Genomic DNA, 48,989 nt, shown 5'->3' with positions numbered 1-48,989 from the left:
GTTTGATCTAAGTGGTAAGAGTTTGTAGAATTAGAAAAAAATCAATATTTATAGTATTAAAGTAACTTAGAGAGTTGATTATTCAACTCTCTTTTTGTTTGTTTAAAACAAGTAGGAAAGGAGAAGTGTTGATGAAATATAAAAATCCCTTATTACTAGTTTTAAGAAATTAAGTCACCTTATTTCAGTATTGACTATCCAAATATTTATTAAAGTATGAATGAAGAGTGATAGCTATGGAAAAAAATATTTTTTATGAACAGTTGATAAAGAGTGAACCATTAGGCTTCATTGACCCGTTCGCTGATTTAGGAGAATTTGATCGATTTCAGCTAAAGTTCAAAAGTCCAGTAAGAGAATTAGTAAATAAGTATTCAGGTGAACGCTATAGCTCACAATGGCAAAAGAAAATAGAAGAGATGAGAAGCCTCTACATTCAATATCAGATAAGTATTAGAGCAGATGATACAGAAAATACTTTTGAAACAAAAGTTAGAAAGCAATCTGATAAAGAGAGTTTTGAAGAAGATGTTATAACATACCTTAAATTGGGCTTTCGTTTTGCAGAAATCGAAAAAAAGATGAATCGTTCAAATAAGCGATTGCGTAATCAATGGAAACGTAGTCAATATGTAGAGACTCATCCTGCAGTAATCTATAATAAGCAAGATTTACAAGCTGGTTATGCAAAGTCAAAAAATTATTTATCAGGAAGTATAAAACTGAAAGGATAATTATGCAACTAGAGACAATTTATCATCTCATCTTAAAAAATGGGATTAGAAATTATAAGTTTAAGAACAGTCAATTAAGACCTAAAACTTCTCCTGAAGAAGAGAATAAAGGTTCTATTTTTGGCTATCGTTCTAAAGATGATATGGTTCATGCTACTGGAGTCGTTTTAACCTCGTTAGAAGCGATTCTAGAGAATCGAGATAGATTTACTCATTGGACACCAAATGTTTATCGATATGGAGCTTATAGTGACAAAAAACGACGAATTACACGAGGACACAATGAAGAGAATCTTAGACAAATTAACACCTTTTACATTGACTTTGATATTACTTCATCAGCTGAAGAAATGTCCTCTGGAGACATCCTGAATGCGGCAATGGATTTAGGATTTATGCCAACGCTCATTTTAAAATCAGACAAAGGTTATCAAGCTTACTTTGCATTGAAAGAGCCAGCTTATGTGACAGCTCATTCAAATTTCAAAGTCATCAAAGTTGCGAAAGAGATCTCTCAAAACTTGAGAAATCATTTTAGAAAAACCCTTCCAGTTGACTTAACCTGCAATCACTTTGGAATTGCTAGAATCCCTCGCACAGACAACGTAGAATTCTTTTTTGAAGACTATACCTATTCGTTTGAAGAATGGCTTCAATGGTCTATGAAACAGTCAGAATTTAGCTTCTCAAAACGGAAAGCAAATCTAACTGTTATCACAGGAACGGAAGGCAAAAAACAAATTGATGAGCCTTGGTATAGAATGCTGATGAATGAATCAAATATCAAGGGAGCTAAAGCCCTGATGGGAAGAAACAATGTCTTATTCACTTTAGCGCTTGCGAACTATTCATCAGGTGTCTCTCAGGGCGATTGTGAGACAGTTTTGGGACAATTCAATTCAGGATTGGACGAACCACTCTCTCAGGACGAATGTCTGAAGGTTGTCAAAAGTGCTTATTCTGGAAAATACGAAGCTGCTAGTAGAGATTTTGTTCTCTTGCTTTGTAAAGCTTGGGTGGATAAGAAACTAACAATTAGTGATCTTTTTATTCGACAAGGTTGGAAGAAGTTTAAGAAACCTCGACAAGCAAGAAAAAATAGTCATCTGCATGAATGGAAAAGTGATGTCATGAACTATTTAGAAAGTCTGTCACAAGAAGATACTGATCCATTTCTTCAGACGACAAAGAAAGCGATACGAGAGGAACTATCAATTCCAGAAAGAAGTTTAGATAAAGTATTGAAAGTTTTGAAGAAAGAACAAAAAATCTTTTTGAAAGTAAAATCTGGTCGAGGTGGAGGTATTCGAATTGCTTCTATCAAATCTGTTCTTTTATCTGTTATTCAGATTAAAAGAGAGCGTCAGGAAGCTTATTTTGCCAATATAGCCACTTTCTTTGAAGAAAGATTAGGATTTATCCAACAGGTACTTCAAAGAGCAGAGATGGCTTTTAAACAGGTTCAAGAAGTCTCTTTGTTTGAGGTTGACGTAGGCTAGATCGAAAACCCGCAAACTCCCATTACATTATATCTAGGATACCGTGAGGGATTTGTGAGCAGAAAAATAGATGTAAAAAAATAATAATCTATTAGTAGGAAAATATTTCTATGCTAGAAAAACTAAGAAAGAAGATAGAACAAAATCTTTATCAGCTTATAAACATAAATAAGAGCTTAGGAGAACTTTGTAAAAGTCAATATGAATTATTGCTACATACTAGTTCTACTGAAGAGGATTTTGTAGCTTTAAATAATGATATAAGATTCATTATTGAATTATATGAAAAGGAAGGTTGAGAGTGATTATGAAATCAATTCTAAGGTATCCAGGAAGTAAATGGAAAGATTATTGACTTGTTTCCAGCTCATAAGAGCTACCTAGAACCATTCTTTGGAAGTGTAGCAGTTTTATTTAATAAACCTTCAAGTTCAATTGAAACGGTCAATGATTTGAATGATGATGTTGTCAATCTTTTTCAGGTAATTCAAGCAACTCCTAAAGAGCTAAGCGAAAAACTCTTTCTGACACCTTATAGTCGGACTGTTTATAACAGGGCTTGGGGACTAAGCCTCACAACGAAGTTGACAAAGCAGCTAATTTTATTATTCGTTCTTTGATGTCTCATGGCTTCCGCAATTTTGAAAAGTCTGGTTGGAAGCGTGATGTGAACGGTCGAGAAAGAGCTTATGCGGTGAATCATTGGAATGAACTTCCTGAAATTATCCAAGAAGCAGCTATCCGCTTAAAACAAGTACAGATTGAGAACCGGCCGGCTTTGGATTTAATTTCAGAATATAATCGTGAGAATGTCTGTATGTATCTTGATCCACCTTATGTTTTGAGTACGAGGACAAGAAAACAATATACAGTAGAGATGGAAGATCAGGATCATCAAGAGTTATTAGAAATATTGAATCAATCGAAAGCTAAAATATTACTTAGTGGTTATGACAGTGATTTATACAATAAGCAGCTGAAAAACTGGGAAAGAGTAGAGTTTCTGGCAACTGCAGAACATGGCTTGTCACGTACAGAAGTTCTTTGGATGAATTTTCAACCGAAAAAGCAGTTGGAGTTATTTTAGGAGGATAAATGAAATTTTTAGATTTATTTGCGGGTATCGGCGGGTTCCGCCTTGGGATGGAATCAGCCGGGCATGAATGCGTAGGGTTCTGCGAAATAGACAAGTTCGCCAGAAAATCCTATAAAGCTATACACAATATGGAAGGAGAAATAGAACTACATGACATCACAAGAGTATCAAATGAGTCTGTTCGAAGAATCGGAAGTGTGGATGTTATCTGTGGAGGATTTCCGTGCCAGGCTTTCAGCATTGCAGGAAACAGGCGAGGTTTTGAGGATACACGAGGAACTTTGTTCTTTGAAATTGCAAGGTTCGCATCTATTCTCAGACCTAAATATTTATTCCTTGAAAACGTCAAAGGACTGCTCAACCACGACGGAGGAGCTACATTCGAGACCATTCTCGGAGCCTTGGATGAACTGGGGTACAACGTGGAATGGCAAGTGCTTAACAGCAAAGATTTTGGAGTCCCCCAAAATCGGGAACGTGTGTTTATTATCGGACATCTTAGAGGAAGAAGTATCAGAGCAATATTTCCTCTCGGCGGAAATGACAAAACGACTGATTGCAAACAACAAAAAATCAAAAAAGTAGGAAATATTCGCAAAAAAGGCAAATCGCAAAGCGGCGATGTTGTCTCAATAGATTCACTTGCCCCAACGCTATGTAGCACCACTACTCAAAAAGACCCTTTGAAAGTGGCGATACCAGGAGGTCTCGCGCCAACTCTTTCAACCATGCAAGGAAGAGGGCAAGAGCCAAAGATTATTCAAAAGGCAAGGGGATTTAATAAAGGTGCTCAGCACAGCATAGCACCTACTTTATCCAGCAATAGCTGGCAAGAGAATAACTTGGTCAAAGTTGTAGACTTTTACAACAAAATCACAAAAGATGAGGTTGGAACATTAACATCAAGTGGGGGAGGTAGCACTGTTCGAGCTGGAAGTTTTGGAATAACCGATGGCTATCGTATTCGCAAGCTAACACCTCGTGAGTGCTGGAGGTTACAAGGATTCCCTGATTGGGCTTTTGATAAGGCGCAAGAGGTCAATTCAAACAGTCAACTATACAAACAAGCAGGAAACAGCGTGACGGTAAATGTGATTGAAGCAATTTCAAAAAAATTTGAATGATAAGGAGAAATAAAAATGAAATTAAAAATAAATAGAAATCTATTGGTGTCCGCTTTTGTGAGAAGCACAATTCTATTCATTGTGCTTGGTATCATTAGTTATTATCTAATAGATATTTTTGCTGCTAATAAAATTCAAAATAATAATACTTATCGAATTGTCCAACTGAAAAGCAAAACTCAACATATTGAAACCAAAAATGAAAAAACAGTTTATACAATTACTCTGAGTCAGTATGATAAAAACAAAGATGTATTTTCCATTCCTATCAATTTGGAAACCTATACCAAACTTAGTTGGTATTCTTCTCCTTTAAAAGGCAATTTCTTGTCAAGCACTTATGTTACTTATACATCTAAAGGTGGTTTCGGTACAGTAGATGATAAAATTCATTTTATTTCTACAGCTCCAGAATTGAGAGAAAAATACGCACATTCCTACTGTTTTCTAATTATGATAAGCTATTTCCTTACTATCACTTGGATCTATATTGTAGAGAGTATTGATAAGGCTAGATTGGCTGAAGACAGTGAATTGGTAAAAATATACAAGGAGGAAAACAAATGAAATATATCATCTTTAGCTTTTTATTAGGGGACTATGTTCGTGATAGTGAAGAGAAGATTTTGGTTTTTGAAAGTCAAGGATTGGCTTGTCAGTATATTCAGAAGCACTACCACAAAGAAGAGCCTATTTCGACAACTAAGAAGTTTACTTGTTTGCCAAACTATTATGATGCACCGTTTCGGTTTCATAAAGTCAGCTAGAAAGAAGGAGTAGAAATGACTGAAAAGAAATATAAAATTCTTCGTGGCTATTATTTAACAGGCGTAGGTCAAGAAGAAGATGCTAATTATTTTAAAATGGATGACCAACATTCTGATTATGAATTTATTGCTGAAGGAGATATTTGTTTGACCTTCTATCAAAACCAAGACGTCATTACAAGTATTCCTGCTTTAATTCGAGTAGATCATATTATTAAATCAGACAATGTTGTATCTAGTCTGTTGAAAGCTGAAAAGAATGACCATCTTCCAATGCTTCCAATTGTTCAGATTTTTGATTCCTTTGATCCAAAGCTCCAAAAGAAAATGCAAAATACTTTTCAAGTATTAAACAGCCAAATAAAAGAATTGTCTCAATTTAAAATGATTCAAGGCAATTTATTTGATTTTCTTGAAGAAGAAGGAGGGGATTATGGTGAAAGATAAACTAATGTTTATGATCGGAATATTTGGATTGGTTTTATTGTTTGGTATGGCTATTTATAGCAGTTTCCAGTTTGATGCCCCTTATGACAGTCATTTAACTCAAAAGCAATACAACGATGTAGTACTTGAGCAAAATGTTCAGCTTGTCTTTTATAAAAAGACTTGTCCTTATTGTCGAGCTGCTAAAAATGCAGTGATTAAAGCTGCTAGTAAGAGTGATTATCCAACGTTTTATATCAATATTCAAACAAAAGAGGGACAAAAATTAGTGCATCAATATGACGTAAATAAAGCAGCTACCGTAGTCTCTATTCGTAAAGGAGTTATCAAGTCTTACTTGTATGCTAAAAAGAACAATAAGGGAGATTTCACAGCTAATAAACAGGCAATAAAGGAGGCATTCCGTGAGTAATTTATTTAATTTTATCGGGCATATTATCACAATGTCTGCTCTGCTGACAGCTTGGTTTTTTCCACTTTTTTATGTGACAATTGTTCGGAACTTTGAACAAGAAAAACGAATCTACAGAGCTTCTTTAGTGTTGATGATGCTTTTAAAAATCATTTATCCAGATAGTAAAATTCATCTTCGTCAGTGGAGGCAAGAAAAATGACAGATACAATAAAACAATTGATAAAACAACTTCAAGAAAGTGCAGTTATTCAGTTCTTTTACAGGATAAGAGAATGGTGTCAAGAAAATGTTGTGAAGCGAAAATTGATTACTTTTTCATTTCTGTTAGCTGCCTGGATTAGTCTGTTATTAGGCGCTATTTTTTCCCCGCAGCGTCAAACCGTTACAACAGACCAACTTGCGACTAAGCGAGTATTTGAAAACGGAACAGGAGAAATTAGTTTAGTTAAACAAATCTATTCTCCAAAAACAGGAGTGATTGTTCTTCAGTTTGAAACAACGGATTCTACTTCATCTATTGCACGTGGAATAGATAGTAAAAGGTTAAATTGGAAACTATATGCACAACATAAGTCTTCTGATACAAGTATGGAAGTAATTCCAATTACTGATAAAAAAATATCCGTCATTATCAAAAATGTTCCGAAAGGTTTTGGAGCTTTTGCGATTGATATTAAAAATAATAGAGTGACTACAAATCAAATTGATGTAGATATTTCTACGCCATCTAGTTCATCAGATGATGATTTTAAAGGCTTCAAACAAGAAGATAAATCTTCAGAAAATGTGGTTCAATTTTTTGTCACTCCACAAAACAAAAAAATGGAAATAGCAACTGTTAAAAATATTTCTCGTGAAGAATTTGCTCTTCAAGAAATTGAAGAAGAAATTGGTTTTCAAAAAGAGCAGATGAAGAAATTGACTCAATCGATAAAAAAACTAAAAGAACTCATCAAAGATAATGAGTCTTCTAAAGAAAGCTTGCTAACAGAAGCAAAATATTTATCAGGTGATGACTTAACCAAGAATCAAAAAGACATTGAACAGATTGATTCTGATACAGAAACGAAGAATCGTTCTATTGAAACAGCTAACCAAAATATAGATATTTTAAAAGAAAAAACAACTTCGCTAGAAAAGAAAAAGGCGGCTATCAAAGATGGTACATTTGAATTTTCAAGCCCGATAGAGACTGTAGAGATGAAATAACAAAATGTCGTAGAATTGAGTTTTTTAAATAGAAAAGTGACAACAGCTATTAGCTATAAAGCAGTCCAATTCGAGAAAGAAAATGAACGGTCTTTTATCGATTCGGATACAATTTATTATCCTATTTTTAGAGTTTTTTCTTTTGGAATAAAAGAAGATTTTGGTCATAAATTGATTAAATTCAAACTCAGTCGAAGAACTGCTTTTTCTACAATAGGAACAAAATAAAATGAAGGTGTTCTCCCTAATAATTTCATTTGGGAGCGTCTTTTTTTCTTAAAATAATTTTTATTTTTGTCAGGTAAAAGAATTTAATAAATTAGTTTTTTCTGATTTGTCCCATTAAAAACTAAAAAAAGAATATCTCTTATACTAAGTAAAATAGAATATAAAGGAGTGCTGAAATGGCAAAAAAGAACATCAATAAAATTAAATCAGAGCTTGAAGAAGCAAAGGCAAAAGTTATCGCTTTGGAAGCAGAACAGAAACTTGCGGAAGAAACTCTTCAAAAAGAAATTGGAAAAATTTATACGCAAATTCAATTCAAAAAAGATAAAAATTTGTCGTATGAAGAAGTTTTATCTAAGTTAAAATCTGAATTAACACTTGTAAAAGAAGAGGAAAAAGAACAACGTTTAGCAGCTAAAAAAGCTCGTGAAGAAGCAAAACAAAATGAAGCAAATACGCAAGACTTTTCAGTTGAAAATCATCAGAATTAACTCTTGAATAAATGATATGATGATTTATTTTTCAGGAATAGAAAGGTATGTAAATGTATGTATTCAACGTGTGACATTAACACACAGTGTAAGTAAATGTATTTATTGGTGTGTGTAAAAGTAGGTGAAACCGAGAAAATTACCGGTACCGGAAACGTTGATACTATCAACTCCACACAGAATGTGGGGACAGTTTCCCTTATGCTCTTTTTCCAAGCCTGAAACACCAAGAGGGCATTAGCTCTGCTGGAATGTTTGGGTGACGGAAAACCGCAAAAATAGAAAACTTGTTTTCGTGATGTTGCGAGTTTGAGGTTTTCTTTTTTGCTTCTTTTGGCTTTTGCCTCGTCAAAAGAAAAAAGAAGGACACTTTACTTTTTGAGAAAGGACGATTTAGTAATGGCAAATACCAAGCAAAATAGAATTGAAATTCGTGGATTATCGATTCATGAAATAAATTATCTTAAAGCTCTCTCTAAAAAAAATAAAGAAAAATCTTTTAATGAATTTTTACTTTCTATGTGTCGTGAAAAAATTGCGAAAGGACAATTTAATCATTCAGAAAGTTTATATTTAAGTCATTTAGAAAACATGAAATTGACTAATGATTTTATTTTAGCGCAGGTTCAAAAACAAGAAGAGCAGCTAAAAACATTTGAAGATAAAATGGAACAATATGCCAATCATATTTCTCGTTGGTTAGAATATGAAGGAGAGGTAGAAAGTGATGACTAGAGAAATCAAAATTCGGACTGTACCTAATTTAACATTTTCTCAACTTAAATTGATTTGCGAAAAATATGAGTTTCCTAGCTTTAATCAATTCATGCTTGACCAACTTCAAAACATCGTAAATAATGATGGATTGAATTTGTATCAGAATCAATTTGCGAAAACTTTATCAGAAATTAAATTTCAACAAAAAGAAATCTTAGATCAATTATTGAAAAATGAAATTCGTCAAATTAGTTTGGATGCGAAACAAGAAGTTGTCGAAAAATTGACGACAGATTGGCTACGATTTATAGATGATTTAGATGCTCTTGAAACAGAAAAATAATCGAAAGGAGTATAGATGAAGAAAAATAAATTTGCAGTAATTGCTCTCATTTTTATTGTAATTTTTTTAATTCAGCCCCAAAATCGTGAGCAATTAACTACCGTTTTTACCAAACATGATATTAAAGAGCAACTGGCTTTTACTGATTCACCTGAAGAAAAAAATTTTGCCATCAAAGACCAGTATCAAAAACAAAATACTGCCTTGAAGAAAAAAGTTTTTGACGGACAACAAGTGATATCTGTTAATAAAAAAGCTCAATTTACTTCTCAGGAATTGAGTTTAGAAAAAGGTGCTTGGGAACATTATTCAGATTTAGATTTTTTAGGACGAGTTGGTGAAGCGAATGCTATGTTAGGAAGAGAACTTATGCCGCAAGGAAAAAGAGAAGACATTTCTTTTGTTTATCCTTCTGGTTGGAAAAATAAAAAAATTATTTTTAACGGAAAAAAGGATTATTTATATAATCGATCACACCTAATTGCTTTTGAATTGAGTGGCGAAAATGCGAATGTTAAAAATTTATTTACTGGAACAAGAGCATTGAATGCTAACTTTTCGGCTGAAAAAAATTCGATGGTTTATTATGAAAATATCATTGCTCAGTATATTAAGACAACAGGTCATCATGTACGTTATCGAGTGACCCCGCTTTTTAAAAATGTTGAATTAGTCTGTCGAGGAGTTCGGATAGAAGCGCAAAGTATTGAAGACCAAACTATCTCATTTGATATTTATATCTTCAATGTTCAACCAAATTATGAAATAAATTATTTAACAGGAACATCACAAATAAAATAAAAAAGGAGTACGATAAAACAAATGAAATCGAGATTATCTATTTATTGTAATGAAGAAAAATTGCAGAAGTTTGAAGAGGTTGTTACTTATTTGGGAAGAGAAGAAAATAAATTTCTTTCTCACAAACAGACAGTTTCCTCAACGTTTACAATTCTACTGGAAACTTTTTATCAATTATTCATTGAAACAGGAAACGAAATGAGTTACTTTGAACGAATGGCTCGATTGAAACAGGACGTTGAAACTTCTCCAGATGAAAGTCAAAGAGCAATTAAACAGTTGAAGAAGCAGATGGATCAATTACTTTATCTTGAATTAACTAATTTCCATTCAATCACAAAGGGTGAGGAATGGGATGTGCAGGATTTAGAATCAGTTTATTCAAAATTAGATCCTAAACAACACGAATTATTGGCTCGAATTCAGGATGTGATTCAGGAAGACATTGCACGAGGTCAAACTGTCAAACATTCTCATTAAGGAGGTTTTAAGTGAGTGAAATAACGAGTCCAAAGATCACTTTTATGCTGCAATATACGGAAGCAAATGCTCAGTATGTTGACTATACAAATCGAGATGAAGCTGTTGAATTAGAGAATGAGTTATCTTTAGAAAATCACAAGCAAGTGATTGAAGATTTGACAGAAGAACAAATTAAAGAAATCAAAAAAGCTGTTCCTGAACAAAATTTAAATTTTAAAGAATACATTGATTATATGAATCGTTCTTATGCGACTGAACAACAAAATCAGGAATGGACTGCTGTCTTTAATCAAGATGCTAATTATCTTCAAACAAAACGTGTGGATCAATTAAAAAGAAATTTAGAAGAAGCTTATCAAAATGGGTCATTGCTTTGGCAAGGAGTCATCTCGTTTGATAATGAATTTTTGGCTCAAGAAGGGTTGTATGATAAAGCAACTGGTCATGTTGATCAACAAGCAATTAAAAATGTTATCCGTGAAGCTATGCCAAAAGTCATTCAAAAAGAAGGACTTTCAGATTCAGCTTTTTGGTGGGGAAATATTCACCTCAATACAGATAATATTCATGTTCATATTGGACTTTCTGAAATCAATTCAAATCGGGAAAAGATTTTTTATCGTCCACGTGGTCGAATGGAATATCGAGGTAACTTTTCTCAAAAAACTATTAAGCAGCTAAAAAGTGATGTATTTCATGGACTAATCAATGAACAGACTCGTAATATGATTGTCAGAAAAGAACAAGTTTTGGCTAATCTCAAATCTGATCTTTTAACAAATGTTTTTAAAAATAATCAAGTGACGCTTTCAGCTGAAAAAAATTTTTTGGAGCAGGCTTATAATCATTTGCCTTTTGAAAAACAATGGCGGTATGCTTCTAATGCGAAAGATTTTGCAGTCAGTAAATTCTTTATAAACAAATATCTTGACTCCTACTTTGAAAACGAAGGGAAAGAAGATTATCAGAAATTTCTTACGGAAACAAGAGAATTTTTAGAAATGTACGAAGGAGTTTATTCAGCTGAAAAAAATCAAACTTACGAAAAGCTGCGATACGTGAACGGAAAAGCTGTTCGCATCCAAGGACAGTCTAAAGGGTATGAGATTGAAAAATTGATTCATCGAAGAGAACATGAATTGAGAGAGCGTTTAGGAAATCAGATTCTACAAAAATTTAAGCAAGAGGTGCCTAGAATTGCCAATGTCGAACCTAAAAATAATATAGAAGACTTTTCTAAAGGAAATCAAGAAAGGATTCGACAACAGTGTCCAGATGCTACGTTTGTACACTTAGCTGATGTTTGGGAGAAAATGGGCTATCTTGTCCCTGAAGAAGCTATACCTATTATAATTTTAAAACCTGAAGTTAATGGAAACAAAGCTGAGAAGCCAACTTTTGTTCCAACTAAAGCTTACGACATTAGTCAAGTACAAGAAGATGTTCTGAATAAAAGAATGAATTTGAAACAGTTATCTTTGTTATCTTCAGATGAATTAAAAGAGCTAGTGGATGCTGCTAAAAATAAAGCAAATCGAACAGAGAAAGAGCGTCAGGAATTAGGAACTTTCCGCTATGCTTTAAAATTAAGTTTGTTAAAAGAGCAGCAGGCAACTTTGTTAATTCAAAAACGTTTATTAGAGCAGATGAACCCTTTAAAAAATGACCAAACTTTTGTTACTTTTAAAAAAATAGAGATAGAAGAGCGACTAAAACATATCGAATTTCAACTGACTCCGAATTTTAAACTAAAAAAGGGGGAGCTTGCAGAAAAAGAAAAACTATCTCAAAAATTTGAAGATAGTGTCCAATTTTCAATTTCAAAAGCTTCGGCTGAAAAAATCCAAGTCCCTATAAACCGTTTAAATGCTGAAATAAGAGCTGTTTCGTCTCTTGAAGATAAAAGTATCCTTTCCCTATTAAAAGGGCAGGAGATGACAAAAGAGGGCTATATAGATGAACTAAAGACGCATGTGACTATTTTTCAGGTGAAACATCGTATTTACAACAATAACCAGATTATTGCTGAGACTAAAGATGATAGTCAAATAAAAAACTTAAAAAAAGAAAACGTCATTCATTTTTCTGAATTAAAAAAATTATATCGGAAATTATTACCTGAATCTGAAAGTGAGAAACAAAGTAAAATCGCTCAAGCTGTTTCTAAAAGTATGCAAGAAAAGCAGCAGATAAGACAATTGAGTTTGCAACAAAGTCAAGCACCTTTAAAAATATCAAAAGATTTTATGCGTGGTTTGACTCTTGCTTTAAAAAATGCGGAAAAAGGAAATATGCGAGCCTTTATGGAAAAAGTAAGAGCCGATGAACGTGCTGAAAGAGAAGAGCAAGCGCAACAAATATAAAGTCCAAAAATAAAAAACGCACTAACAAAAATATATTAGTACGTCATGTTGTTAGAGAGCAACTCCCAAACTTTATTATACCATACGATTGGCAAACTGGAGAACCTATTAACGTCACTTGTTAATTGAATCAATAAAAAAGGGCTTTCAAGTTTATATTGAAGGCTTTTTTTGTGGCGATTTTTAACTCTGAAATGTCCCATTAAAACAAGAATTTTAATTATCTCTTACACTAAAAGTAAAATTGAAAGGAGTTTTCATTATGAAACTATATTTTCCAGATGTTCAAATTGAAAAATTTGATTTTGATGAAGATTGGTTGATTCGTTCTATTAATCCATCAACTTATCAAGTCCTCTATGAAGGCTTGGGTAAAAATAAGGATTTAGAGATGGTTATTAGTTATCAAGATAATCCTGAGCTGTTTCAATCTCTTGGTAAAGGTGAGTTAGTTCAATTACCAAAAGAACTATTTCTTCAGCCAGAAGAAGCAGAACCTTGCTTAGAATATGAATGCTTTTAAAAAGAGAAAGGAGTTTAAATATGGTAAACGAAACAACCTCGAAATCGGCAAATTATGGTAGTAAAAGTCGAAAAGAAAGGGTAGATTTAGCTCGTTCACGTGATATTTTGGATGTTGCGGAACAATTAGGAATGGAATTAGAAAGAGCTGGTCGTGATTATCGTTGGAAAGAACATGATAGCTTAGTCATTACTCCAAACAAAAATGTTTGGAAATGGTTTTCTAGAGATCAGGGCGGTGATGTGATTGCTTTGGTTGAAACAATAAAAGAAATCAATTTTAATCAAGCAATTGATTATTTAAATGATGGTGTCTTTAAAACATTTGATTATAGTGGAAAGCAAGAGAAACAAGAACCGTTCCGTTATCTTATGGAAAAATATGAGCATCCTGACTTTGAAATTGCTAGAAACTATTTAAAAAATGAAAGAGGTCTTTCTGATGAAACAATCAATTTCTTTTTAACTTCTGGAAAAATGGCAGAAGCTACTAGAAAAAAGGGAGATTATTTTGAACCTGTCATTGTCTTTAAGTATAAAGATTTAGACGGGAAGCTAGTTGGTGCTAGTTTGCAAGGGATTGTAGAAAATCGAGTTCAACATCCTGAACGTGGTCGTTTGAAGCAAATTATTCAAAATTCAGATAGCATGCAAGGATTTAGTGTTGATGTAGGAAATCCTAAACGCCTTGTTTTTGCAGAAAGTTCAATTGATTTAATGAGCTACTATCAAGCAAATAAAGATCATTTGAATGATGTACGCTTAGTGGCTATGGATGGTTTAAAAGAATCAACAGTAGGCTTTCATTTGGGTCAATTACAATCAGAGTTATCAGGACGACCGCTTAATTGGTCACGTGAACAATTGGCAGATGGTGTCAATATTGCAGCTCAGAACGGATTCTTCAAAGATGGAAAACGTTCTGATATGATTACTTTAGCAGTGGATAATGATACTGCAGGTCACAATTTTATTACGAATTTTCTAAAGAAAGAAATTCCTATTCAAATTGATATTCCGCCAATCTTATATCGAAATCGGGACAAAGCGGATTGGAATGATTATCTCACCCGACCAACCACTTCTGGAACAGCAATCTATCATGTTTATAGTTTTGATAGAGAGAATGAAGATTATCATTATCATGGCTATTATCCTGAAGAACTAGCCGTTTTTAAACAAAAAGAATTGACTTCTGATAAAGTAAAAGTAGTGACTTCTAAAGGAATTTTAATGAAAGAGGAAATAGAACCTTTGATAGCTTTTACTGAAGGGTTACTACAAGATCGTGCAAGCCAAAAAGAAATAGAAAAATTAACACCTCCTCATCTTCAAGTAGAATTTAACTTTTCTGAAAATCGTAAGATTTCGGAGACATTTTCTTCAGGAGAAAGGATCTCCTACAAAGATTTTGTAAATGTACTTTACGAAGAAAATGACTGGACTATAATATCTTCATTAAAGAAAGGGTATGATAAAACCTACTTTGCTTTACTAGATGAAAAAGGGAATCGTTTAACAGACAATCTTCGTTTTGATATTGGTAATGAAAGGAACACAATAGCCGAGGATTTGAAAGACTACAATCTACCAGCTGCCTATCTTGAATTAGCTCAAGAAGCAGATCGTAGTTACGCTAATCAAATTAGTTATGGTAGTTTGACTGGCAATATTAAAACATTAACAGAGAGTGTTCAAAATAAGATTCAGAGAGGACAATTAAGTATTCATTTATCTGACGAGGTTTACTTCTATACTTTAGTCAACTATACAGGTTGGAGCTACCCAATGCAGCAACTGAGACCGGAAGCGTTAGATGCACTAAAAGAGCATCGTTCTTTCTTTGAAAGTATTAACGAAACGAATATTGAGCGTTTCAAAGAAAAAGGCACACCCGAACAAAATCAAATGTACCAGTTATTAAAAGGGATTCAAAAAGAACTAGGACGTTCTGACACCTCTACTATTTTCTCAGAAGAGGTCGCAATCAGTGCTTACAATCTTAACAAACGGATAGATAGTCTAACAGCAGAGAATTGGGGTAAGTCTATTAGTGAGCCACTAAACAGCTTAGGGCGAGATACATGGAATATTCTTAGCTATCCTGCAAATCAGATAGATACACCAAATAATAACTATTTTTATCAGCTAGTTCCTTATCACTTGTTAGAATATCTTGAACATTCTACTGGACAAACTGAAATTTCAGTAGATGTATATGAACAAATTCTAGATAAATTAAAAGATAGATCTGTAGAAGTGATTTCCCCAGAAAAGGACATTGCTCAAGAGGAGGGGCTGCTAAATGAAGACTCATTGAAAAATATTACACAAGAAAAGGATCAGAAAGACAATAGCCGTTTGGCTCAAGCTCAACGAAAATTAAATCGTTTAAAAGGAGAATTGGATAACTCAATTCAAGCGGCTCAAGAACATCAAAACTTAACAAACGGTCAGCCAATGAATGATAAGCGAAATGGAGCTGCATTCTTTAAAAAACAAGAGCAATTGGAAAATAAGGTCTTTTCTACAATGGATGAAATTAAAAAGCAAGAAGAGAGAGTAGAAAAGTTGCAATACCAAAAAGAACTCAAAGAAAAAGGACTTAACCGTCAGGGAAATGGTCTTGAAATGAGTGTACAAAATATTCCTAAAATTAGAGAAGAAATCGAAAAAGCTGATCGTGGAGAATCAATGTTTACTAAAGAGACCATTAAACGTTATCGTCAGGAACTGGAACGATTAGAAGCTGCTCAAAATAAAGCAGAAGGTGTGACTATTCAGTCTGCAGCTCAATCTCTAATTGATGAAGGACTTGTCAATCAATGGCAAAAACGACCGGATACTTATTTTGTGAAAGGTCTGAGAAGAGTTGCATTAGAGATGACTGAGGAAGGAAACTTCCAAATCTCTTCTAATTGGAAGTATCAGCCAAAAACAGAAGATGAGAAGAATAAAGTAGAGGACTTGCTGAATCGTCAGTCTCTTCAGCGGGAACATATTATTAAAGAACATGTTGAGGTGAAACCGCAATTACAAGTTGCTTTTGCTTTCTCGGAAAATCAGGTTCTATCGAATAAGTATCATGAAGGTGATATTGTCCTTTATCAGGAGTTTGTAAAAGATTTCTATCCTGAAATGATTCGTCGCCGTACAGAATCAGTCGCCTTGCAAAATGGCTATGATAAAACTTACTTTGCTTTATTAGATGAGAATAACAACGAACTTGTAAAAGATATTCGATTTGATTTAGGGGATCCGACCACTAGATTATCAGAGGAATGTGAAAATTATTTACCTCCTAAATACCTAACCATTGCAAAAGAGATTGATCAAAATTATTTTGGCGATCAATCATCTATCCAAGTAACTGAAAGCATCAAAAAAGCTCCTGAGCAAGCTCAAGAGCAAATGGTTGATAGGACCAATGGTGGCACGGGTTCTTTACAGCCCGAAGCTGAAGGTAGCACCTCACCCGTACTTGAAACAAGTACCTTTGAACGGTCTGTTACCAGCCGCCCTACATCATCCTATCCTTACTTACATTTTACCACAAATTATGTGGAAGTGCAAAAAAGAATAGGAAACTATCATCCAATAACACCAGTAGATTTGAAGCGGTTAAATCAATATGCACCATCTATTCAATCTACAGCACGCTGGTATTTAGATGAACTTGCAGATAGTAAGATTATTTTTATCTATGCAGATAGAGGAATTGAAAATATCTTAGAAGTTACTTTCCAAAAAGAAAACTTTATTCATCTTTCAGGAATTAGACCTTTTGAAGAAGGAAAAGGAGCTGCAGACTTTTTGGAAGATTTTGCGTCTGGTTATGGTTCTTATGATGGAGTGTTAATCAGTAATGCAATTAAAGATAAATTGCAGGTTCTTCCCATGCTGCAGGATATTTTAGAACCACAATCATTTGTTTTAGATGATTTAACTAGTGTTGAAAAACTGCATAATCTGAACATGAGCGAAGCCATTAAATCAAAGGATGAAGATTTTCTTCTGTTGTTCAAAGATACAGGAAACGAGAAGATACCAGCTTCTTTGATGAAATTAAAAGGAGAATTGGCAACCAATGTACAAGAGTTGACTGAAAAGACAATTCTTGGTATTTACCGTGAACGTAATGGTCAAATAGAGCAACTGGCTATCAATGACGATTATGTTAAGGATGATGGCAAGGAAATGTTGTCAGTCTTAAAAAATAGACAATACGAAGAAATTCTTGAGAGAATCGAGCTACAAAATGAACAACTTTTTCAGCTGGAAAATCAAAGTCTTAATCAGGAATTAGGGAAAGACTTAGACAGATCTTTGAATGTTATTGAATCGGTATCAGAAGACGCTGAAATGGGTCAAGAAGTCTCCGCAATCTCTCCCAAGCAAGAATTAAAAGATGGCTTGGCAAGACGTGTTGAAGAGATTACAAAACAAACCCAAAAAGAGGCTTTATTAGCTTCAATTCCTGAACTTCAGGAGAAATTATCAAGAGAAGGTGATTTGATTGGCTCATCTCTGACAAATGGGGGCGTGCTCTATACTCATCAGGAAGCATTTGGAGATGACTATCAATTAGAATTAGCTGTTCATAGTTCAACTGCTGTTGAATCTTTAACAGAACAGCCAGCTCCTTGGAGTTTAGCTGTTTTAAAAGATAATCAAATACTTGGCTATCTAGCTTATGGTAGTGACTGGGGAAATGACTTCCAAATTGAGGATAATTTAGAAGGCTTAGTTGAACAGATTCTTTCAGAAGAAGTTTCTAAAGGTCTCTATTCACAAGAAGAAGTAGATGCTTTCTTGAAAGAAAACCAGTTTGGTGAGAATCAACAAAAGAGTCAAGTTGAAGAATTTTCTTCAGATGTTCCATTTGATTATGCGAAGGCTTCTGCTTATGAACTAAGTGAAATAGCTTTTCAAAAGATTCGTGAGTTTACTCAATCACCAGAAGAGTTAGCTCATTATATGGATTTTATGAGTAAATTTCCAACTCTATCTCCTAGAAATGCTGCCTTAGTTCAAGCACAATGGCCGGGAGCAAATGCTGTAGCAACCTTTAATCAATGGAAAGCGTTAGGAGAAACATTAGGAATCAGTTCTGATGATGTTGTTCAAACAACTAATACTTTTACTAATAAGAGGACAGGTAACAGTCAAGAGGTAACTAAACAAACCTTGTCTGTCAAAGCTGGAGAACATGCACAAATCACTCTTTTTCGTCCAGTAATGGAAGAGATGATTCCGGTTTTCGATGAGAATGGAAAACAGGTAATCAATGGTAAAGGGCATCCAAAATTTAAGAAGAAAAAAGAAGCCTCTTTAGAAGAAAAACAATTGATTGCTGAAGGAAAACTGAAGGTTGTTCGATTTCAGGTACGAGATTTGTTGAAGGGGCAAGGGAAATTCACCTTATATAAAGTATTTGAACTAAGCCAAACGAATCTAAAACCAGAAGCTTATCCTAAAGCGATGCCGAATCGTCATTACAACTTTGAAACAGACAAAGTTAAAACAAAAGAGGTTCTACTAGGACTTCAAGACTATGCTCAAAAGCTTGGAGTTGCTATTTCAACAGATGAGCATCATGTTTTAGGAAATGCTAAAGGTGCTTTTTATCCAAATGACCAGAAAATCTTATTAAATCCTGATAATTCAATCGGAGAGAAAATTGGTACAACGATTCATGAGTTAGCTCATGCTACGCTACATAATTTTCATGAAGGAAAAAATGAACTCCATCTTTCAACTGGAAGAAAAGAGTTGGAAGCAGAAATGACCAGTTACTTGGTTTCTAAGCATTTTGGACTAGATACCAGTGAGGAAGCCATTCAGTATATGTCGCATTGGACAAATCAATTGAAGGAGTTGAATGATAAAGAGTTAAATCAATCCATGACTCGTATTCACAAGACTGTTTCATGCGTTATAAAAAGTGTTGAGAAACACACAAAACCTTATCAGTTGAATAGAAATAGAGGACAGAATTTTGGCTCTCGATTTCCAAACAAAAGCTTAAAAATGTAAAAAATAGGTACTCCTTTTTTGGAGTATCTTTTTTATTTTCTGATTTGTCCCATTAAAAACCAAAAAATCATTATCCTTTAAACTAATGTTAAAAAATGAAAGGAGCCAAAATGGATATAGAGGATAAACTTCAAAGAAAAAATATTAAGCTAGCTAAAGAAGAGGAAGATAAGAAAGAGGAAGAATCGGCTAAATTCATGAAGTATTTTGACCTATTTTATTTTCTATGCTGTCTTCTCCTTCCTATTATTGCGGCGCTGTAGCAGTGGGTTACGAGTTTGAGGTGAACTAGACCATGAGCGCTACTACTATAATGATGGAATATTCACTTAATATGGCTGTAAATTTAGCCTTTCATTCAATCCAAAGGAGAAACAATGATTACCGTTTTATTAGCAGAAAAAGATGATCAGGCGGCAACCTATGCAGCTGCATTAGGAGAAGGTCGCAAAAAAGGAATGACATGGATTGTTCAACAGAGTCCTTACCTTGAAGGAGAAATTCATATCGTTGCAGCAGAAGGACACTTATTTGAATATGAACCTCCAAATAACAACTGGGATTTAGAAAAACTCCCTTTACTAGATGTATCTTTTAAACAGCACTTAAAAGACGACAAGAAAAGCAAGAATCGTTTTAATGTTATCTATCAAGAAGTTAAAAAATCAGATCGTGTTCTTATTGGAACAGATTCTGATCGTGAAGGAGAGCGGATTGCTTATTCTATTCTGTCTCATATTCCAGGAGGAAAAGAAAAAATTTGGAAACGATTGTGGGTTCACTCTATGACCACAAAAGGTTTACAACGCTCTTTTCAAAATTTAAGAGATCCAACAGAGACTTATAACTATTATTTAGAAGCAGAAGCCCGTGCGCAAAGTGATTGGTTAGTAGGGATGAACTTATCCCCTTTTGTAACCTTGTCCCTTCAACATTCAGGAAAAGTCTTACGAAAGAAAGAAAATCTTTTTTCAGTTGGTCGTGTTCAAACACCTACAGTTCGGATTTTATGTGAAAACGATATTAGCATAAGAAATTTCGTTCCACAGACTTATTGGAAATTACAGCTAGAAGATAAGCAAACGGGTATCGTCTTTTCAAACTCTGAACCTTACTATGATAGCGAAGAAGTATTTAAAATAGCTAGAAACTTGTCAGAGATTTCTACAGTTTCTTCAATTGAATCAGAAGAACATGTAAAGGCAGCCCCTCCTCTATTTTGCTTGTCTGACTTGCAGGGGTATGCTGCTAAGCGTTGGAAGTTTGATGCTTCTATGACAGAGCAGTTAGTAGAGAGGCTTTATCTTAAAAAATATTTGTCTTATCCTCGAACGGATAGTCGCTATATCACTCAAGAAGAATTTGATTATCTATCAAGTAATATAACTGCTTATCAACACGTATTGCAATGCCCTTTTGAGGTGGCACACCCTGAAGCAAGAAAAAACTATGTAAATCCTGAAAAAATTGGGGAAAACAGTCACTATGCGCTGATTCCAACTGAAAAAATTCCTGATCTACTTTCTTTAACAGCTCAAGAACGATTGATTTATGAGGCAGTCACAAGAAGAACTATTCTAATGTTTGCGGAAGATTGTCGTTATGAAACAACAACTGTTCAATTGAAAAATCAAGGTTTAGAATTTGTGACACGTGGAAGAAGGATGGTTCGTTTAGGTTGGGGAGAGTGGGCGAATCAAACTATTCGAAAAGATGTCTTCTTGCCTCATTATCAAGTGGATCAAAAAGTTCCTAGTATCATTTCCGTTTGTGAAGAAGTGACAAAACCACCTAAACGCATTACAGAAAGTCAGTTGATTGGTTCTATTTTTTCAAAATATGGTCTTGGAACTCCAGCTACAAAGGCAGCTATTATTCAGACGATTCAAGATAGGGGGTATGTCACAAAAGATAAGAAAACAGGTCAATTTACACCAACGAATAAAGCTTATCTCCTAATTAACTTTTTATATGATAATGAATTTTCTAATCCAGAAACAACAGGGGGATGGGAAAATTTCTTATCTCAAATTGGTGAAGGAAAAATTAACCCACGAGAATTTGTGGATGCGATTAAAGAAAAATTGAAGAAGCAGATTGTAGCTACTGAGGAAAGAGGTGAGAGCAGTTGAATCAGGCATCAAAGACTCCTTTTTTAGACCAATTTACAGAGAATTTATCTCAAAAAATTAGTCAAAAGCCAAAGGATTATCAAGTGTACGGAAGAGAAGAAGAAATTCAAGCTGTTATTATCTCTCTTTGCAGACGAACGAAGAATAATCCTATTTTGATTGGTGAACCTGGAGTTGGGAAAACAGCAATTTTAGAAGGATTAGCTTTGGAAATCTTACAAAATCGTGTTCCCGAAACATTAAAAGGCTTAACTGTCCGTTCCCTTGAATTGTCTAGTTTAATGAATGAGAGCGAAGGAAGTTTTATCACAAAACTGAAAAACATCATTGATGAATTAAAGAAAACTCCTGGTCAAAATCTACTCTTTATTGATGAATTTCATACAGTGGTCGGTGCTGGGAGTCAGAATGGAGAATCACTAGATGCAGGAAATGTTTTGAAACCTTCTTTGTCTCGTGGAGAGATTCAGTTGATTGGTGCTACTACATTAGATGAATTTCATGAGTATATTGAACAAGATCGTGCTTTGGAACGCAGAACCCAACCAATTCTCATTAAAGAGCCAACAATTGCACAAGCGATTGAAATTGTGGGGCAAGCAAAAGAAATTTATGAAGACTATCATAATGTTTCAATCAGTCATGAAGCTGTTTGTCAAGCCGTGAAACTATCTACCCGTTATATTCCCGATCGCTTTCTTCCTGATAAAGCTTTTGATTTGATTGATGAGGCTGCTACTATAGTTTCTTCAAAGGGACAAGAATTTGTTACAGAACAGGAAATAGCAGAAGTGCTGAAGAAGCAAACTGGTATTCCAGTAACTACTGTTTTAAAGGGAAACAAAGAACGCTTAGATTCTTTAGAAGAAAAGCTTCATCAGCGAGTAAAAGGACAAGATGAAGCTATCAAAACTGTTGTAGAAGTGATTAAAATTAGTCAAGCTGGAATGCAAGACGAAAACAAGCCAATTGGATCTCTTCTTTTCTTAGGAACAACTGGAGTTGGGAAAACAGAATTGTCAAAAGCTCTGGCTGAAGGATTATTTGATGATGAAGAAGCGTTGATTCGATTTGATATGTCAGAATACTCTCAAAAAGGTGATGTCACTAAATTGATTGGAGATAGAAATCGTAGGAGTAAGGGACTTTTAACAGAAGGAGTCAAAAGAAAACCTTATTCCGTCATTTTGCTTGATGAAATTGAAAAAGCTCATCCAGACATCTATGATCTTCTTCTTCAGGTGATTGATGATGGTCGATTAACGGATGCGACCGGAAGATTAGTCAGTTTCAAAAATACTATTGTGATTATGACAACGAATATTGGTCAAGAAAAGCTTTTGACAAAAGCTGCTATGAAAGGCAGTCTTCGTCATTTAACAGAACGGGAACAAATTCAATTTGAAGCTAGTATGGAAATTGAACTCAAAACAGAATTTCGCCCTGAATTTTTAAATCGGATTGAATACAAAGTGATTTTCAATTTACTCGAAAGAGAAGATTTAGAAGAAATCGTGGAGAAAAATATGAAAGAAATCGAGGAGCGAACGAATAAAAAGGGATTGTTCTTATCTTATGACCCAGCTGTTCTGGATTATTTAGTAGATATCGGAACAGATTCTAAAAATGGTGCTCGTCCACTTGAACGATTATTGAAAAGAAAAATTCAAGCTCCTATTTCAGATATTATTTTAAAACTTCCGAATATAAAAGCCCATCAGTACGTTGTTCATATTCAAGTAGAAGGAGAAAAAGAAGAAAGTAATCCCCGAAAAGACCCACGTCAATTGCAATTTAATGTTTTAAATCAGTCAAACTATTTATTCAACTGAAAAAATTTTTCTGATTTGTCCCATTAAAAACAAAAAAATTATTATCCCTTAAAATAAGGAAGTCAAATGAGAATAAAGGAGGAAAATCATGAAATCATATTTGACAACACAACTAACTAAGGTGAGAAATAAAAGTAAAATCTATTTCTCCTCCCTTGCTCTTTTCTTAACAAGTGTATCTGCTCATATTGTGTATGCAGCAGATCCGTTTGAAAAAAGTAAAAACCTTGCACAACAAGGAATCACTAAAATACAAGGTATTAGCATTTTTCTATTTGGACTGGGACTTGTTTTTACTGGTCTTGTCTATAGCTTAGGAGGACGAGAAATAAAAGCAGCTATTAAAAAGCACTGGTTAGCCATTGCTATAGGTATCATCGTTGTATCTACTGGTCCAAGTATTGTAGAGTGGTTTTATAACTTTGTTAAAAGTTAGAAAGTAGGTAGTTATGGCATTTAAACTTCTAAATAAAGCAAGGAAATGTCCCATAAAAGATGAATTATTTGTGCAAGTTACCTGGACTCCTAACAACTCTCCAGCAGAAGATGAAAAGCTAAATTCTTTAATAGAGGAGCTAGATGAGAATATTCTAGCTGAAGGTCAATTTCATTTTGATGAAACCCTTCCTTACCTCACCTTTTTACAAGCAGAAGTTCTTTTTCAAGAAATGAAGCGAGAATATGAATCATTTCTGATTGAAAAAGTTTCTGTTTGTCGAAGAGAAGGTGGAGGAATTACAACGAAAGGAGAAGTATTTGTCCAACCTCTTTTGATAGATGCCAGTTATCAAAATTTGTTGCAACCTTTAATGGAATCTATTTTGACAACACCTGACTTCTCTACATATAGCTATGATGAAAAAAGAGATTATTTTATCAATCAAGTTTTTCCTAGCTATCGAGCTAGTTTAGATGTTAGCGAGACTTCTCTTCCACTGTTTCCAAGTAAAGAAGAAGTCCATAGTAAAGGAAGCATTCGTAGCCCTGAGGTTTCTATTCAAAGAGATGAGTTTCAGCAACAAAAGCAATCCTCTCATCCTATGAAAAAAATTTATCTTACTTTGGGAATAACTAGCCTATTACTTTGTTTATCTTTAGGGATTAACATTTGGATATTAACTAATCAAAGTCAAATGACTCGACAAGTTCAGTTTTTGCATCAAGAGTTAGAAAAAACGACTCAATTACAAAAACAAGAACATCGGTTGGATGTTTTTAGTCGTTACTTTATACCAAGTTACTATTCTAATAACAAACAGTTATTAACTGATTTTTTGGATAAAGGAAATGCAAAATATACAGTTCCAAAAGAAGGAACCTTGCAATCTGTTATTCTGGAAAAAATCAGCTATGAAGCTGGTGAATATACGGCAACCTATGTTCTTGCCTTAAAGCAAAATAATGGAATCAAAAGCGTTCGATTAACACTCGTTGCCAAAGAAAAGAAATCCAGCCCCTATGGCTTTGTCATCACTAAAGAGCCAATAGAAACAACTTATATAAAATAAAAGAAAAGGAAAATCTAAATGAAGAAAAATAAACTATTAACAATGCTAAGTATTTCAACGATTGTACTAGCCAATGCCGGAATGGTCTTGGCGGATGCACCAGTCGTTCCAGTAGATCCAAGTGCTTCTACTGAGGTGACTCCAAAGCCTGAAACACCAGCAGAGCCAAGTCTTCCAGTTCCAGAAACTCCAAGTGAACCTTCAACAGAACCAGAAAAGCCAGCTGAACCGACTCCGGAAAATCCTGGTACAAAACCAAGTGATCCGGTTGTTCCTTCAAATCCGACAAATCCTTCTACGGAACCTTCAACAGAACCAGAAAAGCCTGTTGAACCAGCTCCGAACCCAAGCACACCTTCTTCAGAAGATAAGAAGGATGAAGAAAAACCAAAACCAGAAGAAAAACCCAAAACAACGGATGAAGCAAATCAAGCTGGTAAAAGCCAAATTGGAACAACCTCAACTGCTACAGGTCAAGTGGTGCAAGATGTAGCACCAAACAAACCAGTCACGACAAATTCAGGAGTTACAATTGTCGGAGTCCAAAATAGTAATCCGATTATTGCAAATGCAGACGGTACAACTTCTATTGTTTCAGCTGCTTCCATTGGAGCAACAGTTAATCCGGATCAAACGGTTTCCGTAACAACCGCTTCAGGTGAATTAAAGACATTACCTAAAACAGGTGAGAAAGCATTCATTAGTTCTCTGCTATCATTGATTGGTCTATCTTTGCTTGCAGTAGGAACAAAATTAAAAAAAATTATTTTAATAAAATTTAAGGAGAAACCAAAAAATGAAATCAAATGAATCAAAAACGTATGGCTCTATTCGCAAAATCAAGGCTTATGGTACTTGCGGAGTTATTTTAGGACTTGCTGCTTTGGCTGTTGCGACAACTAATGGTGTACAAGCAGATGAAGTCGCTAAAGAGCCGACAACGGTTGCACCCGCAAATACAGCTACTAATTTGCCAGATAGCCAACCAGCTAAAACAGCTGAACAACAAAATCAGTTGAATCAAGCTGGTCGAGCACAAGGAAATGTAACTGTACAGGTTGACAATAGTCAAGTGAATCAGGCAGCTCAAGCAGCTAAAAAAGAAGGTGTGGAAGTGGTGCAAGACGCTCCCGTTGATAAAGGGACTACAAACAGCTTAACTGAAACACAAAAAGCTCAGGCTGAAATTGTAGCGGATCAAGCAAAACAAAAAGCAGCTGTTGAAAAAACAACAGAAGATTATGTAAAAGCAAAAGATAATCATGCAAAAGCAGTAGAAGAAACTAAACAAGCAAATGCTAAAATTAAAGCTGATAATGCCGCTTTAAAAGAAGCACATGACAAAGCTGAGAAAGCAGGTCAAGATGTCAATCAAGCTGTTTCAACGGCAAAAGATAAAGTAAAGGCAGAATTTAAGGATGTGAAAGTATCTGAAAGTACAAAAGCAATCAAAGTGGAAGCGACCAAAGATTCTTATGACGCTTATACTAAAGAAGTTGAAAAAGTAAAAGCGGATAATCAGAAGTCAACTGACACTTATATTGCGGAAAAACGTCAGGAAGACAAGGATATTGCGGATACGAAAGCTTATAATGAAGCTGTTCGGAAGCGTAACACAGAAGGCAAAGCAAAAGTAGAAGCAGAAAATGCAGAAATTGCTAAACGGAATCAAGCTCAATTAGATCATAAGAAATCAGTTGAAGCTGAAAATGCTGCCATCACAAAACGCAATGTTGAAGGTCAAGCAAAAGTAGATGCAGAAAATGCTGCTATTGATGATTTCAATAAGAAGGTTGCTGAGCACAATAAAGCAGAAGATGCTCGTGTTGCAAAAGAAAAAGCAGAAGCTGAGAAAAACAGAGTAAAAGATGGGTATTTGAGTGAAGTTGTTTCCCAAGGTCTTGTTTTTAAGAATGAAGCTGACGCTCATATTGATGTAAAAGGTGCTGATAGTTACATTAGTGCTAAAGGTTTGCATGAAGCATTTAAAGATATTACGAAATCTATGGGTCTAGGAGAAGATCAATTACAACAATATGTAACATACTTCTCTTTACCAAGTGCACAAGATTTAAAAATTAGTAAAGATCCAAGTCGTTTAACTTCAAATTTTGAATTGTATAAAGCTAAGGCAGGTTTTGTCTTTGGGGGAGAAGGTAATCAGTTTGGTGCGGTCAACTCTAAAGTTGGTAAAACAGTTACAGTTACTTATACGAATCTAAAAAACTCGTCGTATAAAGGTAGAGCTATCTCTAAGATGGAGCTAGATGTTACCGTTAAGCCTACCTCTGAAAATATCCAAGATGATGTGGTCTTTGGTTTTTCTAAAAATCCAGCCAAGGGTATTGAAGTAGCAGCTCGTTATAAAGATACTAATAAAGATTATAAGTTAGATCTTAGTTTAAGAACTCGATTCTATGATGCAGATGGAAATCTTATTAATTTTGAAGATAATAAAGATAATCCTAATGAATCAAAAGGTCTTTTGTCCCTATCAAGTTTGAATGCTTATAAGAATCACGTAGAGACAGCTCGTCCATCAGACACAGCTCGTTTCATCCAGATTTCAGGTTCTTCAATTGTTAAGCACGATAACGGGTTGGTTTATTCAAATGAGAAAGATAATTCAAATGGTAATCATTTCGGATTAAATCAGCATAATATTATTGATAGCACTACCAGCCCTTATTATTGGTATCTTGCGGGTGCTTTATCCTTGAAGGGTACTAACCCAGAATATGGCATTACAGTTACATCTTGGGATAAATTAGGTGATCGTAAAGGTGAAGGTCGCTTTACACCATCTATTTGGTTCACAGTTACAAGTGAGCTTGCGGCGACTGGTGTTCCAACACCTCCACGTTATCGAAAGACAAAAGAACCTAAGAACTTCATACCAGAAAAATTGAAAGAAGTTCCAACTCCTAAATTGGAAACTCCAAAGAACTTTACTCCAGAAAAGGAAAAAACAGTTCCAACTCCAAAAGCTAAATTAAGTTTGGTTACAGTTAATGGCGTACCAACACCAACATATAAACCAACTGAAAAATTACCAATACCGCCTGTTGTTCCAACAGTGCATGTGCATGATTATAAATTATCTACTCGTCCGCAAGTACAAAAAGCAGTTGAAAATGCGGATAAGGTAAACATCAATGGTCAGTATGTGGCTAAGAATTCACTAAATCGGTTTGTTTTGCAGACAGAAACGTTACCTGCAGGTCGCAAGCCAATCAATCAATTAGTTTTTAATGACCACTTACCACAAGGATTTAAAGTGGATTTGGAAAAGACAAAAGAAGCGAATAAAGGTTATGAGGTCGCTTATAGCGAGAAGGAAAACTTGTTGACATTTAAGGCAACCACAGCTACTCTTACCTCGGTTAATAAAGATTTAGCTAAAGAGTACAAATTAGCTGATTTATCTGTTTGGGGTCGTCCTCAAAATGATGCTGCAGATTATGAAAACGTCTTTGAAATGGTCGTGAACGGTGGTGGTTCAAATGGTTATGTGCGCAAGTCAAATAAAGTCCTGATTCATACACCAGGAAAACCAGATCCAAATAAACCAAACGATCCAAAAAATCCAAATCGTGATCCACTAAAACCAGAAAAGCACAATTACAATGCTGCTGGAACATTGGTAGATGGCAAAGAAATGCTTCCTGAAGGAATCAACTACTACATTTCTAAGTGGGCGAATCGTCCAAATAAGGGTGATAAATCTGGTAAAGAAGCGATTGCGAAAGGCTTTGCATACATTGAGGACTACCAAGATGATGCAGTAACACCGCTCGAAAGTCGATTCCAAGTGAAAGATGCTGAAGGTAAAGCTGTGAATGGATTGAAGATGTATCATGTTTTAGATTGTAAGACACTCTCTAAAGCTTTAAATGATATGATTGATCGTTCAGGTATTTCTCCAAAAGGAGCATTTTACATGTGGGTTGCGGAAAAACCAGAAGAGTTTTACAAAGCCTACGTTCAAACAGGTATGGACTTATTCTTCCATACTCCAATGCAAAACAAAAAAGGCTTTACAGGTAAATACACGAATCAAACCTTCCAAGTGCAATTTGGTAACGGCTACTATTCAAATGTAGTAGTCAATCATGTACCAGAGCTGAAAGTCCAAAAACGAGTTTACAATAAATTAGGTAATGGTCAAAATCTGGATGGTAAATTGATTAAGCTGGGTGATAAATTCTATTACTATTTAGATGGAGCTAAGTTGCCTGCTAATCGTGGTGAAGCACTCAAAGAATATCGATTCTTTGATGATTTTGACCAAAAAGGTGATGAATTTACTGGCGAATATAAAGCTCTTGCAGGGGTTGACATCAAATTGAAAGATGGTTCAGTGATTAAGGCAGGTACAGACTTGTCACAATATGCAGAATTGAAGTATGACAAAGCCAAAGGAATTGTCGAGATTTCTATGAAGCAAGACTTCTTAGATAAAGTAGATAATGCGTCTGAATTTGATGTAGATGCTGCGATTCAAATGAAGCGGATTGCTTCAGGTACATTTGAAAACACCTACAAAAATGTGGTAAATGGTCATGAAATTGTTTCTAATACGGTTAAAACAACTACACCTGAACCAGAAAAACCACAACCTAAGAAACCAACCCCTGCACCAAAGACACCAGCCCCAGCTTTACCACAAACAGGAGAACGTAGTTCAATAGGTTTAGTAGCACTTGGTTTGAGTATGCTTGCAGGATTTGGATTGTTCGGACTGAAAAAACATAAAGAAAATTAAAAAGAAAATCTGATAAACTCTTAGCTTTGATCAGACAGGTGGAGCAAGCTAGGCGTTTTGCCTAGCTTTTCTTTTTGGTATCGGTTGAATTCATTATTTTTGTATCGTATAATAAAGTTATCCATCACAATAGGAGTCATTTTATAAGCATGAAAAAAGAAATTGAAGAATTATTAAAAAGTGGGCGTACTGCCTATAGTATTGCAAAAGAATCTGGTATTGATGTGACTGCGATTCAAAAATTTATGAATGGTCAGCGAAAAATCGGGAATATGACTTTAGATACAGCAGAAAAGTTGATAAAAGTCATCAAAAATTCTGAGCAAGACACTTGACATTATAAGACGTATGTCTTATAATGTAATTATAAATCATTTAAAAGGAGTCATAAGATATTATGAATAAAGTTAGTAAAACGTTGATGACAACAGTTGCGACTGTTGCCGTGGTAGGTGCTGGTCAAGTAGTACAAGCAGAAGATGTGCAACCAAAAGAGGTTAAAGGTACGGAAGCTGCTCAAACGAAACCAGTTGTAACAAAAGAAGAAGTAACTCAATCTCAAGCAACTGTAGATATCGCAACTGCGGCAGTCGAAGCACAATCAAAATCAACTAATCAAGCACAAAAAGATGTGAGGACTGCTGAAAATACGGTCAAAACAGAAACAACGAATGTCGCTCAAGCTGAGAAAGTCGCTCAAGAAGCGACTCCAGAAAATGTGGCTAAAGCAGAAACTTCTGTTAAGGAAACGACTAATCAGGTAAGTCAAGCTGAAAATGCTGTATCTGCTAGTCAAACAGCCCAACAAACAGCTCAAAGTGAAGTGACTGAACAAACAGAAACGGTCGCTAAAGCACAAGAGACAGTTACTCAAAAACAAGCAGCTTTAGCACAAGCAGAAAAGAAAGTAGCCGAAAAACAAGCTATTTTAGATGGCACGGGTACTAAAGAAATTCTTGCTAAAGCTGAACAAACGCAAGCAAAAGTAAACGCTGATAAAGAAGTAGTTGCTAAGGCTCAGACAGATTTGGCTAAAGCAAAACAAGATGACCAGAAACGTACTTCCGATTTAGCTGAAGCAGAAAAAGTAGTAACTCAATCTCAAAAGGCGGTAACTACTTCCAAAGCTGATGTAGATCAAAAGGTTGCTATGGCAAACAAAACGGCAGAAGCTTTAGAAAAAGCAACAGCCGATTTGACAAAAGCTAATCAAGATGTTGAAGCTATCAACCAAATCAAATTGACTCAAGAATATATTGCCGCTTTAAGAGACTATGCTCAAAAAATTGCCACAGTTTCTCCAGCTGAAGAGAAAGCTATGACGGATAAATTAGTAGCTCTTGGAAAAGTATTAGCGAAACAAAATCGCTTTAAAGCGAATAAAAATGACAGTAAAGAGAAATTAGATTTGAACAATCTTTCAGAAGCAACGAGAGAAGAATTGTCCCTCTTTGCAGCAGACTTATTAAATCAAATTCATGCAGCTTTTGGTACATCAAAGGTTGAAGTGACAAAAGATGTAACTAAAATTATTAACGACCATGTTTCAACTTCTAAAACAAATGGCGTGAAAGGTCATGACACTGAACATCTTAATAAACTTCTAGCACAATACAATATTACTTCTTCAGAAACAGATGAAAATATTGGCTTAATGGGCGGTAGTGGTATTTATAGTGCGAAACAGTTTGTAACAAAAGCAGAATTAAAGCGTTTGGTGTATAACACTATTTTGAATTTGATGTTTAATGCTTTTGATGATGTCGAAGATAATGTGAATAATGAATTCCTACATGCCTCAAGTATGGCAGGGTTGTTTGCCCCAGAAGCTAAAACTTCTTATCTTGGGGTAGGAACTTCTTACAAAGATGATTTTTGGCAGGTTGTTAATTTCTTGTTTGTACATGATAAAGCACTAACAAACAGTACCTTTAATCGTACAGTATTAGCTAATCCATTTGATAGCCAAGAATTATTGAATACTCAAAAAGAAGCTCAAAGTACTTATGATGTTGTAAAACAAGATGATGATCGTGCCCAAGCAGATAAGTCGAAAGCTGAAGCTGATTATAGTAAAGCTACTGCTCATTTAACAGAAGCAACGGCACAATGTGACGCTATTAAAGCTATAGGACTGAAAACTCCTGCAGCTCAAACTCAATTGGATCAAGCACAAGCGACTTTAAAAGCGGATGAAGCTGAAAATAAAGTAGCCCAAGAAGCCGTTGCTCAATTGAATGCGGACGTGAAAGCTAAACAAGCAGCTTTAGCACAAGCAAAAGCTGAATTGACTCAACAACAGACAGAGCTCGACGAACTTAAAGGTAGTCTTTCTACTGAACAAAACAAATTAGCTACTAAGAAAGCTGATTTGGCTAAAGCACAGGCATTGGTTAGCCAACGTGAGAATGAGTTGGTTCAAGCTAAAGCACGTTTGATAGTGGCTCAAGAAAAAGTGCGTCAATTGAAAGATGCACCTGCACGTTTAGCACAAGCAAAACAAAACTTATTGACAGCTAAACAAACTTTAGCAGAAAAGAAAGGTTTGCTTGAGAAAGAAGAAGCAAAATTGCAAGTGTTAAAAGCAACTCAAACAGAAGTAGTTGCTCAACACGCTAAGCTTGTAAAAACATATCAGGCTCAATTGGAAGCAGAACGCTTGGCAAAATTAGCAGCACAAAAAGCAGCGATTGAACAAGCAGGCGGACAAGCAATTCCGGTTGTGGACGAAACAGGTAAAATTACAAGTTATGTGGACGGAAAGAAACAAGCTGTTACACCAACACTCACTCCAACCAAAACCAATCATAAACGAGTAACGGTCAACTATAATACTGTTTCTGCTAAACAGTTGCCTTCTACAGGGGAAGTTACCTCTTGGTTAGGAATTATCGGAGGAGCTGTTCTCTCAGTTCTTAGTTTTGCAGGTCATAAAAGAAAAGAGGTAGAATAATATGCAAGAGTTTATTGCTTATGGGCGAGTATCAAGCATTCCAAATGGTGCTTATGGTAAAACAGCTAAAGGTACTTCATTTTTTAAATTTGATTTTGTCTGTCATTCTAGTCAATTGGATAAAGATGGTAAACCGATTCCAAGTTTCTTTCATGTTCAAGTTTATGGGAAACAGGCTGATGTAATGTATGATAGTCTTTCAGTAGGTTCTCCAATTTTACTGAAAGGAGAAATTGTTCAAAATACTTACAAAAACGATCAAGGACAAAATCGAACTTACCAATACATTGCTCCATCGCTTCAAAATGGAATTACCTTCTTGGAAAGTAAAGAAGCAGCTATGCAACGTAAACAGGTTCAAGCTGGCAAAGCTTCTCATATTCCAGATGATCCAATTCCAATGGACGTAGATAGCCCATTCTAATCATTTCCAAACTAAAAAAGTTTTTAACACACAGGAATAAATTCTTGTGTGTTATTTTTGTATAAATGAGGTGCTGAGATAGGCATTCTAAGGCTTTGTTTATAATTTTTATGAAGAATGATTCACGAAAAATGCTTAAAATGGAATGTCAAATTACATATAAAGCTATTTAGTATTATATGTAATTTTTGATTTGTCCCATTAACACAAAAAAATTTTTTATTTTTTAAAATAGAAAGAAAATAGTAGAAAGGAAACGGAATGATGATGAAAGCTGAAGTCAATTCTGATGAATTACTAGCCGATTCTATTCAAATAGATAATTATTTGAAACAGAAGAAGAAATATTGTAGTGCCATTTTTCTTCAGGATATGAAGAAAGAATTTTCTAGCTACTTACGGCGATATAATCAAGCATCTCCTAGTTTACAATTTAGAATTTTTCTCTTTACAGCCGTTTATGGTCAAAAAATTAAGAGAGCATTAGATGAAAGTGAGGAGGTAAGTTATGTTGAGTGTGCTTGAAATGATAGTCTATACTCTCATTCAACTGGCAAAAGTGAATCTAGTGAATTTTCTTTTGTTCATAAGTGTAGGAATCTATGTTTTTTATAAAGGTTTTCGCTTAGTTATCCCTTTTTGGGGTCGAGGGCTTCAAAGAATAAAGAATGTATTTGAACATCGAGAGGAGATAAAAAATCGCTTCAAAAAATGGAAAAAAGAACAGGAGAAGATTTGGAAAGGTCAGAAGAAAATCTCCTGGAAGCAAGTTCAGAATGCTTTAAAAAAGAATTTATGGGGGACTATCAAGCAGAGTGTTTTATATTTGTTGTCATTTATTTTTCTAGTTGCTGGTAATCTGATTTTCCGTTTGTTTTATCATTTACCTTTTGTAAAGCAAGAACGGAAACGATTTAACAAAGAAATGAAACCCATTCTGTATTTCAAGAATTATCGTAGCATGATTCTCATGGGATTGGGTTTTAGCTTGATTGCCCTTGTCTTGACAAATTACTTTGTGACGGTTATTCGAGCGGGACTACACTATTTATATTTACTCATTTCAAGCAGAAGTTTGGAAGCGAGCTTTGATATGAATAGTTTGTTAGTGAGAAATCTGTTCAATATTCGGGTTTATACGCTTGCTCCTATCTTAGCAATTCCTTTATTTCTGATTGGCGAATTACTTGCTTGGAAGTCTGCCTGGATCAACTTTGAGCAATATCGGGATTATAATGGGAATGAAAAAGGGGATGATCGCTTTGCGACTGAAAAAGAAGTTTATAAACAGTATAAGAAGATCCCGAATAAACAAAAGACATATCCAGGAAACGGTGGTTTTCCAGTTTTACATGAAACAAGAAATAATCTGGCCGGGTGGACATTGCGAACACAAATGATATACCAAAATAGACGGTTTAGTCGTTATCTGACGAATGCGGAAAAGATTTTAGGACTGCTTTCCATTCCTTCAGGCGACTATTATATTGAAGATGATACCATTAGTACTCTAGGTATTGGGATGACTCGTTCCGGTAAAGGGGAGGGAGTGATTGCACCAACCATTGACATCAATAGTCGAGCGGAAATCCAGCCTTCAATGATTATTGGGGATCCTAAAGGGGAACACTATCAGTCTTCTTATAAAACGATGCGTAAACGAGGCTATGCGGTTGAAGTTTTAAATTATCAAGAAATGGACTTTTCCATGAGCTTTAATCCTCTAGCATTAGCTGTAGAAGCCGCTAAAAAAGGCTATTATGAAATGGCTCAAACTCGTGTGAATGCGACCGCTCAAATGATTTATCCTAAAACAAAGGGTGGAGAGCAAGGCAATGCAGAATATTTCCGAAAATCCTCTGTGTCGCTCTTCAACGCTTTGACAATGGCGTTAATGGATCGGGCTCATGAAACAGCTCAAAATGGAGAAGCAGATGCCTGGGACACAATCACTATTCCAAATGTCGCAAAATTCCTGAATGAATTAGGTTCTGAAGAAGTTTTTGTCAATTCTCAAAATGAAATTGTAGAAAATCCAGAACAAGGGGATTTAGTTACCAAAAAGTCTAAGATTACAGTTTATTTTGATAATCTGAGAATGGTTAATCGAAAACAATTCTCTAAATTCAGAGCAATGGCAGACAATGAATTTCGAGCCTCTGCTTTTGGTGGAGATGAAACAAGAGGAAATATTTACTCTAGCATGATTACGGGATTGAATCTCTTCTTGCAAGATAATGTGGCAAAGATGACTTCCAAAAATTCCATTGATATGGCTTCAGTTGGTTTTCCACGTCGTTTATCCATCAAATTCCGTTCTAGTACAAGTGAGAGCTTAGAAAATACATTTGCCTATCAAACTGCTAAAGTGACGATTCTAAGTATCAAAAAATGGGGATTGAAGACGCAAGAAATTGTTCATGTCAAAGAACAAACAGCTTTAGTAGATGGTCACGGCTATTTGAATTTTGTGATTGAGCCAAAATTACCAGATGAATTTCAAATCATTATTGACTTTGATTATGAAAACAATACGAATGTTTGGGTTAGAAACCAACGCTTCACTCTTGCAGCTGAAAAAGTATACCAAAAACGTGGCAAAATCATTCAACTGGATCGCTATAGCAAGAAGAAAGTTTTAGATCATGTAGCAATTGTCTCCATTGATAAGCCAGATGGCACTTTGTTAGAAAAAGAAGATATTGAACTTATTTATTCGGATCAGCCAAAGGTGATTTATCTCGTCACCCCTCCTCATCGATCAGAATACAATGCACTGGTTTCTATGTTTTTGGGTCAACTATTCAATGTCAATTATGAGCTGGCTCTTTCAAATGGCGGAAAATGTGTCAACCGGATTTTGCATGTCCTAGACGAGTTTACTAACCTTCCAGCCATTCCTGCAATGGCAACTAAAATCTCCATTGGTTTGGGTCAAAATATTTTGTATTATATGTGGATTCAAAACTTAGAACAGTTAGTTGATGTTTACGGAAAAGAAGTGGCAGAAACGATTAAGAATAACTGTGCTATTCACATGTATATTAAAACGAGCTCTAGTGATACCAATAAAGCCTTTAGCCAAGATTTGGGAACACGAACGATTACGATTCGCAGTAAGTCTGCCAATATCATTGATGAGGCAAATCCAAATGTTTCCTATCGAACTGAGAACCAACCTCTTCTTACACCTACGCAACTGGCTAAGTTGCAAGAAGGAGAAGTTGTTATTTTCCGGTATATCAAAAATCGGGATAAGACTGGTTATAAAACAACTGCAGATCCTATTTTTGCACATGATAAAACTGCTTTTCCTTATCGTTATATGTTCCTTCAGGAAGAATTTGACCGTAGCTTGAAACTAGCTGATATTCCAGTTGATTGTCCTCATCGAGGGTTAGATCTGCAAGAAATTGCCGTAGATGCTTCAACAGCTTTAAATAATCTAATTGATTGGCGAGAACGCTTGAACAGTCGAATTGGTGCTGGTGAAGTCAATCCAAAACTAGCTACTCGCTATAGAAAGAAACCGACTATCACTCAAAAAGTCTATTCAACTGAAGAAGAACTCTATCATGCTTTAGCTCAAGAAACGATTTTTGGAGATGAAGACTACAACAATGATTATTCAGATTTATTTGTGGATGATGTTTCTTAGCCTTGTCTATCTTATATAGTAAATTGTGTAAATAATTATATAATATAATACATAAAAAGATATTTAACTATTGAAATAACTCAATCATTCTGTTATAATGAACATGTATAGGAATTATAGAGGGAGAAAAACACATGAAGAAGAAATCGTTGTTTAGCCTGCTTACTTTAATCGTCATGTTAGTGGTATTAGCTGCTTGTGGGTCTAAAGTAAATAAAAATGGTGTACCAAATATTCTGAAGGATAAATATACTGGGTATTCTAAATTATCAGGATATGAATATCCTTTTATAGCTGGTGGGGATCAGTTAATTTTTGATAAGAAAGAAAATAGTATTACTAACAGCAAAGGTGATAAAACTTATTTTTCTGTAATTCCTGAAAAAGATCTTCCGCCAGCAACTAAAGGCGTGGTTACTAGCTTAAAATCTGAATTAAAAGATACTGAAAATTTCACAATTATTATTAGCAGAGAAAAACATCCTACTAAGAAACAGGCAGAAGCAACCTATCAAATTGCTTTATCAGCTGGGGGTAAGAAAATTCGTGTAATTGAATTGCGAAGAGATTATGCAGCTGAAGGTGGTTATTATGATTTTAGTGGTGAATCTGAATAGAGTAAAAAGTCTCAATTGAGACTTTTTCTTTTGCTCTTTTTCTGAAATGTCCCATTAACACAAAGAAAACTATTATCCTTTAAAGTAAAGATACTTTTAAAGAAAGAAGGTATCTTTATTGAATTATCAAACATATTCAGATTTAGTAAAAGATCTAAGTAAAGATTTTTTTGATATGAATGGACCCACAAATGGAAATATTACTGGAGATAATGCTACTAAATTTGCTCAATTCTATAATTACTGGGGAAATTATCTAGATCCGACTCCAGCTTTCCTGACTTATTTTATGGCTATTCCAGGAGGAATTGGAAAAGCCTTATACCAAATAACCGCTAGCTTAGAACATGTTTTTAACAATATGTTTAAGCTCTTTGGTCTCTTTGGCTATTTAGGTGATCAGAAAACCATTATCGGACAATTCTTTTATTGGTTTCAAATTGTAGGAGTCACGATTTTCACATTGCTTTTAGTGGCAAGTGCTATCACAGGTGTCTTCACAAAGCCGACAAAGTACAAGAATGTGATTGTTAATTTTCTGTTGGTTACTTTTGTTACCTCGGTTATGCCTCTATCTCTTACAACGATTGCGACTGCTCTAGCACAAGATGCTCAAACGATTCAAACGATTTCGGGAGATAAGGGGACAGAATATTCCTCTCTTGCTATTCAACCTATGAAAAATAATGTGGTAGATTTAAAAGTTTTAGTTGATCATGATTTTAATACAGAATTATTCCCAATGGATGATTATGGTTATATTAAACCCGTCAAAGCAGGATCTACAGCACTAAATAAGATTACAGATAGTAAGGACAAGCGAGATACACCAGATTTTGCGACTAAAATTGATTTTGCTGCAAAATACGGAGCATCTAATGAGGAACAACTTAAATATTGGGAAAAGAAAAAAGCAGGAATTAAAGGTCTCTTTTTACATAAGTTAAATTCTAATCATGATGGTGTGGAAACTATCACGACACATAGAATTGTTGATGGATTAAATGCTTTTGAAGCAGTATATCTTCGCTATAAAGTCAACTGGATTGGCATGTTTATGCAGTATATTATTTTGATTGTTTTGCTGATGAGTATGTCTATCAAGTTTGTCAAATCGGTCTTTGATATTATCATGGAAGCTGTTATTTCCCCAATTCAAGGCTATACTTCCCTTTCTTCTAGCAAGAAGTACAAGGAACTCCTACGAACGATAGGAGGGGCATTTGCTGGTATTATATTTGAAGTGGTTATTATGCGAATGACCTTAGAAATTTGTCGAGATTTACCAACTTTATCCGTGACCGCTATCACAAAACTTTCCGGTGGATTCTACGATGGATTGAACATGTGGGAACAATGTCTGGCTGCAAGCATTGTTTATATTGGTGTCTTCTTGGCAGCTATGCAGGGAGTGACCATGATTGAACGTTGGCTAGGTGTCTCAACAGGACATAGCGAGACAGCTCAACAACTGCTCGGTGCAATGATGATGGGGAATGCCTTTGCGACAGGTGCTGGTGCGATTGGTAAAGGTGGTTTCGCATTGGCACAAGGCGCTGGAAATATGGCAATGAAAACACCTGGAGCAGTTAAGAACGCAAGTAAACATGTTGGAAATAGCCTTGCTACAACAGGTGGAGGTATTCAAGGTATTTTTAATGCAGTCAAAGACCAAGGAATAGGAAATACCGTAAAAGGTGGGATCAGTAATGCGGTTGATTTAGCGGAAGTGATGGGGCAAAAAGCAGCGGATTATGCTGGAGGTGTCATGGATAACCTGGATGATAAAGCCCAAACAGGATTATATTCAACTTACAATGCTTTGAAGAATGATGATATTCCGGATCAAGCTCGTTTTAGATCTGGTGATAATAACGAACCTGAATATACCTTGAATCCTTCAGGCATGTATGGCGGAGAACCACTTTTTGAGGATCCTTCCATGGCAGACGGTGGAGTTAGTGATCCAACTAATCCAGTTGCTTCCCAAGCTCCAAAAACACCATCTTCTAAACAAAATTCACCTTCTTCAGCTAGAAATAATTTGAATCAATCCCTTTATCAAATGAATCGAATGCAACAACAAGCTCAACAAGCCGGTCAATATATGCAAGGACAGAGTCATATAAAGGGAGCTGAAATAGAAGATGAGGAAGATAGGTGATAACATGAAGCTTTCTGATAAAAAGATTGTGATTACAGGGAGTTTAAGACCGATGACAAGAGAAGAAGTTATTCTTTTCTTAAAGGAGCAGGGAGCTACGGTACAAGGGTTTATATCAGATCAAACCGATATTCTCATCGTTGGTCATAAGCAGTTGGATCTCTTTCAAATAGATAAGCGTTCCAAAAAGCATGAGGCTGCTCTTTCTCGAATTGCAGAAGGACAAACTATTACGCTTTTATCTGAAGAAGAATTCTTTCAGATCGTTAAGAAGTCTCAATTATGAGGCTTCTTTTTTCGCTGAAATGTTTAATAAATTAAATAACTAATTATCTAATTTATTAAGTGATAGGATAAACTGATTCTGAAATGTCCCATTAAAAACAAAAAAATCATTATCCTTTATACTGCTCTTATCATGATGGAATAGTTAGAAAGGAAAAAGAACTATGAATGAAAAATATGGTGTCCCCAGAGACATTAAAGCTCGAATGAAAATGATTGGTTTGTTTATGGCAGACATTAGTTTTGTTGGCTTATCAGGAATCATTGCTTTACGATATGCGACCAAAATTTTTCCTACTGAACAATGGTTTCAAATGATTCTATTTATTGTATTAAGTATGCTGCTGTCTTTGTATCTTGTGTTTCCAGCTAATGGCGGCAAGAAAAATTGGAATACACTCTATCTATTCTTCCGCCGGCGGAGAAGACGATATATTAGTTTAGATTACCAAAAAAGAGAAGGAGAAAGATAATGGCGATTCAACGACAAACAGCGTCTATCCAAGAAAAGCAACCGTTAGGAGGGGCGCATAGAAGTAAAAAAGAATACAAGCAGGAATATTTTGATATTCATTCTTGTATTGATTTGCTAGATGTTAAAGCGATTATGAAGAATCCGCAGGAGTACATTAAACTAGTAGACTTTGGTTATCTTCAATTTATGGAAATACCTGGAAAAGACTTAGGTTCTTTAAGTTATGTTGAAGTAAATCGAACCATCCAAAATTTTGAAAAGTGGCTATCTGAGTTTAATACAGATATTCAATTTGAAGTAACGACTCTTCCTACCAATACTGATGCACAGCGGATGCACCAGCGTCACTGGCTCAGTAAGGTAAGGCAAGAAAAGAGTCAGTTATCTCCGAATTCTAAGCGCTACTTACAATTAGAAGATCGAGAAAAACTACTACAGGAACAAATTCAGGTAGAAGAAAGTATTCAAAAAGAAATCTATAACACAGAGTTTATTTTGTGGCTATTTGCTCCAACAACTAGTGAATTAGATGAGTTAGTTCGTAAAGCCAAAAGCTACGGAAATAATGATTTTGTGCCTCAGGAGATCACTCACCTGAAAAAGGTTCAAATTATTACACAATATAACAATATGAACGAAAAATTGTAAGGAGGATTTTCATGCCAAAGATTTCAAAACGGAAACAACGAAAGTTACAAGCTGAGGGCTATGACTTGGAATTTATCAGTCAAGTGCAACCTCAAGGAAATATTGACTTCAAAAAGCATGACCGCTATTGGGTAAGTGGAGATGGTTGTCATACTGTCCTTCATTATTACGAATATCCTTCAGAGGATTTAGATCAATTTTGGTTGACAGATTTAATGCAAATTTCTGGAACTCGTTCTTTTCTTTCTCTTTATCGAGAAAACAATACAGAGCTTAAAAAAGATATAACGGATTCGATTGAAGAAAAGTCAACTCGAATCACGGGGAATAGCAAACTAACAGATAACCAGCAAGAATTAGATGAAATCCGAGATTTACAACAGCTGAATCGTGAGATTACTAAGAAAAATATAGCGATGTTAGGAATGTATGTTCGTGTCTTTGCTTCAGCTACTACAAAGGAAGAACTCTTTAAAAAAGTAGAGGAAATTAAAGATAAAACCTCAAATTATAAATCAACGATTTTATCAGGAGAATTAGACTTTGAATATCATTCTCCCTTTATTCCTGCTAAATATCAAGTTGACTTGCCAAATAATCGAAAAGGGAGATCCGTTAGAGCCCACGATTTAGCTGGTGGTTACTTCTTCAACCATACCAAGTTAGAAGACCAAAGAGGTTTTTATCTAGGCTGGACTCCTACGAAAGGAGCTGTCAACTTTAACTTTCTTGAGAGAAATGAAAAGCGGACTCGTTCCTTTATGATTCTGTCCGGAAATCCTAAAATGGGGCAAAAATCCTTTTTATTGAAGCATACAGACGGCTTGTATGCAAAAGGCAATTATATCCGAAATTTTGATGCGAATGGGACGTTTACAGAATTAACTCAAAAGCAACATGGCTTAAGTTTAGATTTATCAGGAGAAGTCAATCGTATTAACATTTTCCAGATTTTCCCGACTGCTACCAATGCAGAGGGGACAGAAGTGGATGAACAACAATCCTATAAACTGCATATTGAAAAGTTGAAAAATATCCTGAAGTTATTGAACGATCAAGTCACAGGAGATGACCTCATTACTTTCGGAAAAATTTTAAATGAGTTTTACATTGCAGAAAACTTATGGTTTGTGAATCCAACTATACATAAAGACGAACTAAGAGCTACGCAGTTAGAGAATGAAGATTATCCAATTCTATCCGATTTTCTTCTCTATTTGGATGACTACAAACGCCGATTAACTCAAAAGAGACAAAAAGATGAAGAAGAACTGAAATCCGTCAAACGCATTTATAATACGTTTAATGAGATAATGACATCTAACACTTCCATGTTTGAAGGCATAACGGAGTTTCAGGATATTTCAACTGAGCAAGTTGTAACGTTTGATTTATCAGGATTGAAAAATATGCCGAACTTATTAAATGCTCAAATCTTTTCTGTTTTGTCTCTTGTATCAGCGGACATTGTCAATAATGGTAAACGCTGCAAGCGGCTCTTAAAAGAAAATCCTAAGTTATCTGAAATGGATTTAGAACACTATATCGTTAATATTAGTGAGGCACAAACTCTCATCAATCCACGCTATGAAACAAGTGTTAAATTATTAGCAGATGTCATTGATTCGATGGGAGAGAACTTTGCAGGAGTTGTCCTTTCCGTAAATTCATTACAAGGTATTCTTTTTGAAGCAGGTTCTGGAAATCATAAAGATCCGTATGTAATTGCTGTAAAACGCATTTTTGAGCTGATGCAATACCGTGTCTTTGCACAAACAGATGAAACAAGCGTACCATTACTTGCCAATGCTTTAACGAGCTCTATGAATCAGTCGGAATTAGAAACGCTCCCCCGACTTAGTAAGGGACAATTATTCATGAATATTGCAGGAGTTGGGAACCTGGTATTCAACCAGCAGTTGCTTCAGTCAGAAGTTCAACGCTATGGTGGGATTCAATAACAAATGAGGAAATGAAATGGATATTGTTGATATTTATATGGAATGTGGAGACTTTCATAAAGCAGTTGAACGTTCTGGTCTTCCTATTCACGTGGCTCATCTAAAATTATTACAAAGTGGTTGTCTAAAAATCCAAGATAAGATTCAATACGGTTCACGAACCGCTAAGCTTGGTGGTATGGCTGAAGAATTATTTCAGAAGTATGTTCCAGATGCAGTAGATGCGAATAAGTATTTCAAGAAAAATAATCCGGTCTATGACTTTTGGTTCGATGGATTGACAATTGATGTGAAATATAGTTCGTTGCACAAAAATAAAAATGGCAGCTCGACATATTGGCAGTTTAGGACTAAAGGGGAGCAAGATTTTATTGTGGCTTTTTTAGAAAAAGAATGTGGTTTAGAATTGCAAGACCCGATTATCTTATTAGTCCCCATGCAATTTTTAGATGAACAAAAAGAGCTTCACATCTCACAATCCGGTCCCTGGTTAAAAGAATTTCAAATTGAGCCTGAGGAATTGTATAGCTTTTTAGAGGAATATGCAAGTTTGAGAAAAGAAGGATTGTTTTAAAAAATAATAGAAGGGATAAATGAAAATGCCTAAAAATATACAAGAGGACAAATCAGAAAAACTGGGTTTCTTTGCTCGTAGAAAAAGAGCGATTGATCACTATGTAGCTGTTCGGAAAGAAAGATCAAAGGGAGTGAGAGATTATTTTGCTTCCGAAGGAGAGTCTGATCCCGAACGATTAGCAGCCCAACGAGAACGAGACAAAGTCTTTGTACAAGGGTTAAAGAAGATTGGAATCGGAGTCATTCTTTTTCTTGTTTTTTACGCTATTTTAAGAACAATCTTAGGGCTTTGGTAGAAAAGAGGTGAGGAATTGAAAAAGTGGTTCAATTTTAAAATTGTTCTTTTTCTTGGCTCTATCATTACATCTATTGTGGTCTTTCTGATGCTGCTGACAAGTATTTTGGGAGCTATATCCAGTAAGCAGGATGACTGTTCTACTACTGAAACAACCATTACTTCCAGTCCAACAAGTTCAGGAAATGCCTCTATTGATTCTTTTGTAAAGGAACATGAGAATGCTTATATAGAATCATGGAGAGTTGGGGGCTTCTTACCTTCGGCTTCCATTGCTCAAACAATGGCTGAAACTTCTTTTTCTATGAATGTGCCTTCTTTCGCTTCAGCGCACAATATGGGCGGTGTCAAATGGACTTCAGCGGCAACTTATCCCAAGACTATTGAATTATTTGGCTCTAATGCTGTTTCAGGTAGTGGTTCAGGAACGACTGTTGGAGATAATACTGGTGGTGGTTATACTTGGTTTAAAGATTTTGATGTTGGAATTGTTGGAAAAGCAGAGTTCATGAGTCGTCAAAGCCTTTACAAGGCAGCTATCAATAACACAGATGGAGTTGGGACATTAAATGCAATTGCAGATGGTGGCTGGGCGACTGATCCAAATTATAAGACAACTCTTAATCAAATTTATCAGAATTTAGGAAGTAAATACAAATGGTTAGATGAAAAAGCCATTTCAAAATACGGGCAAAAACCTGTAAACTTAACTGAATCCTCTACCAATACATCTAATTCGTCATCAACCTCTATTTTTTCAGCTGAAGAAGAAAATCCCTGTGAAGATTCTTCAGACAGTGGAAGTGTAGCTGACGGAACGGGAACAGTCCCAGCTGATGCAACCGCTTGGGGTTATCAGCCAGACAATCTACCAGCTAGCTTAAAGCCTTACATTATTGATCCTAAAAGTCTTGGAATGAACTACGGAGGAACGCAAGGCTGGAATTTAACAGGCAGTGGTCCATCCTTAGATGGTCAATGTGTAAATTTAACGATCAGTATGGCAAATAGCATGTACGGACATTCTGGAAATGTTTTAGGAAATGGGGTTGATCAAGCAGGTGCTTGGGCAAGGATATTTGGAAATTCGGTCAAGAAAAAACCAAAAAAAGGTGCAATCTTTTCTAATTCCTCTATTCCCCAATACGGGCATACAGGAATTGTCTGCCATGTCTTCCAAGATGGATCGGTCTTGATTTGTGAGCAGAATACCCCAATAAGCGGTTGGGATTCTTATCATAAGGCTTATACATGGAATTATCGAATTGTCCGCCCAGAAACACAAAAGGCAGAACAATGGACGTTTGCATATCCGGATAACAAAGCGCCAAAATTGACAAAATAATGTATAAAAAGAAGAGGAAGTTTATGTTAGAAAAATCAAAAGAACATTGGGTTTGGGTGATATTAGTTTTATTACTTCTTTTCTTTGCAGGGCTACGAATTGTACAAGTCTCTCATTCTTCACGAAAAGAGCCGAAAACAACACAATCTAGCTCTTCCTCTAAGACGAAGAATTCTTCGACATTAGAGGAGGAAACACCCGATCAACGCAATTATCGTAAAGCAAAATTAAAGCTAGAGCATCCTTATACAGAAGCCTCTCAAGAAGCAAAACAATCAGTGATTGAATCTGTTAATGCTGCAGTAGATGCTATTATCAAAGCTAAGAGTTTATCAGAAGTGAAGGCAACCTATGAGAATCATTTAGCTATGAGTCAAGGTGGAATGATTCAAACTTTTGCGATGGCTATATTAGTAAATCGGTATCAATATCAGTCTTCTCAGTTAGAGGTCATGAAATCGGATAATGATGATGTTGTTCAAGTCATTATTCCTTTAGTTAAAGAAGGAGAAGAGAAATGCTACTTTATCGCAAATTTTAATACAACTGTTAAGCAGATACAATTAACATCTTATATCGGTGGACGTATTGGAGGAACTTACGGGTAAAATAGTTTATAAAGATAAATGATAAGAATTTTAAGTAAATACATAAAAAGTTATTTAATTTTTTATGTATTTTTTCTTGACAAAGTAGTTGAATGTGATATAATAAATATAAAGTTATTTAATATAATACTTAATAACAAAAACAAGTTGTTAAATAACAAAGTGTGTATAAAGATATATAGGAGAAGAAAAATGACAAAGATTTATACAACAAATATAAAAAAGGGTGGAGTTGGAAAAACAACTATAACATTTAATGGCGCATTTTATTTGGCTGTCAAGAAAAACAAACGAGTTTTACTCATAGATTTAGATGATTCTTGCAATTTGACAAAGCGTTTTATTGACTATTACGAAGAACCAATTCCAGAAATTTCTACTGTAAAAGCTTTATTCTCAGATGTTGTTCCAGTTCCTCTTCGATTAACTGATCATTTATCTATTATTGCAGGATACGATCATCTTAATGAATTGACAAAAGAAGTAGAAGCAGGAAAAGGAAGAGGCTACCTACTATCCTGGTATTACAGTCAATTAGATTTTATTGAAGCAAATTATGATTATATTTTAATTGATACGCATAATGATTTCAGCATTTTCACCAATAATGCGATTGCTGTGTCAGACGTGGTATTAGCTATTGCGGACATAGATGAAGATGCTATTGAAAAATTAAAACTAGAAGAACGACAAATTGCTCAATTAACAAAAGACTTTATCAATCCTATGACCAATCAAAGCTTTGTCAATACAAGATTGATTAAAGTTGGAAATAAGGTAGTCAAAAATACAAGTGATTCTCAGGCGTTCAAGCGAGCTTTTGAAGCGATGATGAAAAGAGATAAGCAATTTCTAGGCTATTTTGAAGGACGGAGTTTATTTGGTAAAACAAAAACAACTAGACAACCCTTGACTTCATTAGAAGAGACTCATCAAACGCCCTCTTATCGCCAATTTTTCAAAAATACTTGGGAGTTGTTTGATAAAATCTTTACTCTCCCAATTGAATAATACATTATTTGTGATATAATAAGATAAATAAGAAAATAAATAAGAAATTACATAAGGAGTTTTTGAAATGGCGAAGAAAGAAAATCAAGCTGATTTTATGAAAATGTTTAATGAGGAGCCTCAAACAGCTCCTGTTCAACCCTTACCTAAGAAACAGCTTTCTCCAGTAGGATATGAAAAAAAGAAGCAGGTTACATTTGCTATGACCCCTTCTATCAGGAGTAAGTTAGATGACATTGTTGACTACTATTCTTATAAGTCTGCTTCTGCTTATTTAGAAGAAATGATCAATCAGGAGTGGCAGCGTATTCAATCATAAAAAGGAGAAAAACGCATGTTTATATTTAGTTTTAAGCGTTTGTGGTATTTGATATTTGCGGCAATTGCCATTGCAGGACTTCAAATATTTTATAATCAGTTTGGATTTTCAATGCTTGTGTTACTAATTGTAGGTTTACTTGCTTTAAAATTTTTTCCAGCAGCAGTTATTCCTATTATAATTATCTCTCTATTCGTTTATTTGAATAATGGTTTTTCATTTGTTGCAGACATTATTCAATTTATTTTTATCGGACTTCCGTTGTCTATTGTAATGGCAGGACTTTTATTTCCGTTTGTAGAATCTTGCCAAAGTAAAATTCGTAGATATAAAAAGAAATAAAATAGAAAGATAAATGAAAAGTAAAATTTAATTGTAAAAAGTTGTTCGTTTGAGCAGCTTTTTTTGTCAGAAAAAAAATAAATTTGAAGAGCTATAAGAAAAAAATTACAATTTTCATAAATCATTTTCATGAGGGAGAAGGTTTGTGAAAGTAATAGATGAACGTAAGTTGAAAGACAAATTTATAGTAGGAACTGAGAAAGACTTTTATCGGAACATTAAAAAATATGATGAATCAATGATCCCTGTAATGAAAGCAAGAGGTTATACTTGTATTCGTTCAGCTGAAAGGACTGTTGCGTTTACATTTGGTGAGTTCTGCTTCAGTAGGAGGAAATGGAAACGTGGATCAGAGTGGTATTCACCGGTTGATGAATGGCTGGGGTTAGATAAAAACAGTCGTTATTCTAAAGAACTGATTTATCAAATTGCAGAATTATCTACAATGATGTCTTATGACCATGTTGTTAAAGTTGTGCAAATGATGTATCATGTTAAAATTACAAAACCAACAGTCATTAAGACAGTAAAGTTTGCGTATCAATTGAGAAACCAGTACGAAGAATACCAATATTATCAGGAAGAAGTGAAAAAGAAAGATAAAATTAAAGCTGATATTATTTTTGTAGAAGGAGACGGGGTATTCTTACGAATTTTAGACGAAGAAAACAAAGCTGGTTATAGAGACTTTGCTCATTTTGTGATTCATACAGGTAGTAAAAAAATTGAAAAGAATCGTTGGAAATTGGAAAATAAAAAGAGTATTATGTCAATCAGTAATCGACATGCTAGAGAGATGGTCTTGGATTATCTTTATCAAAATTTTGAAATTACCGAAAATACAATTTTAATTACAAATTCTGATGGTGGTCACGGTTATACACCTTATGTATTTAAAGAATTTGCCAAAGTATTAGGAATAAAACGTCATGAACACTTTTGGGATGAGTTCCATGTTTATAAAGAAATTGACCAAATGTATAAAGGTTATCCGGATGATTTAAAGAATAAACTATATCAATCTATTCAAACGCATGATAAAAAATTGTTACGAACAGTATTGGATACAACAGAATCGCTATTGACTTCCGCCGAAGAAGAAAATTTTTCAAAATTCTCTAAAAAGTTCTTAAGAAATTTTCAATATACAAAACCGCTTGAATTGAGGGGCTTTCGGTATTTACCAATAGGCATTATGGAATCTCAGCATAGAAAGATTACTTATCGGATGAAAAAGAGAGGAATGATATGGAGTCAAACAGGAGCGGAATCGATGACTAATATGATTCTATTATCAAAATCCGGTCAATTAAGAAAATTATTCTTTGGTGAGTGGCAAAAAGAGTATCAGGAATATAAAGCAGCAGAAGAGTTGACTGCTGCAACAATCAAGGTTCGACAGAATCATATCAAAAAGGATTATCAATTTTACAGCTTGAAAAAAAGATGGTAAGAAGATTTGGCACATATTAAAAAAATCTAGTATTACTAGGTCTTTTTGAGTGTGCAATTTTTTAAAAAATCGCTCAAAATACTTGTCTTGTGTGTTAAAGTATGTTAAAATTAACTTAATTTAAACGAATAAAAAAAGGTCGTACGTGCGTCCAACACATACGACCACCGAGTTTAGCAATCCACACTTGCTTACTCAGTATATATGACTATGATAAAGGATAATTAAATCATTGTCAAGGGCTGAGCAAGTAATTGTTCAGTCTTTTTTTAAAAAATTTGCTAAAAATCAACTCTCCTTTAACTTAAATATTGTTTTTTCTACAAAAGTTTACCACATTCGT

44 protein-coding genes and 2 pseudogenes are annotated in these 48,989 nt (G+C 34.9%); all 46 read left to right on the top strand.

What is annotated here, in order from left to right:
• The first annotated feature begins 236 nt into the window (after positions 1–236).
• The 46 genes and pseudogenes from HMPREF2574_RS00420 (at position 237) to HMPREF2574_RS00200 (ending at position 48,646) form a co-directional block, all read left to right on the top strand.
• Positions 237–734: a hypothetical protein gene (locus tag HMPREF2574_RS00420; protein WP_024052254.1), complete on the top strand. Its 498-nt coding sequence runs from the start codon at positions 237–239 to the stop codon at positions 732–734.
• A 2-nt stretch (positions 735–736) separates the two neighbouring features.
• Positions 737–2,233, top strand: coding sequence for a primase C-terminal domain-containing protein (locus HMPREF2574_RS00415; protein ID WP_024052253.1), 1,497 nt, complete (start codon positions 737–739; stop codon positions 2,231–2,233).
• A gap of 110 nt (positions 2,234–2,343) precedes the next feature.
• Positions 2,344–2,532, top strand: a complete 189-nt coding sequence (locus HMPREF2574_RS00410; protein ID WP_003030140.1) for a hypothetical protein — start codon at positions 2,344–2,346, stop codon at positions 2,530–2,532.
• An 8-nt stretch (positions 2,533–2,540) separates the two neighbouring features.
• A pseudogene (locus HMPREF2574_RS00405) lies at positions 2,541–3,320 on the top strand (DNA adenine methylase).
• Between the two features lie 8 nt (positions 3,321–3,328).
• Positions 3,329–4,453, top strand: a complete 1,125-nt coding sequence (locus tag HMPREF2574_RS00400; protein WP_024052251.1) for a DNA cytosine methyltransferase — start codon at positions 3,329–3,331, stop codon at positions 4,451–4,453.
• A 15-nt stretch (positions 4,454–4,468) separates the two neighbouring features.
• Positions 4,469–5,020: a hypothetical protein gene (locus HMPREF2574_RS00395; RefSeq protein WP_024052250.1), complete on the top strand. Its 552-nt coding sequence runs from the start codon at positions 4,469–4,471 to the stop codon at positions 5,018–5,020.
• On the top strand, positions 5,017–5,220 hold the full coding sequence (locus HMPREF2574_RS00390) for a hypothetical protein (protein WP_003030137.1): 204 nt from the start codon (positions 5,017–5,019) through the stop codon (positions 5,218–5,220). The genes HMPREF2574_RS00395 and HMPREF2574_RS00390 overlap by 4 nt, the downstream gene beginning before the upstream one ends.
• 15 nt (positions 5,221–5,235) lie before the next feature.
• On the top strand, positions 5,236–5,667 hold the full coding sequence (locus HMPREF2574_RS00385) for a hypothetical protein (protein ID WP_024052249.1): 432 nt from the start codon (positions 5,236–5,238) through the stop codon (positions 5,665–5,667).
• Entirely contained in the window at positions 5,654–6,079 is a 426-nt protein-coding gene (locus HMPREF2574_RS00380) for a thioredoxin domain-containing protein (protein ID WP_024052248.1), read from the top strand. The genes HMPREF2574_RS00385 and HMPREF2574_RS00380 overlap by 14 nt, the downstream gene beginning before the upstream one ends.
• The gene (locus HMPREF2574_RS00375) at positions 6,072–6,281 is read left to right on the top strand and encodes a hypothetical protein (RefSeq protein ID WP_024052247.1); all 210 of its coding nucleotides are present in this window, start codon (positions 6,072–6,074) and stop codon (positions 6,279–6,281) included. The genes HMPREF2574_RS00380 and HMPREF2574_RS00375 overlap by 8 nt, the downstream gene beginning before the upstream one ends.
• Positions 6,278–7,291, top strand: coding sequence for a hypothetical protein (locus HMPREF2574_RS00370; protein ID WP_024052246.1), 1,014 nt, complete (start codon positions 6,278–6,280; stop codon positions 7,289–7,291). The genes HMPREF2574_RS00375 and HMPREF2574_RS00370 overlap by 4 nt, the downstream gene beginning before the upstream one ends.
• A pseudogene (locus HMPREF2574_RS00365) lies at positions 7,292–7,519 on the top strand (hypothetical protein); the annotation flags it as partial.
• 176 nt (positions 7,520–7,695) lie between these two features.
• The gene (locus HMPREF2574_RS00360; protein WP_024052244.1) at positions 7,696–8,010 is read left to right on the top strand and encodes a hypothetical protein; all 315 of its coding nucleotides are present in this window, start codon (positions 7,696–7,698) and stop codon (positions 8,008–8,010) included.
• Between the two features lie 399 nt (positions 8,011–8,409).
• Entirely contained in the window at positions 8,410–8,745 is a 336-nt protein-coding gene (locus tag HMPREF2574_RS00355; protein WP_070654270.1) for a hypothetical protein, read from the top strand.
• Entirely contained in the window at positions 8,738–9,070 is a 333-nt protein-coding gene (locus HMPREF2574_RS00350; RefSeq protein ID WP_024052242.1) for a hypothetical protein, read from the top strand. The genes HMPREF2574_RS00355 and HMPREF2574_RS00350 overlap by 8 nt, the downstream gene beginning before the upstream one ends.
• 15 nt (positions 9,071–9,085) lie before the next feature.
• Complete coding sequence (locus HMPREF2574_RS00345; RefSeq protein ID WP_003030123.1) at positions 9,086–9,871, top strand: DNA/RNA non-specific endonuclease; 786 nt, start codon at positions 9,086–9,088, stop codon at positions 9,869–9,871.
• 21 nt (positions 9,872–9,892) lie between these two features.
• Complete coding sequence (locus HMPREF2574_RS00340) at positions 9,893–10,351, top strand: hypothetical protein (protein ID WP_024052241.1); 459 nt, start codon at positions 9,893–9,895, stop codon at positions 10,349–10,351.
• A gap of 11 nt (positions 10,352–10,362) precedes the next feature.
• On the top strand, positions 10,363–12,717 hold the full coding sequence (gene mobP2, locus HMPREF2574_RS00335; protein ID WP_024052240.1) for a MobP2 family relaxase: 2,355 nt from the start codon (positions 10,363–10,365) through the stop codon (positions 12,715–12,717).
• A gap of 262 nt (positions 12,718–12,979) precedes the next feature.
• Positions 12,980–13,240: a hypothetical protein gene (locus tag HMPREF2574_RS00330; protein WP_024052239.1), complete on the top strand. Its 261-nt coding sequence runs from the start codon at positions 12,980–12,982 to the stop codon at positions 13,238–13,240.
• A 20-nt stretch (positions 13,241–13,260) separates the two neighbouring features.
• Positions 13,261–19,275, top strand: a complete 6,015-nt coding sequence (locus tag HMPREF2574_RS00325; protein ID WP_257374074.1) for a PBECR4 domain-containing protein — start codon at positions 13,261–13,263, stop codon at positions 19,273–19,275.
• Positions 19,276–19,385: 110 nt separating this feature from the next.
• Positions 19,386–19,538, top strand: coding sequence for a hypothetical protein (locus HMPREF2574_RS10495; protein ID WP_024052237.1), 153 nt, complete (start codon positions 19,386–19,388; stop codon positions 19,536–19,538).
• Positions 19,539–19,652: 114 nt separating this feature from the next.
• Positions 19,653–21,407: a type IA DNA topoisomerase gene (locus tag HMPREF2574_RS00320; protein ID WP_024052236.1), complete on the top strand. Its 1,755-nt coding sequence runs from the start codon at positions 19,653–19,655 to the stop codon at positions 21,405–21,407.
• Positions 21,404–23,239 carry an AAA family ATPase gene (locus HMPREF2574_RS00315; protein ID WP_024052235.1) on the top strand — a complete coding sequence of 612 codons (1,836 nt, stop codon included), beginning with the start codon at positions 21,404–21,406 and terminating at the stop codon, positions 23,237–23,239. The genes HMPREF2574_RS00320 and HMPREF2574_RS00315 overlap by 4 nt, the downstream gene beginning before the upstream one ends.
• Positions 23,240–23,327: 88 nt before the next feature.
• The gene (locus HMPREF2574_RS00310; RefSeq protein WP_024052234.1) at positions 23,328–23,675 is read left to right on the top strand and encodes a TrbC/VirB2 family protein; all 348 of its coding nucleotides are present in this window, start codon (positions 23,328–23,330) and stop codon (positions 23,673–23,675) included.
• Positions 23,676–23,688: 13 nt separating this feature from the next.
• On the top strand, positions 23,689–24,747 hold the full coding sequence (locus tag HMPREF2574_RS00305) for a hypothetical protein (protein ID WP_024052233.1): 1,059 nt from the start codon (positions 23,689–23,691) through the stop codon (positions 24,745–24,747).
• Positions 24,748–24,765: 18 nt separating this feature from the next.
• Positions 24,766–25,557 carry a hypothetical protein gene (locus tag HMPREF2574_RS00300; protein WP_024052232.1) on the top strand — a complete coding sequence of 264 codons (792 nt, stop codon included), beginning with the start codon at positions 24,766–24,768 and terminating at the stop codon, positions 25,555–25,557.
• The gene (locus tag HMPREF2574_RS00295; RefSeq protein ID WP_070812029.1) at positions 25,544–29,512 is read left to right on the top strand and encodes an SspB-related isopeptide-forming adhesin; all 3,969 of its coding nucleotides are present in this window, start codon (positions 25,544–25,546) and stop codon (positions 29,510–29,512) included. Before HMPREF2574_RS00300 ends, HMPREF2574_RS00295 begins: the two co-directional genes overlap by 14 nt.
• Before the next feature lie 149 nt (positions 29,513–29,661).
• A complete protein-coding gene (locus tag HMPREF2574_RS00290; protein WP_024052230.1) occupies positions 29,662–29,847 on the top strand; it encodes a helix-turn-helix domain-containing protein in 186 nt (61 codons plus the stop codon).
• A gap of 62 nt (positions 29,848–29,909) precedes the next feature.
• Positions 29,910–32,465: an SEC10/PgrA surface exclusion domain-containing protein gene (locus tag HMPREF2574_RS00285; RefSeq protein WP_070812028.1), complete on the top strand. Its 2,556-nt coding sequence runs from the start codon at positions 29,910–29,912 to the stop codon at positions 32,463–32,465.
• A gap of 1 nt (position 32,466) precedes the next feature.
• Positions 32,467–32,889 (top strand): single-stranded DNA-binding protein, encoded by a 423-nt coding sequence (locus tag HMPREF2574_RS00280; protein WP_003030094.1) that lies wholly within the window; start codon positions 32,467–32,469, stop codon positions 32,887–32,889.
• 261 nt (positions 32,890–33,150) lie between these two features.
• Positions 33,151–33,414, top strand: a complete 264-nt coding sequence (locus tag HMPREF2574_RS00275) for a hypothetical protein (protein ID WP_003030093.1) — start codon at positions 33,151–33,153, stop codon at positions 33,412–33,414.
• Positions 33,398–36,547, top strand: a complete 3,150-nt coding sequence (locus HMPREF2574_RS00270) for a VirD4-like conjugal transfer protein, CD1115 family (protein ID WP_024052228.1) — start codon at positions 33,398–33,400, stop codon at positions 36,545–36,547. Before HMPREF2574_RS00275 ends, HMPREF2574_RS00270 begins: the two co-directional genes overlap by 17 nt.
• Positions 36,548–36,681: 134 nt before the next feature.
• Entirely contained in the window at positions 36,682–37,164 is a 483-nt protein-coding gene (locus HMPREF2574_RS00265; protein WP_070584014.1) for a lipoprotein, read from the top strand.
• Positions 37,165–37,282: 118 nt separating this feature from the next.
• Positions 37,283–39,328 (top strand): pLS20_p028 family conjugation system transmembrane protein, encoded by a 2,046-nt coding sequence (locus HMPREF2574_RS00260; protein WP_070584016.1) that lies wholly within the window; start codon positions 37,283–37,285, stop codon positions 39,326–39,328.
• A 4-nt stretch (positions 39,329–39,332) separates the two neighbouring features.
• On the top strand, positions 39,333–39,614 hold the full coding sequence (locus HMPREF2574_RS00255; protein WP_070584018.1) for a BRCT domain-containing protein: 282 nt from the start codon (positions 39,333–39,335) through the stop codon (positions 39,612–39,614).
• A 163-nt stretch (positions 39,615–39,777) separates the two neighbouring features.
• Positions 39,778–40,086 (top strand): DUF5592 family protein, encoded by a 309-nt coding sequence (locus HMPREF2574_RS00250; RefSeq protein ID WP_070811256.1) that lies wholly within the window; start codon positions 39,778–39,780, stop codon positions 40,084–40,086.
• Complete coding sequence (locus HMPREF2574_RS00245; protein WP_070811257.1) at positions 40,086–40,736, top strand: hypothetical protein; 651 nt, start codon at positions 40,086–40,088, stop codon at positions 40,734–40,736. Before HMPREF2574_RS00250 ends, HMPREF2574_RS00245 begins: the two co-directional genes overlap by 1 nt.
• An 11-nt stretch (positions 40,737–40,747) precedes the next feature.
• Complete coding sequence (locus HMPREF2574_RS00240) at positions 40,748–42,697, top strand: virulence factor (protein ID WP_070812027.1); 1,950 nt, start codon at positions 40,748–40,750, stop codon at positions 42,695–42,697.
• Between the two features lie 16 nt (positions 42,698–42,713).
• Complete coding sequence (locus HMPREF2574_RS00235; protein ID WP_070811259.1) at positions 42,714–43,271, top strand: hypothetical protein; 558 nt, start codon at positions 42,714–42,716, stop codon at positions 43,269–43,271.
• Positions 43,272–43,290: 19 nt separating this feature from the next.
• On the top strand, positions 43,291–43,569 hold the full coding sequence (locus HMPREF2574_RS00230; RefSeq protein WP_070811260.1) for a hypothetical protein: 279 nt from the start codon (positions 43,291–43,293) through the stop codon (positions 43,567–43,569).
• Positions 43,570–43,584: 15 nt separating this feature from the next.
• Positions 43,585–44,913: a glucosaminidase domain-containing protein gene (locus HMPREF2574_RS00225; protein WP_024052219.1), complete on the top strand. Its 1,329-nt coding sequence runs from the start codon at positions 43,585–43,587 to the stop codon at positions 44,911–44,913.
• A gap of 23 nt (positions 44,914–44,936) precedes the next feature.
• A complete protein-coding gene (locus HMPREF2574_RS00220) occupies positions 44,937–45,521 on the top strand; it encodes a hypothetical protein (RefSeq protein ID WP_070584026.1) in 585 nt (194 codons plus the stop codon).
• Between the two features lie 192 nt (positions 45,522–45,713).
• The gene (locus tag HMPREF2574_RS00215; RefSeq protein ID WP_070584028.1) at positions 45,714–46,532 is read left to right on the top strand and encodes a ParA family protein; all 819 of its coding nucleotides are present in this window, start codon (positions 45,714–45,716) and stop codon (positions 46,530–46,532) included.
• A 67-nt stretch (positions 46,533–46,599) separates the two neighbouring features.
• A complete protein-coding gene (locus HMPREF2574_RS00210) occupies positions 46,600–46,851 on the top strand; it encodes a hypothetical protein (RefSeq protein WP_024052216.1) in 252 nt (83 codons plus the stop codon).
• A gap of 15 nt (positions 46,852–46,866) precedes the next feature.
• Positions 46,867–47,193 (top strand): hypothetical protein, encoded by a 327-nt coding sequence (locus HMPREF2574_RS00205; protein ID WP_024052215.1) that lies wholly within the window; start codon positions 46,867–46,869, stop codon positions 47,191–47,193.
• Positions 47,194–47,338: 145 nt separating this feature from the next.
• Positions 47,339–48,646, top strand: coding sequence for an ISLre2 family transposase (locus HMPREF2574_RS00200; protein WP_024052214.1), 1,308 nt, complete (start codon positions 47,339–47,341; stop codon positions 48,644–48,646).
• Positions 48,647–48,989: the final 343 nt, after the last annotated feature.

The sequence above is a fragment of the Streptococcus sp. HMSC034E12 genome (assembly GCF_001835915.1).
GTDB classification, from domain to species: Bacteria; Bacillota; Bacilli; order Lactobacillales; family Streptococcaceae; genus Streptococcus; species Streptococcus vaginalis.
The sequence above is the reverse complement of the archived record's forward strand: the minus strand, read 5'-3'. Positions and strand labels throughout refer to the sequence as shown.

Bases quoted from the DNA above. Each gene is read 5' to 3' on its own strand.
- HMPREF2574_RS00420 (WP_024052254.1), top strand. From the start codon at position 237: ATGGAAAAAAATATTTTTTATGAACAGTTGATAAAGAGTGAACCATTA.
- HMPREF2574_RS00415 (WP_024052253.1), top strand. From the start codon at position 737: ATGCAACTAGAGACAATTTATCATCTCATCTTAAAAAATGGGATTAGA.
- HMPREF2574_RS00410 (WP_003030140.1), top strand. From the start codon at position 2,344: ATGCTAGAAAAACTAAGAAAGAAGATAGAACAAAATCTTTATCAGCTT.
- HMPREF2574_RS00400 (WP_024052251.1), top strand. From the start codon at position 3,329: ATGAAATTTTTAGATTTATTTGCGGGTATCGGCGGGTTCCGCCTTGGG.
- HMPREF2574_RS00395 (WP_024052250.1), top strand. From the start codon at position 4,469: ATGAAATTAAAAATAAATAGAAATCTATTGGTGTCCGCTTTTGTGAGA.
- HMPREF2574_RS00390 (WP_003030137.1), top strand. From the start codon at position 5,017: ATGAAATATATCATCTTTAGCTTTTTATTAGGGGACTATGTTCGTGAT.
- HMPREF2574_RS00385 (WP_024052249.1), top strand. From the start codon at position 5,236: ATGACTGAAAAGAAATATAAAATTCTTCGTGGCTATTATTTAACAGGC.
- HMPREF2574_RS00380 (WP_024052248.1), top strand. From the start codon at position 5,654: ATGGTGAAAGATAAACTAATGTTTATGATCGGAATATTTGGATTGGTT.
- HMPREF2574_RS00370 (WP_024052246.1), top strand. From the start codon at position 6,278: ATGACAGATACAATAAAACAATTGATAAAACAACTTCAAGAAAGTGCA.
- HMPREF2574_RS00360 (WP_024052244.1), top strand. From the start codon at position 7,696: ATGGCAAAAAAGAACATCAATAAAATTAAATCAGAGCTTGAAGAAGCA.
- HMPREF2574_RS00355 (WP_070654270.1), top strand. From the start codon at position 8,410: ATGGCAAATACCAAGCAAAATAGAATTGAAATTCGTGGATTATCGATT.
- HMPREF2574_RS00350 (WP_024052242.1), top strand. From the start codon at position 8,738: ATGACTAGAGAAATCAAAATTCGGACTGTACCTAATTTAACATTTTCT.
- HMPREF2574_RS00345 (WP_003030123.1), top strand. From the start codon at position 9,086: ATGAAGAAAAATAAATTTGCAGTAATTGCTCTCATTTTTATTGTAATT.
- HMPREF2574_RS00340 (WP_024052241.1), top strand. From the start codon at position 9,893: ATGAAATCGAGATTATCTATTTATTGTAATGAAGAAAAATTGCAGAAG.
- HMPREF2574_RS00330 (WP_024052239.1), top strand. From the start codon at position 12,980: ATGAAACTATATTTTCCAGATGTTCAAATTGAAAAATTTGATTTTGAT.
- HMPREF2574_RS00325 (WP_257374074.1), top strand. From the start codon at position 13,261: ATGGTAAACGAAACAACCTCGAAATCGGCAAATTATGGTAGTAAAAGT.
- HMPREF2574_RS10495 (WP_024052237.1), top strand. From the start codon at position 19,386: ATGGATATAGAGGATAAACTTCAAAGAAAAAATATTAAGCTAGCTAAA.
- HMPREF2574_RS00320 (WP_024052236.1), top strand. From the start codon at position 19,653: ATGATTACCGTTTTATTAGCAGAAAAAGATGATCAGGCGGCAACCTAT.
- HMPREF2574_RS00310 (WP_024052234.1), top strand. From the start codon at position 23,328: ATGAAATCATATTTGACAACACAACTAACTAAGGTGAGAAATAAAAGT.
- HMPREF2574_RS00305 (WP_024052233.1), top strand. From the start codon at position 23,689: ATGGCATTTAAACTTCTAAATAAAGCAAGGAAATGTCCCATAAAAGAT.
- HMPREF2574_RS00300 (WP_024052232.1), top strand. From the start codon at position 24,766: ATGAAGAAAAATAAACTATTAACAATGCTAAGTATTTCAACGATTGTA.
- HMPREF2574_RS00295 (WP_070812029.1), top strand. From the start codon at position 25,544: ATGAAATCAAATGAATCAAAAACGTATGGCTCTATTCGCAAAATCAAG.
- HMPREF2574_RS00290 (WP_024052230.1), top strand. From the start codon at position 29,662: ATGAAAAAAGAAATTGAAGAATTATTAAAAAGTGGGCGTACTGCCTAT.
- HMPREF2574_RS00285 (WP_070812028.1), top strand. From the start codon at position 29,910: ATGAATAAAGTTAGTAAAACGTTGATGACAACAGTTGCGACTGTTGCC.
- HMPREF2574_RS00280 (WP_003030094.1), top strand. From the start codon at position 32,467: ATGCAAGAGTTTATTGCTTATGGGCGAGTATCAAGCATTCCAAATGGT.
- HMPREF2574_RS00275 (WP_003030093.1), top strand. From the start codon at position 33,151: ATGATGATGAAAGCTGAAGTCAATTCTGATGAATTACTAGCCGATTCT.
- HMPREF2574_RS00270 (WP_024052228.1), top strand. From the start codon at position 33,398: ATGTTGAGTGTGCTTGAAATGATAGTCTATACTCTCATTCAACTGGCA.
- HMPREF2574_RS00265 (WP_070584014.1), top strand. From the start codon at position 36,682: ATGAAGAAGAAATCGTTGTTTAGCCTGCTTACTTTAATCGTCATGTTA.
- HMPREF2574_RS00255 (WP_070584018.1), top strand. From the start codon at position 39,333: ATGAAGCTTTCTGATAAAAAGATTGTGATTACAGGGAGTTTAAGACCG.
- HMPREF2574_RS00250 (WP_070811256.1), top strand. From the start codon at position 39,778: ATGAATGAAAAATATGGTGTCCCCAGAGACATTAAAGCTCGAATGAAA.
- HMPREF2574_RS00245 (WP_070811257.1), top strand. From the start codon at position 40,086: ATGGCGATTCAACGACAAACAGCGTCTATCCAAGAAAAGCAACCGTTA.
- HMPREF2574_RS00240 (WP_070812027.1), top strand. From the start codon at position 40,748: ATGCCAAAGATTTCAAAACGGAAACAACGAAAGTTACAAGCTGAGGGC.
- HMPREF2574_RS00235 (WP_070811259.1), top strand. From the start codon at position 42,714: ATGGATATTGTTGATATTTATATGGAATGTGGAGACTTTCATAAAGCA.
- HMPREF2574_RS00230 (WP_070811260.1), top strand. From the start codon at position 43,291: ATGAAAATGCCTAAAAATATACAAGAGGACAAATCAGAAAAACTGGGT.
- HMPREF2574_RS00220 (WP_070584026.1), top strand. From the start codon at position 44,937: ATGTTAGAAAAATCAAAAGAACATTGGGTTTGGGTGATATTAGTTTTA.
- HMPREF2574_RS00215 (WP_070584028.1), top strand. From the start codon at position 45,714: ATGACAAAGATTTATACAACAAATATAAAAAAGGGTGGAGTTGGAAAA.
- HMPREF2574_RS00210 (WP_024052216.1), top strand. From the start codon at position 46,600: ATGGCGAAGAAAGAAAATCAAGCTGATTTTATGAAAATGTTTAATGAG.
- HMPREF2574_RS00205 (WP_024052215.1), top strand. From the start codon at position 46,867: ATGTTTATATTTAGTTTTAAGCGTTTGTGGTATTTGATATTTGCGGCA.